The organism is Tateyamaria omphalii, assembly GCF_019802125.1.
In the GTDB taxonomy this organism is placed as follows: domain Bacteria; phylum Pseudomonadota; class Alphaproteobacteria; order Rhodobacterales; family Rhodobacteraceae; genus Tateyamaria; species Tateyamaria omphalii_B.
Window position 1 is genome coordinate 230,686 of sequence record NZ_JAHVHT010000005.1, and the last position, 57,671, is coordinate 288,356.

45 protein-coding genes and 1 riboswitch (2 of these 46 only partly in view) are annotated in these 57,671 nt (G+C 58.5%); of the genes, 36 read left to right on the plus strand and 9 right to left on the minus strand.

The window, feature by feature from the left end:
- Nucleotides 1-9,870 carry the 3' portion of a hypothetical protein gene (locus tag KUV51_RS18940; protein ID WP_222523008.1) on the plus strand. It extends 207 nt beyond the left edge of the window, so the window shows 9,870 of its 10,077 coding nt (coding positions 208-10,077); the start codon falls outside the window, past its left edge; its stop codon occupies nt 9,868-9,870.
- 295 nt (nt 9,871-10,165) lie between these two features.
- The gene (locus KUV51_RS18945; RefSeq protein WP_222523009.1) at nt 10,166-14,140 is read left to right on the plus strand and encodes an ExeM/NucH family extracellular endonuclease; all 3,975 of its coding nucleotides are present in this window, start codon (nt 10,166-10,168) and stop codon (nt 14,138-14,140) included.
- Between the two features lie 67 nt (nt 14,141-14,207).
- Here KUV51_RS18945 and KUV51_RS18950 read toward each other — a convergent pair whose 3' ends face one another.
- Together KUV51_RS18950 and KUV51_RS18955 are read right to left on the minus strand one after the other, a co-directional pair.
- The gene (locus KUV51_RS18950; protein WP_222523010.1) at nt 14,208-15,545 is read right to left on the minus strand and encodes an ATP-binding protein; all 1,338 of its coding nucleotides are present in this window, start codon (nt 15,543-15,545) and stop codon (nt 14,208-14,210) included.
- Entirely contained in the window at nt 15,542-16,255 is a 714-nt protein-coding gene (locus KUV51_RS18955) for a response regulator (protein WP_222523011.1), read from the minus strand. Before KUV51_RS18955 ends, KUV51_RS18950 begins: the two co-directional genes overlap by 4 nt.
- Nucleotides 16,256-16,477: 222 nt before the next feature.
- Between KUV51_RS18955 and KUV51_RS18960 the strand changes: the two genes are divergently transcribed.
- From KUV51_RS18960 to KUV51_RS19030, 15 genes are all read left to right on the plus strand, one after another.
- Nucleotides 16,478-17,011, plus strand: a complete 534-nt coding sequence (locus KUV51_RS18960) for an EF-hand domain-containing protein (RefSeq protein ID WP_222523012.1) — start codon at nt 16,478-16,480, stop codon at nt 17,009-17,011.
- A 98-nt stretch (nt 17,012-17,109) separates the two neighbouring features.
- Complete coding sequence (locus KUV51_RS18965; protein WP_222523013.1) at nt 17,110-18,108, plus strand: YHYH protein; 999 nt, start codon at nt 17,110-17,112, stop codon at nt 18,106-18,108.
- 8 nt (nt 18,109-18,116) lie between these two features.
- On the plus strand, nt 18,117-18,653 hold the full coding sequence (locus KUV51_RS18970; RefSeq protein ID WP_222523014.1) for a YbhB/YbcL family Raf kinase inhibitor-like protein: 537 nt from the start codon (nt 18,117-18,119) through the stop codon (nt 18,651-18,653).
- Nucleotides 18,654-18,675: 22 nt separating this feature from the next.
- Nucleotides 18,676-19,320 carry a PEBP family protein gene (locus KUV51_RS18975; RefSeq protein WP_222523015.1) on the plus strand — a complete coding sequence of 215 codons (645 nt, stop codon included), beginning with the start codon at nt 18,676-18,678 and terminating at the stop codon, nt 19,318-19,320.
- Nucleotides 19,321-19,715: 395 nt separating this feature from the next.
- Nucleotides 19,716-19,818, plus strand: a riboswitch (TPP riboswitch).
- A gap of 139 nt (nt 19,819-19,957) precedes the next feature.
- Nucleotides 19,958-20,938, plus strand: coding sequence for an FAD-dependent oxidoreductase (locus KUV51_RS18980; protein WP_222523016.1), 981 nt, complete (start codon nt 19,958-19,960; stop codon nt 20,936-20,938).
- Complete coding sequence (gene thiS, locus KUV51_RS18985; protein ID WP_222523017.1) at nt 20,916-21,113, plus strand: sulfur carrier protein ThiS; 198 nt, start codon at nt 20,916-20,918, stop codon at nt 21,111-21,113. Before KUV51_RS18980 ends, thiS begins: the two co-directional genes overlap by 23 nt.
- A gap of 1 nt (nt 21,114) precedes the next feature.
- On the plus strand, nt 21,115-21,885 hold the full coding sequence (locus KUV51_RS18990) for a thiazole synthase (RefSeq protein WP_222523018.1): 771 nt from the start codon (nt 21,115-21,117) through the stop codon (nt 21,883-21,885).
- Nucleotides 21,882-22,478, plus strand: a complete 597-nt coding sequence (locus tag KUV51_RS18995; protein WP_222523019.1) for a thiamine phosphate synthase — start codon at nt 21,882-21,884, stop codon at nt 22,476-22,478. Before KUV51_RS18990 ends, KUV51_RS18995 begins: the two co-directional genes overlap by 4 nt.
- A complete protein-coding gene (locus KUV51_RS19000; protein WP_222523020.1) occupies nt 22,475-23,431 on the plus strand; it encodes a HesA/MoeB/ThiF family protein in 957 nt (318 codons plus the stop codon). The genes KUV51_RS18995 and KUV51_RS19000 overlap by 4 nt, the downstream gene beginning before the upstream one ends.
- Nucleotides 23,432-23,441: 10 nt before the next feature.
- Entirely contained in the window at nt 23,442-24,380 is a 939-nt protein-coding gene (locus KUV51_RS19005; protein ID WP_222523021.1) for an ABC transporter substrate-binding protein, read from the plus strand.
- Complete coding sequence (tenA, locus tag KUV51_RS19010; RefSeq protein ID WP_222523022.1) at nt 24,377-25,045, plus strand: thiaminase II; 669 nt, start codon at nt 24,377-24,379, stop codon at nt 25,043-25,045. Before KUV51_RS19005 ends, tenA begins: the two co-directional genes overlap by 4 nt.
- The gene (locus KUV51_RS19015) at nt 25,042-25,743 is read left to right on the plus strand and encodes an ABC transporter ATP-binding protein (RefSeq protein WP_222523023.1); all 702 of its coding nucleotides are present in this window, start codon (nt 25,042-25,044) and stop codon (nt 25,741-25,743) included. Before tenA ends, KUV51_RS19015 begins: the two co-directional genes overlap by 4 nt.
- Nucleotides 25,740-26,393, plus strand: coding sequence for a TenA family protein (locus KUV51_RS19020; RefSeq protein WP_222523024.1), 654 nt, complete (start codon nt 25,740-25,742; stop codon nt 26,391-26,393). The genes KUV51_RS19015 and KUV51_RS19020 overlap by 4 nt, the downstream gene beginning before the upstream one ends.
- Nucleotides 26,390-27,133, plus strand: coding sequence for an ABC transporter permease (locus KUV51_RS19025; RefSeq protein ID WP_222523084.1), 744 nt, complete (start codon nt 26,390-26,392; stop codon nt 27,131-27,133). The genes KUV51_RS19020 and KUV51_RS19025 overlap by 4 nt, the downstream gene beginning before the upstream one ends.
- A gap of 173 nt (nt 27,134-27,306) precedes the next feature.
- The gene (locus KUV51_RS19030; protein ID WP_222523085.1) at nt 27,307-27,945 is read left to right on the plus strand and encodes a hypothetical protein; all 639 of its coding nucleotides are present in this window, start codon (nt 27,307-27,309) and stop codon (nt 27,943-27,945) included.
- A 75-nt stretch (nt 27,946-28,020) separates the two neighbouring features.
- Here the strand turns inward: KUV51_RS19030 and KUV51_RS19035 are convergent, their stop codons facing one another.
- Nucleotides 28,021-28,737: a response regulator transcription factor gene (locus KUV51_RS19035; RefSeq protein ID WP_222523025.1), complete on the minus strand. Its 717-nt coding sequence runs from the start codon at nt 28,735-28,737 to the stop codon at nt 28,021-28,023.
- Complete coding sequence (locus KUV51_RS19040; protein WP_222523026.1) at nt 28,734-30,422, minus strand: sensor histidine kinase; 1,689 nt, start codon at nt 30,420-30,422, stop codon at nt 28,734-28,736. The genes KUV51_RS19035 and KUV51_RS19040 overlap by 4 nt, the downstream gene beginning before the upstream one ends.
- A 216-nt stretch (nt 30,423-30,638) precedes the next feature.
- Between KUV51_RS19040 and KUV51_RS19045 the strand changes: the two genes are divergently transcribed.
- The 8 genes from KUV51_RS19045 to KUV51_RS19080 all read left to right on the plus strand — a co-directional run bounded on the left by KUV51_RS19045 (nt 30,639) and on the right by KUV51_RS19080 (nt 41,646).
- A complete protein-coding gene (locus KUV51_RS19045) occupies nt 30,639-31,895 on the plus strand; it encodes a glycosyltransferase family protein (protein ID WP_222523027.1) in 1,257 nt (418 codons plus the stop codon).
- A 30-nt stretch (nt 31,896-31,925) separates the two neighbouring features.
- Nucleotides 31,926-33,167, plus strand: a complete 1,242-nt coding sequence (locus tag KUV51_RS19050; protein ID WP_222523028.1) for a glycosyltransferase — start codon at nt 31,926-31,928, stop codon at nt 33,165-33,167.
- The gene (locus KUV51_RS19055) at nt 33,164-34,315 is read left to right on the plus strand and encodes a glycosyltransferase family 4 protein (protein ID WP_222523029.1); all 1,152 of its coding nucleotides are present in this window, start codon (nt 33,164-33,166) and stop codon (nt 34,313-34,315) included. The genes KUV51_RS19050 and KUV51_RS19055 overlap by 4 nt, the downstream gene beginning before the upstream one ends.
- A complete protein-coding gene (locus KUV51_RS19060; protein WP_222523030.1) occupies nt 34,312-36,102 on the plus strand; it encodes an ABC transporter ATP-binding protein in 1,791 nt (596 codons plus the stop codon). The genes KUV51_RS19055 and KUV51_RS19060 overlap by 4 nt, the downstream gene beginning before the upstream one ends.
- Nucleotides 36,103-36,118: 16 nt before the next feature.
- Nucleotides 36,119-38,227: a phosphotransferase gene (locus KUV51_RS19065; protein WP_222523031.1), complete on the plus strand. Its 2,109-nt coding sequence runs from the start codon at nt 36,119-36,121 to the stop codon at nt 38,225-38,227.
- Nucleotides 38,228-38,493: 266 nt separating this feature from the next.
- Nucleotides 38,494-39,396, plus strand: a complete 903-nt coding sequence (locus KUV51_RS19070) for a helix-turn-helix domain-containing protein (protein ID WP_410001085.1) — start codon at nt 38,494-38,496, stop codon at nt 39,394-39,396.
- A gap of 112 nt (nt 39,397-39,508) precedes the next feature.
- On the plus strand, nt 39,509-40,696 hold the full coding sequence (locus tag KUV51_RS19075; protein ID WP_222523032.1) for a serine hydrolase domain-containing protein: 1,188 nt from the start codon (nt 39,509-39,511) through the stop codon (nt 40,694-40,696).
- A gap of 65 nt (nt 40,697-40,761) precedes the next feature.
- Nucleotides 40,762-41,646, plus strand: coding sequence for an AraC family transcriptional regulator (locus KUV51_RS19080; RefSeq protein ID WP_222523033.1), 885 nt, complete (start codon nt 40,762-40,764; stop codon nt 41,644-41,646).
- Between the two features lie 16 nt (nt 41,647-41,662).
- Here the strand turns inward: KUV51_RS19080 and KUV51_RS19085 are convergent, their stop codons facing one another.
- The 4 genes from KUV51_RS19085 to KUV51_RS19100 form a co-directional block, all read right to left on the minus strand.
- Nucleotides 41,663-43,312: a flavin-containing monooxygenase gene (locus tag KUV51_RS19085; protein ID WP_261385933.1), complete on the minus strand. Its 1,650-nt coding sequence runs from the start codon at nt 43,310-43,312 to the stop codon at nt 41,663-41,665.
- Between the two features lie 178 nt (nt 43,313-43,490).
- Nucleotides 43,491-44,030: a glutathione S-transferase family protein gene (locus tag KUV51_RS19090; RefSeq protein ID WP_315898849.1), complete on the minus strand. Its 540-nt coding sequence runs from the start codon at nt 44,028-44,030 to the stop codon at nt 43,491-43,493.
- Nucleotide 44,031: 1 nt separating this feature from the next.
- Nucleotides 44,032-44,220 carry a hypothetical protein gene (locus KUV51_RS19095; protein ID WP_222523093.1) on the minus strand — a complete coding sequence of 63 codons (189 nt, stop codon included), beginning with the start codon at nt 44,218-44,220 and terminating at the stop codon, nt 44,032-44,034.
- A 35-nt stretch (nt 44,221-44,255) separates the two neighbouring features.
- On the minus strand, nt 44,256-46,187 hold the full coding sequence (locus KUV51_RS19100) for a sigma-54 interaction domain-containing protein (protein WP_261385934.1): 1,932 nt from the start codon (nt 46,185-46,187) through the stop codon (nt 44,256-44,258).
- A 102-nt stretch (nt 46,188-46,289) separates the two neighbouring features.
- On the opposite strand from KUV51_RS19100, the gene KUV51_RS19105 reads away from it, so the two are divergent.
- The 5 genes from KUV51_RS19105 to cynS are packed head-to-tail and all read left to right on the plus strand — an operon-like array spanning nt 46,290 to nt 50,382.
- Nucleotides 46,290-47,678, plus strand: a complete 1,389-nt coding sequence (locus KUV51_RS19105; protein ID WP_222523035.1) for a CmpA/NrtA family ABC transporter substrate-binding protein — start codon at nt 46,290-46,292, stop codon at nt 47,676-47,678.
- On the plus strand, nt 47,678-48,511 hold the full coding sequence (ntrB, locus tag KUV51_RS19110) for a nitrate ABC transporter permease (protein WP_222523036.1): 834 nt from the start codon (nt 47,678-47,680) through the stop codon (nt 48,509-48,511). Before KUV51_RS19105 ends, ntrB begins: the two co-directional genes overlap by 1 nt.
- Before the next feature lie 9 nt (nt 48,512-48,520).
- Nucleotides 48,521-49,429, plus strand: coding sequence for an ABC transporter ATP-binding protein (locus KUV51_RS19115; RefSeq protein ID WP_222523037.1), 909 nt, complete (start codon nt 48,521-48,523; stop codon nt 49,427-49,429).
- A gap of 4 nt (nt 49,430-49,433) precedes the next feature.
- Nucleotides 49,434-49,913, plus strand: a complete 480-nt coding sequence (locus tag KUV51_RS19120) for a DUF1348 family protein (protein WP_222523038.1) — start codon at nt 49,434-49,436, stop codon at nt 49,911-49,913.
- A gap of 1 nt (nt 49,914) precedes the next feature.
- The gene (gene cynS / locus KUV51_RS19125; protein WP_261385935.1) at nt 49,915-50,382 is read left to right on the plus strand and encodes a cyanase; all 468 of its coding nucleotides are present in this window, start codon (nt 49,915-49,917) and stop codon (nt 50,380-50,382) included.
- Between the two features lie 263 nt (nt 50,383-50,645).
- Here the strand turns inward: cynS and KUV51_RS19130 are convergent, their stop codons facing one another.
- Nucleotides 50,646-51,302: a GntR family transcriptional regulator gene (locus KUV51_RS19130; RefSeq protein WP_222523039.1), complete on the minus strand. Its 657-nt coding sequence runs from the start codon at nt 51,300-51,302 to the stop codon at nt 50,646-50,648.
- Nucleotides 51,303-51,437: 135 nt separating this feature from the next.
- On the opposite strand from KUV51_RS19130, the gene dctP reads away from it, so the two are divergent.
- The 6 genes from dctP to KUV51_RS19160 all read left to right on the plus strand — a co-directional run.
- Nucleotides 51,438-52,424 carry a TRAP transporter substrate-binding protein DctP gene (gene dctP / locus KUV51_RS19135; RefSeq protein ID WP_222523040.1) on the plus strand — a complete coding sequence of 329 codons (987 nt, stop codon included), beginning with the start codon at nt 51,438-51,440 and terminating at the stop codon, nt 52,422-52,424.
- 68 nt (nt 52,425-52,492) lie between these two features.
- Nucleotides 52,493-53,041: a TRAP transporter small permease gene (locus tag KUV51_RS19140; protein ID WP_222523041.1), complete on the plus strand. Its 549-nt coding sequence runs from the start codon at nt 52,493-52,495 to the stop codon at nt 53,039-53,041.
- Nucleotides 53,041-54,357 carry a TRAP transporter large permease gene (locus KUV51_RS19145; protein WP_222523042.1) on the plus strand — a complete coding sequence of 439 codons (1,317 nt, stop codon included), beginning with the start codon at nt 53,041-53,043 and terminating at the stop codon, nt 54,355-54,357. The genes KUV51_RS19140 and KUV51_RS19145 overlap by 1 nt, the downstream gene beginning before the upstream one ends.
- A complete protein-coding gene (locus tag KUV51_RS19150) occupies nt 54,354-55,616 on the plus strand; it encodes a malonyl-CoA decarboxylase (RefSeq protein ID WP_222523043.1) in 1,263 nt (420 codons plus the stop codon). The genes KUV51_RS19145 and KUV51_RS19150 overlap by 4 nt, the downstream gene beginning before the upstream one ends.
- A complete protein-coding gene (locus tag KUV51_RS19155) occupies nt 55,613-57,130 on the plus strand; it encodes a malonate--CoA ligase (RefSeq protein ID WP_222523044.1) in 1,518 nt (505 codons plus the stop codon). Before KUV51_RS19150 ends, KUV51_RS19155 begins: the two co-directional genes overlap by 4 nt.
- 188 nt (nt 57,131-57,318) lie before the next feature.
- Nucleotides 57,319-57,671, plus strand: the 5' portion of a protein-coding gene (locus KUV51_RS19160; protein ID WP_222523045.1) for a nuclear transport factor 2 family protein. It continues 58 nt past the right edge of the window; only the first 353 of its 411 coding nucleotides appear in the window; its start codon is at nt 57,319-57,321; the stop codon falls past the right edge of the window.

Below are 57,671 nucleotides of genomic sequence, written 5' to 3' on the forward strand. Positions count from 1 at the left end.
ATAACGTACATCATCGAAGTCGGTCCCGAGGTCAAAACCGTTCTCGATGTTCAGATCATCGTTTTTGACAACTGCCTTGAGCCGCGCAACACCGCATACACGGACGGTTTTACGATCTACCCCGAAATGGTCGAGGCGCTTGTGATCGAGGAAGACGTGGACGTCGCGTTGTTTACCTCACGGTCGGCGCCCCCAGTTGTCCCGCACGAAGGCGCAGAGGACATCAGCTTCACGCTGGCTACGACAGATGATACCGCAACATTGTATGTGGCCAGCAACAATGGGTCGGGTGGCGGAAACATTGCGCTGACCTACTACTACCTGTTTGAAGGTCATAGCGAGACCGAAATACTCACCCTGCCGCAGAGCTTTGACGCGCGTGGTGCCTATGTCTTTTCCGACGAGGACATGGATCCCGCTGCTCTGCTGATCGAGCTGAATGGCGTTCTGACCCAGGAACCCACCACTTTTTCCCGCGTTGCATGGCGTCACGATGCAGAAACCTATGATATCGTCGAGGCGTCAACTGCATTCGCGGTGTCCTCGAATGCGCAACTGCGGATCGGGACATGGCAACTGGATTTAAGGCGCAATACCCCGATGGCGCTCGACATGGCTGCGCCAGCCATCACTTTCGACAAGGCATCGGGCGAAGAAAGCATTCAGGTGCAGATTGTCGAAAACGATCTGCCGCAGCCGGTCGGCACGCGTCCCACGCGCGTGGTTTTGCCCTTGTCCGGCAACCACCGTGGTACACTGACGTTTGCTTGGGATTGGAGCCACTATGAGCTGAGCCAGCAATATGCGGGATTGCAGCGTGTTTTCTACGGACCGGATGCGGCAGGCGCGAGCGCGGCGCAATATCCGCTGTTCACACCCGCATCTGATCCCGGGCCCATCAGGGTCAAAGACCTGTTTTTCAACGTCTACCTGCAACCGCTGGCGCCACTGAATGATCTGCGGACACGCATGGCGCTTGATCTGTCGGCACCCAATGCGCTGACCTCCCAGTATCTGTCCAGCACGACAAATGCGCCTGTTTCGATCAAGCCTGCAGCCCCGAAGACGCAGGAACTTACCGGTGGCTTTGGCTTTGCCAAGAACACAGGGACAGAAGAAAGCGACCGGTATCTATGCCCAGTGGGCGAGTTCGAGGTCGGGTCCGGTGATGGTCTGGCGGCGGAAGAACGCGTGCAAATCCGCAGCGGCTTGGCAGGGACCGAATACGTTCTCGTCGAACCCGGTGACCGGCTTTTGCTGGAAGCGGGCAAACCCGCATTTGCCAAATCCTATGATCCACAGGATGGCACGCCGACGACGCTGGACGATGCGTTGACTACAAGTTGGATCCGTGTGCTCAAGAAATCCGCGGTCGAAGCTCCCGACGAAGTCGAAGTGGTCAATACCAGCTACTGTGCGCAGGCGTCGTCCTCGACCTATTTCGGGCGCGAACTGGACTTAACACGGGCGCGATATGAGTTCCCGATTGCGGTAGGGGCAAGCCTTCTGCAGTTTCACGAGGCGAACCAGGACGTAGCCTTTCCCATGCTACCGTATGGAGGGGTGTTTTACTCGGACGAAGACGAGGGGATCGCGAACCCGAACGCCAACCTGTCTGCAGAGGAGCTGTCCGCGATTGAACGGCAAGTGGTATCGCCCGATCGGCGAGACACGTTGCAGCCCTATTTCAGTGTCGACTACGGTCCGATCTTTTTTGATACATCCACCAACCTGGCCTTTGATGGTGGCTTTGCGCGGACACCTTTGGGCCTTTTGGTCGAGCTGAACCCTGTCAACGGAGGCACGCCACCCGCAGGGACAATCAAGAACCTGATCCTTGCCCGCAGCCCTCAGAACCCCGAGCAGTTTTTGCAATTGACCTCGAACGAGGGCAGCAACGGCGTGGTCAATCCGACGTTTTCGAACACGGTGCTGAACGACAGCCTTTTTCTGGTGGCAACGGATCAGGCCGCATTCGAGCCTTTTCCGGACAAGGACATCAAGCTGGGGGATTTCACCTTTGATGTCCAAATGGGCAATGCCGACAATCAGGCGGTGACGATCTTCAAATTCGTGCCCGGAGTCACTGCACGTGCCTTGATCGAGGACGACAACGCCTGGACCACACTGATCGAAGACGGGGCCACGAAATCGGATGTCCAAGCCCGGCTTCGGGCTTACGTGAAAGCCGCTGATGAAGGAGGGGATCTGTTCGAGGCTTTCCGCCAGACAATTGATGATCCCAATTGGAACGGCATACTGGTTTTCAACTGCCCGCTCAAATACGACGAGTTGCCCCTGGATATTCAGATTCTGTTGGGGGGGATCAAGGGACAGCTCCTCGCGCATCACTTCGGCATCACGATCAACCGGGTCGAAGACACGGAAAGTGCCACATCGGTCCAACACAGTTCGCTGTTTTCGGTCATCAACTATGACGCCGCGAAGCTGGACCCGCCCTACACCATTCCGGCATCACCGCCGACCGAGTTTCCTGACTTTCGGGTGTTGTTGCTGAACGTGCAATACGCCAACAGCAAGCTGGCAGTGTTCGACTCCCAAATTGCATTCAGCATCAAGGAGTTGTTTGGCAGTGCCGTCACCCTGCAACCGGGTCCGTCGTTGGACTACCCGGAGTACGGCACCATTGTCATCGACGGCGTCTATACCCTGTTCGAGGATGGAACCGGATCACTCTTGTTCTCGACCAAGGATGAGCGCAGTTTCCTTTATGACGATACGGGTGACAGGTTCACTGCCCTTGTTGCCCAATCAATCACCGAAGCGACATTGGTTCCCATCACGCGGCGTGACGGTACCGGTGATTGCAAGGTGATCGCCGCCTCGGCGTTTCGCATCAGTGGTCTGCTGGCATTCAAAGATGGGATCGCAGGCGATCTGTTTTCCTACGGAGAGGTTGCCAACAACGTTCCGACCAAGGGGTTGGCGATCACCGATTACAGCTTTGACATGACGACCTGTATCAAGGCCGACAATACCGCTGATCTGATCGATGGCATCCCGACCGACCTGACTGGTGTCAAGGTTGACCAGATGCTGAGCGAGGCGCGCGACTACAGCTTTGAACGCACGTTTCCGGGTACAATTGAAGCAGTTCTGCCATCCCCGGATGGATTGACTCCATCGGAGATTGGCGAATGGCAGGTCAAGACGGGCAGTGGCAACAATAGCGGTGCCCCTCGCTACAGTCTCCAATTCGAAGTGCCCCTGGGCACTTTCGGCTTGCTTGCTTCGTTCAAGACGGATCTGACCGCGACGTTGTTGATCGGCTGGGATCCCGACGCAACGGACCCGGACAAGCAGGTCGGCGTTATCCTGCGCCTGCCGCCGGAGATCTCGGGACCCAAGGGCTTTATGTTTGAAGGCGTCATTGCGTCGGACTTTGAATACGTGCAGCTCGACCGCTTCGAGTTTGGCGAGACCACCTACGTCTCGATGTTGCGGTTCATGCACTTCCAGTCGATGTTGCTGAACTTCTTCCTCAGCTACGGCGTCGGACCCAAGGACCTGGGCATATTCGGTGCGCCTGGTGATCCGGGCGGTCGCAACTCGTTGTTCTGGATTGGTAAATCCACGGATACAGACTGGGATGGGCCAACGATCAGCGTGACGCTGGTGGATGTGCCGCAAGGCTATCTGGGCCGGTCATTCGAGATCAAGACTGACCCGACCAATCCCAATGTCATCACCGAAGTGTTCGATCAGTTGAACCTGATGACCGACAAGACGGTCGAACAGGTGGCGCGGCTGATCTTTGCCAACCTCGATCTTTACAACTCGGACGCCGGCATCGCCTTTGCGCTGCAGTTCAAGTACCAAAGCCTCAAACTGACGACCGTTCTGATCGATTCCAGTTTCTATGGATTGCAGATCAACATAACGCCCCAAAAGAAGAAAGATCCGGACGATGGCGGCGGCGGCCAAGGTGGTGGTGGCAAAGAACTGGTAGCAAACAACGGAGACGTCCTTGTCGCTGATGATGACAAGGAAGAGGATGAAGGTGGCTTCCTCGGCAAAATCAAGGGTTTCACCTTTACCATCATCTACCGCAAAGTCAGCGATGAGGTCGGTGTTTACTCAGCTGATATCTATCTGGACTTGGGCACCATCCCACTGGGTCCGGTGATGCTGTCGCTGCCCAATTTCAGCATCTCGATCTGGACCAATGGTGATTGGCGATTTGCGGTCGGATGGCCGTTTACAGGAACAACAGCCCATCCGATCACGGCGCAGTTTCAAGCCGGACCCTTGCCGTTGATCGTCAAGGCGGGCTTCTATCTGGGCAAACTCAGCAGCGCTGCCGCGCCCGACCAATTCGGCACAGAATTCAACCTGATCTGGACCTTCGGTTTGGGAATTGCAGGGGGTGTCGGAAAGGAATTCGAGCAAGGCCCTCTGAAGGCCGGTGCCAGCCTGATGCTCGGCTGCACGATCGAAGGGTTCCTCGCCTCGTTTGATGGCAAGATGACCCAGACGGGTGTCGACTATTGGTGGTGGGGCGTCAGCCTGTCGTTGACCGGCAACGTGTTCGGCAAGGTCGATTTTGAAATCATTTCCGTCGACGTGTCCCTGACCATTTCGTTGACAGTGGCGTTCGCCATAGAGACCGCGCATTCGTCCCCTTTGAAACTGACCGCTGAGGTCGTTGCGAAAGCGTCGATCAAGATCGTGTTTGTGAAGATCTCTTTCTCCTTTAAGGCGAAGCTGGACCTGATTGACACCGTGATCGGAAGCGGCTCGGCGGTTGCCAAACTCAGTGGCCCAACTCCGACGGCGGTCAATTCCGGCCGACCGCTCGATGCGCAAGAGTTGTTGGAAGCGATGACCATCCCGGCACGTGTGCCTGGGGCGCGGTTGTCCGGGGCCTTGCACACGCGCAGTGCGGAAGAAAAGACGCAGATCAGTGTTGGATTTGTTCTGCAACCGACGGCCATTGCCACAGGTGACTCGACTGAAAACTGGGCTCCGCAAGGTGTCGCCACACTGGTGCTGGAATCCGGTGGTCTGAGCAGTCCGTTTGGCGTTCTGGCGTCGGAATTGTCGAGTTGGCTCATACACACCTACGGCGGTGCATCGACCACGTTCCATGAGCAGTTGGTCGCAACCCAAGCGGCTTTGCAAAGTGGAGAATTCGACCGGGCAGCTATTCTGGGGGCTTTGTCCGAGACATTCGTATTCAACGTCGGCAAGACCGCATTCGCAGCCGATACGGCTGTTGTGTCGATGGCCATGCCCGACAGTCTGGGTCTGGAATACAATGGCGGCAAGGTGATGAACGCATCACTGCGTGGCACAATCAACAGTTTCGGTCATCTGCGCTTGCCGTCGAACTACTCTGACATCGTGGCAGCGTATTTTGGTGGCGGAGACATCCAGCAAGCGTCGGAGAGGGGGGACGAGTCGACCGCTGCGCTGGTATTTGATGAGTATTTCAACCTGTTGGGCCAGCAGGCCATTCAGTTGCTGATCGAAACTGGAGCTCCCGATTTCGCCACTGCAGTGACCGAAATCGGCATTGATGACCTGGGCGGTTTCGTCTCGCGCTTTCTGATGGGCGGCGTACGCTTGCCTGATCCCAATGACACCAGCAAGCTGGAAGCCCTCTATGTCCTCACCGGTCAGCAGTTCCCGCTTGTCAAAAAGGATGATGCATGGGTGTTGGACGCGCGGCTGACAACCACGCACGCCACGCCCGAGTGGCTGAAGGTTGCGGATGATGCAACATCCAGCCTTGAGCCGTCCATGGTACATACCGTTGGCCCAGCTACGCCACCTTGGACCGTGGGTCCGCTGCGTGCGCTGGTGGAAAAACCGCTGATCTTTCCGATGAACAACATCAACAGCTGGGTTGATGGACAGGATGAGTACATCATTAACGTCTTCTCCGAAGATGTGGTTCAATCCGTTCGTGACTGGCGCAGTGAGACGGATGCGACGACTGGGCCATGGTTGGTTAACCAACTGTTCGGCGGTGAGTCAGATGCTGACCAACAGACCGATTTGTCCTCCGGTGGTACCCCGTGGGAGGCTGACAGCGCTCTTGTCCTGCCGATCCGCTTGGCTTCGATCCCTGACCCCGATGCGGTGGAGCCCGGTGCCATCCTGCCCGATACGTTTTCGCTGCTCGGCACGGATGAAGCCAACCGTGCCATGTTGCAGGCCCTGCTGGACGAGATTGACGCAGGCAACGAGACGGTAAACTCCATCGACCTTCTGGTCAGCGAAAGCCGCGGCAACTGGGTGTCTTCCAAAACGCCGCGTGTGTTGGTGCGCACGGATTTGTCAACCGTCAGTACACCTGCGGGTGTTGCGGCTGCCCAGGCAGTGGCGGAGGCAAATGCCGGTGTCGATGCAGACCCAGCCCCAAGCCTGAACTGGGCAAAACCGGGCGAAGGAGGTGTGCAATTCGCCCGTTTCCTGCGGCTGACCTGGGAAGTGTCCGTCGTGCATTCGTCGGGCTTCTATCTGCAAGTCGAAGGCCTTGATCTGAACATGTTCCAGAACGGTCCGGCTGATTTGGCACTGGTTGTCCAGTTCGGCACCAAAGGATCGATCACACGTGCAGCGCCTTACCAGAACGCCTTGATCGGATCGGTGCCTGATAGCGGCAAGGCGATATTCAGTACATTGGCCGAAAACTCGGAAGGGATGCCTGTCCAAGGGTACACTGCTGCCTATGCCGGCGGTTCGGTCGGCTGGTCGATCACGTGGGACGATGCGCCGGACGAGGCTGACGCTGCAAGCGGAGACTTCCTGCAGGGCCTCTACCAGATGGTCAGTTACCGCATCGAAAAGATCAACGGAACGGCTCAGACCGATGCGAAGTGGAGCCGTCCGATCAATGCCAACGACAATAGCCGCACCGGGGCCGACACGGTCACCTGGATCTATTCCAAGGCTTTCGAAACAGCACCACTGGTGGGCAGCAACAACCGCTACGGTGCGATCGATGATGTGTTTACTGTGCGCATCTCGATCGAGGATGTGTTCGGCAATTCCGTCCCGGCCTCGCTGATGGATACAACGGACCTGAAGGTTCTCTACAACGATGATCTGATGGGTCTCGCCGACTGGTCTGGCACGCAAGTCTACTATGCGGTCGAAGAGAAGGATGGCGTGCAGCTGGATCTGCACATGTCCTTTGATCCATCGACGATCCAGGATGCCGAAGGCCGGGTGAATCCCGACCAATTGCAGGTCACAACCGAAGCATATGCCAAGATTTATGAGCAGCTGACGGATCAACCGAACACAAGTGCGGCCATGGATACCGGTGGCACGCTGGCCGCGGCGCCTTTGGGTGCGCTGACATCGGGGGCAAGTTTGATTTCGGGCCTTGTCGACTATGTGAGGCCACTGTTGGAATGGTTGCGTGCGGGCGGCAGCGGCGATGCCCCAGCCGCCGTTACTCTGGCCATGCCGCTTGACAAATCCCAGCCCGCGAACTGGGAAGGTGACTTGCAGGAGCTGGTGGTTACGCTCGTGCTGCAACGGGCAAATGTTCCTGATGACATTGCTGAGAAAGCACCTGAAGTCCGCACCGTAACGTCCCCGATACAGCCGGTTGAAGACACGGGCGAAAAGGCGGATCCGTCCGGTCTGACGACCTTCGCCGACAAGTTCGAGACGGCGTATTACCCATTTGATGACAAGGTCGGCGTGGTCAAGGTTGCAACGGGCCAGAACAGTGACATCACCAGTCAGCGTTTTGGCCGCCGCAGCATCTGGTTGCAGCGCTGGGGCAAGGGTGTGGGCACCGAAGTCGAAATCGTCAAAGGTGACGACGGCAAACCTGAACCGATCTTCTTTGCGCCGCCTCCTCTGAGCCGTCAGTTGATCACGCGGGATGTTCCGGATCTGAAGGACTACAGCAATCCCAGCGGATCGGAGAAGGGATACGATCTCGTAAATCGTATTTTCAACAGCACTGACATGGATCAGTGGGGCGCGCTTTTCCTGACCACGGTCGAGACCATATTCAGCCCGATCATGGCGCCAGCAGTCGCCGATCATTCAACGAATGAGGACGAGCTCTATGATCCGTTCGTCGAGAACAAGGAAGCTCTGGCTGGATCGATTTCGGACAAGATCACGTATGTTTACGACGAACCGGACGGTACGGGTGATCCCAGATCCGCGAGAGAGACATGGCGGCAGGCGTTGCTGCGTACTCTGGCCAACGACTACGGGTTCTCCACGCTGACGCAACTGGAAGCCATTGTGAACCTCAACGGTTCGATTGAGCCAAATGGGGATCCGTCGCTGCCGCCGCAATTGTACGGTGCGGTGCAGGTTCCCGGACAGGGTGATCCCGGCAAGCTGCCTTACGCGCTGACCCCTTCGACCCTTCCTTTGGTGCAAACGACCGATGATCAGAAGAACTGGCTGAACTTCCTGGTTTCGGCCAATGATCCCGAAGCACAACGCGCCTTCAACCTTGATCTGAATTATGAGGTCAACCAGTTGGAGCATCTGCGGGATGGTCAGGCATCAGACCGAGGCTATGTTCCGTCCAGCTGGCTCACATTCGTTCTGCAGCAAAACCCCGGCGATCTGCCGAAGGGGCAGGACAATACGTTGACACAGCCGATCGGTGAAACACGGATCCCGATCCCGCTGCGCAGCTATCCGCCGCTGCCGAAGCTGCTGTCGACCAGGGCAGAAGCCAAGTCCACCATCAGCACAATAGAGGATGCACTGGTTTGGAACTATGAGGTGCAGGTCGAACGTTCTGCCGCTGATCAGGATACCCTGAACCTGTCACTGACATTCAATCAGCAGCAACCCGACAAGGATATCGGTTCGATCCCGAAATCCGCACTGCTGGCGGGCGATGACGGGCGCGAACCACCGAAGGATTTGTTCGACGCTTTGGCGCGATTTGTTTTCGAGTATCCGCAACTCCGACCCAAGATTGAGCAATTGCCTGCTGATGGTGGGGCCGACGCGGTCAACGCGCTCAAGGACTTCAGTGCAATCATCGCGGGCGTTGCAGCAACTTGGAGTACCTGGCAACCGCCTGAGCCCCAACGTGGAGGTCTTGATGCCGTTGAGCCCGATGCCGACAAGGAGGTTTGGCATTACGAGATCCAAAACGTCGAAAACAGCATGGATTTGCAGGTAAAAGGTACCTGGTCGCGCGCCAGCGACATGCCGCCTTGGCCGACAATCACAGGCTATACATTCAAATCTGCCAGCGGTGACGTAGCGGTCTACTCACCCGACAACGGACAGTCGGAGCGCAATTTGACGCTGCGGTGGAACGATTTGTATGTGCTGGATTACCAGAACGTGCTTCCAAGCGGGTTCACGGAGCGGAACAGGAACCTTGCAGTTCCGCCGCAGCAGACCAATCCGGACTTTGTCTACCGCACCGAAACGGTTGCGTGGCCCACGCCGATTGTTCCGCTGATTGGCGCGCCTGACCAGATCGAGCTCGCTCCGACATCGAAGCTCGCTGATGCCATCGAGGCTTTGTTCGTCAGTCTGACCACACCACCAAAGGAGTCCGTGCAAAACGGCACGAACCCGCCGTTGGAAACCGAAAGTTCGATTGCGTATCGGTATGAGGTCATGGCGAACAAGGGCAACAGCGCTCATAGCATTCTGCCTGTCTTCCTTGTCGCAGGCAAAATTGATCCCGGTGATGAAAAGACCCTGGCGGCTCAGATCGCTTCGAACTTGTCCAATTGGCAATCGACGACGGGTGCACAGTCTCCGGACAGCAGTTTAAAATTCCTGCTGACAGTGTTTGCAACGACGATCGTAAAGGACAACGACAGATTGCCGTTGGTGCAGTTTCAGGAGTTGGTCATTCCAGTGCCGAAGGACAGCTCGGGGTGGTGGTGACACCGTCACCCTGAACTGCGTTCGCAAGCAGGTTGGGCAAACGAGCTGGTCCACGCGTCGATTGGCAGGCGCTGTGTGTTCAAAGCTGTTCAAATGGATCGCTGTCCGCGCACAAATCGGGCAACGAACCGACCTCCATGCCAGAACGTATGCCAAATATCGCCGACCATACGCCCCCAAGGATGCAACCTATTGGCGAGGCTCTCGGTCGCGCGTATCGTGGTTCATCTGTTTAAAAACCTTCACATTTTCATGTGACCACAGGACAGCAGCGTCCACTTAAAAGGGAATCGATATGAGCCGTCAGTATCGCAATTTTGAATTCGGGTCCTCGCAAGATGATACATTGTCGGGCACCGACGGGCGCGACTACATCTTCGCGTTCGGCGGAAATGATCACATTGCTTCGGGGCGCGGGAACGATTGGATCTTTGCCGGTTTCGGTGATGACGTCATCGACGGAGGCGCCGGGAACGATCGCATTTTCGGGGGCCTTGGTTTTGATACGGCGCAGTATGCAGGATCGATCGACGACTACTCCATCGATGTGTCTCAAGGTTGGAAGCCTACTATTGTTACTTCGATCAACCCGGACGTTGACGATGTAGGTCGTGATGCACTCTACAGCGTTGAAGCCCTCTATTTCGCGGTTGATGACTACACGCTGTTCCTGAACGGGCAAAACAACGCCGTATTGGCCGGTAATGACGATGTTTCGACGTCTGAAAATGCGACGCTTGTAATCACCACAAACGCGCTTCTCGCGAATGACCGCGACTTTGACGGAGACATTATCGAGATCACGTCCGTTGCGGAGGTCAGTGCAGCTGGCGCGACCGTGAGCCTTGTAGGTGGCGAGGTCGTGTATGATCCTGGTTCCGTTTTTGACAGCTTGGCTGCCGGTGACACGTTGACTGACACGTTTACATATGCCGTCACCGACAACAACGGCAGCACCGTAACGGCCACCGTGACTGTAACCATCACGGGTGAAAATGACGCGCCAAGTATGTTGGTCGTGGATCAGATCTGTTTGATCGAAGGCAACAGCACTTTTCAGCCTGTCATCGGCGCAGATGATCCGGATGGCGATACGCTCAGCTATTCCCTCGCAGGGGATGATGCCGCACTGTTCACCGTTGATGCAGAAACGGGTGCCATCAGTTTTGTCGCACCGCCAGAGGCCGCGAACCCACTCGATGACGGTGCGGACGGTATCTACGAACTTGAATTGACTGTTTCCGACGGGACCGAAAGCACCACGCGCAACGTCGCGGTACAGGTTGTTTCTGCGCCTCCAACAGGTGGTTCAAGTACAATAGCGTTTGATATGGTCGGAAGCGCGTCGCTTGGTTTGTTGAATTTTGTTAACTCCGCGCCTGTGTTTTCCAGTGCTGGCGATGGCTTCGGCTTTTTCCAGGCAGGGGAAGGCTCTGTCCCGTTCAGCCTTGTTGACGATAGCGCCGGTACTTTCCCGGGTGACAGCCTTGGGATCATCGATAGCAGCAGCAACACTGATGTGTTCTTTGGTGCAACCGATACTCAGAACAGCGACAATGACGGTGACGTTGCGGCCACTTGGTCCTTTGATATTGCAGGCGCAAGTGATCTGAGCCTGAGTGTGGACGCCGGTGCGATGGGGGACTTTGAAAACTCAGACCGGTTTGTCATCAGCTACAACATCGATGGTGGCGAAGAGGCTATTCTGTTTGAGTTCGCCCCAGATGAAGATGCTGAGCAAGATTACACTCTGGCGGACGGCAACGTCGAAACGCTGGCTGATCCGCTTACAGTTGTCGGCACGGGCGAGGTTTTGTCCAACGTGCTGCAAACCCTGACTGGATCGATTGAGGGAACAGGTTCAACCCTGAACCTGACCTTCACCGCCAACACGGATGGCGGATTGGAGGCGTTCGCGTTTCAAAACCTGATCATCGAAGGCAGTGGCGGAACAGGAGAGCCAGAGGCGCCGACCTATTCTGTTTCCGCGCTCAGCGGTGATGTTTTTGAAGGTGATGAGGGTGTGACGGAAGTCAGTTTCGAGATCACCCGCGATGGTGACGTGTCAGAAGCGGGCAGCGTTGCGTTCACGATTGGTGGGGATGTCGATGCGGACGACTTTGTCGGCGCCCTTCCAACTGGAACGGTTGAATTTGCCGTTGGTCAGACCTGCGCCACGGTGACGTTCGAAGTGGCTGGCGACACGCTGGTTGAAGACGACGAAAGTTTTACCGTGACCCTCAGCAACCCGGTCGGTGGAGATATTGTGACGCCAACCGCGTCGGTTCAGGTGTTGGACGATGACGACCTGTTGTTGATTTCCGATATCCAGGGCGACGGGGCCGAAAGTGAATTGGTGGACCAGGTCGTCACGGTCGAGGCGATTGTCACCTATGTGACCGAGAACGGGTACTTCCTGCAGGAAGAAGACGCGGACGCTGACGACGATGCCCAAACTTCGGAAGGGATATTCGTGTTCACCGGCGGCGAAAATCAACCCGCCGTCGGTGATCTGGTGGTTACACGAGGCGTGGTTGGCGAATTCTTTGGCCAGACACAGCTTTCCCAAGATCAGATGCAGGTCGTATCGTCGGGTAACCCGTTGCCGATGGTGGCCACTGTCCTGCTGAGTGGCGCCGCTCAGAACTTCGAGGCGATCGAAGGTATGCGTTTTGAGCTCGACAGTGGTATCGACGGCGAAAACATCACTGTCATCGAGAACTTCAACCTTGACCGCTTCGGCGAGATCACTGTTTCGGCCGGTATCCAAACCCAACCGACACAACTGTTCGATGCTCAAAGCGAGGCTGCGGACGTGGCGGCATTGGCCGAGGAAAACGCGAACAACCGATTGATCATCGATGACGGCGTTTCCGAGCAGAATCCGGACGAGTTCCAGTACATCGCCAATACGAGAGCTGGTGACAATGGCAACGGTATCCTTGATGCTGGTGACACGTTTACTGAGGACGGGCCGACATTGCGGCTTGGTGCCGAAATTGACGGGCCGACAACGGGGGTCATGTCCTTTGGCTTCGGTGAGTATCGAATGCTGGTAGACGGCACGCTGAATATTGATGAGACGACCAATTCTGGCGCGCGCGAAGAAACGGCGCCAGATGTCGGCGGTGATGTACAGGTCGCGTCGATCAATGTGCTGAACTACTTTTCCACTTTGCAGGGAGAAGGTGGATCTGGGCCGAACAATCTGGACCCAAGGGGGGCTGCGTCCGAGGCAGATCTGGAACGGCAGACCGAGAAGTTGGTGGACGCGATCACCGGCACGGGGGCCGAAGTCTTCGCGCTGCAAGAGATCGAAAATGGCGGTTTCGGTGCCGACTCGGCCATTGCGACATTGGTTGATGCGTTGAATGTGGAGGCCGCAGAAACGGGATCAGGCGCGAATTATGCCTTCGTCGACCCCACTGCTGATGCGGGCTTTATCGGGACGGACGCGATCACAACGGGCCTCGTTTATGATGCCAATGCAGTTTCGGTTGTGCATTCCGAGTTCCTCGTTTTCGAAGAAAGCTCAGCAGCGACAACATTCGCCTTGGCAGAGGTTTTGAACGCGGTCGTGCCGTCCGAGCTGCAAGTTGGCGATTTCCAACGAAACCGTCCGGCCGTCGCTGCAACGTTCGAAGACAATGAGACGGGCGAGATGTTCACCATCGTATCCAACCACTTCAAATCCAAAGGGCCCAGTGGATTGGATGAACTGGTCGAAGCGGCGCAGGAGTATCTGGATGGCGGCGGCACGGACATAACGCAGGCGGATATCGACGCGCTGATCAACGATCCGAACTACGACCAGGGCGACGGGCAAGCCTTCTGGAATCAGGTGCGCGCAGATGCGTCCGCCGAAGTGCAGAACTGGATCGAAAATGAATACATGGGCGATGGTGTTTCGAATTTCATCATAATGGGCGATCTCAACGCTTACGCACAGGAAGATCCGGTTCAATCGCTGACTCAGGATGCGGACCTAGTTGACCTCATTGATCAGTTCATCGGCCAAGACGAAGCCTATAGTTTTGTCTTCGACGGGCAGCGTGGCGCTCTCGATCATGCGATTGCTTCCGGTGATATGGCGGACTTCATCACCGGTGCCGCCGAATGGCATATCAATGCTGATGAACCCGACTTGTTGAACTACAATTCTGCTTTCAATGACGCCGGCTTCTTCGAGGACAGCTTGTTCGCCTCATCTGACCATGATCCGCTGATCATTGGCATCGACACTGATCCGGATGATATTCTGGCCGTCTGACCTGTTGTCGTGACGCGCGCGCCGAGCCGTTTTTGGGGCTGGGCGCGCGGGCAGGAACGGTTTCTCGTCAGCGCCTGATTGGAAGCCTGACCGTCGCGCGCAGCCCTGCCTCTGGCAAGTTGTCGAGCGTTACCGATCCGCCGTGAGCGGCTATGACGTCACGAACAATCGCGAGCCCGAGGCCAGCGCCGCCCGTGTCAGGGTTGCGACTTTGGTCTCCGCGCACAAATGGGTTGAAGACTTCGGCGCGCTTTTCCCGGCTGATACCCGGGCCGTCGTCGTCAATTTCGACAACGGCTGCATCTGCATCTAGGGTCATCATTACACGCGCGGTGTTTCCATACTTCAGTGCATTGTCGAGCAGGTTGCCAAATGCACGTCCAAGTGCCACCGGACGGCCTCGCACCGTGGCGGGATCACCACATTTGAATGGTACACCCCGCTCCGCGCAGGCACGTTCAACGACCTCATGGATGTCCACGTCGCGCAACGCTTCACTCTCACCGGTTCCGCGGGCATATGCCACAAGTTCGTCCGCCATCACCGTCATTTCCTCAAGTGTGCTGATCATCGGCTCGCCTTCGTCCGGTTCCAGCATCTCGGCTCGGATCCGCAAGCTCGTGATCGGTGTGCGCAGATCATGCCCGACGGCGGCAAGCATACGCATGCGTTCAGCATCGAAGCGCGCAATGCGCGCTTGCATGTCGTTAAAGGCCGTTGCCGCATCCTGTATCTCGCGCGGCCCTTCTGTCTGAACAAGAACCGTCCTATCCCCGCGGCCCGCAGCGCGGGCAGCCTTTGCCAGTTCGGTCAACGGATCGGTCAGCCGCCGCACAAAGATAAGCCCAACCGCCAGTATCGCGGCCAATGACAATCCAAGGATCAGTAGGAACGCACCTTCTTCGATCCACGGAGGCGATGGCCGCCTCCCACGGGATCGAATGTTCAACCACTGCGTTGTCTCTCCCTCGGTGACGACCAAATGCACGGATGCGGCAACGGCCATCCTTTTGCCACCCTTTGCGTCATCTCGCTGAACGCGGACTGCAGTCCTGACGTCTCGTCCGCCAAGCGCTTCGGTCAGCGCGTCGGCCAAGTCGAGCGCCTGGCGTGTATCGCCTTGCCTTTTCACCAGCGGTGTCGGACCGACTGTCACTTCGGACGACCGTGTAGAAGCAGAGTTGGCGAGGCTTGGACGGACCTGTGGGAAAGCCGCTTCGAGGGCTGGTATCAACGAGACAATGCGTTCCTGTTCGCGCGCGATCAAGGCGGCACGATCCAGGCGCAATCGTTCATATGACAGGACCGCAAGCGCAAGAAGGTTTGCACTCACAAGCGAAATGGTCAGCAGGAGCGCGAAACGCCCAGCGATACGCTCGGGCAAAAGTCTTTTCCAGGTGATCAAGCTGGTTCCACATCTGCAGCGAGCCGGTAGCCCCCGCCCCATTCCGTAACGAGCAGGCGTGGCAAAGACGGATCGACCTCAATCTTCCGGCGCAGTCGGCTCACGCTGTTGTCGATTGCCCGATCATAGGCTTTTGCATCGCGCCCGAGCGTCAGATCCAGCAAGGTGCTGCGGGACATCACTGTTTGCGGGTGATCAAGAAGGACGCCCAGCAACCTGCTTTCCCCCGATGTCAGGGTAACGGCGCGGCCGTCCGCATGCCGTACTTCTTGCGTATCGGGATCGTGCGTCCAGGGGCCGAACCTTCTCTGACCCTTGGCAACTTGCGGGGCCGTCGGCGGTTTGCGCCGCAACACGGCACGGATACGGGCCACAAGTTCCCGGGGATTGAACGGTTTGACCACGTAGTCGTCGGCGCCGAGCTCCAAACCGACGATGCGATCCGTTTCATCGGCCATGGCCGTCAGCAGGATCACGGGTGGTCCGCCCCGCGCCACCAACCACCGGCACAAGCTCAGTCCATCCTCGCCGGGCATCATCACGTCCAGCACGATCAGCGCAGGATCACTTTCCTCCAACAAGGCGCGCGCTTCCATCGCATTGGCGGCCATCTGGGTGCGCAGTCCTTGCTCGCGCAGGTACTTGTCCAGCGGCTCACGGATGTCACGTGCATCGTCCACGATCATTATCTGAGGGGCGATTTGCTCCATTTCATCTCCTGTACTGGACCGCTTTGTGTTTGTTTAGCGATATGCGGCCCATGCTCCGAGTCTCGATGCCGCTTCATTTGTCGCAATTTGTCTCAGCGCCTGCCATTGCGACAGATCGCGACAAACAAGATCCCCGCCCGACACACCTTTCTGGCATGACCTGTCCATATGGCAGTCAGACGCGGCAAAACCGCGGCTCGATTTCAACGGAAAGGACAACCCATGAACCGAACGAAAATACTGGCTGTTACCGCACTCGCCCTGAGTGTGTCTGGTGTCGGCGCAGTCATCGCCAATGCGCAGGACAATGCAGAGCCAAGCCCACCGCCGGCGGCCGAAGGTCAAGTCACCAAGGTTGACATGCGCGACGACCATGACGGAAAGCGCAAGCGCGGCCATGGCAGGAATATGCGCGGGGGCGAGATGCTTCGCGATGTCTTTGAGGCGGCCGATGCAGACAGCGATGGCGCTGTCACTGCAGAAGAGGTCGAAGCGTATCGTAACGCCCTCGTGGCGGAGGTGGATGCCTCCGGCGACGGTGCCTTGTCCATTGAGGAGTTCGATACGCTGTATCGCAGCTTCACCCGCTCGCGCATGGTGGACGCGTTTCAAAGACTTGATGCGGATGGCGACGGTCAAATCGCACCGGAAGAGATGGAGCGCCGCGTTGCACGCTTCGTTGAGCGGTTGGACCGCGATGGGGATGGAACGCTGACGCTGCAGCGGCGTGGTGGCCGCGCGGCTCCGCAGGAGTGATCGTTCCGGGGCGGCCCGTTCCGCCCCGGCCTGAATTCAAAGGTGTCGCCGCACTCTCGGTGGCCGGGCGACACCGCTTCGAACAAGGAGGAAATCAAATGCAATCAGACTCCTCACTCACTTCGAAACTTCTTACATTCACCGTTCTCTCGACATCTGTTGGCTTCATCTCCGCCGGTGCAGCGCTTGCCCACGATCCGGAGGAGCACTGTACCGCAATCATCGCCTCGGTCGAAGAGGCCGGGTTTGCGGACAAGGTGGCTGTCACCTGCGAGAACGGCGCAGCCGTAATTTCGTCAAACACGTATCCCGACCACGAGTTGATGACGGGCATCGTCGGGACCAATGAACAGGTGCCGGTGCCTGCTCCGGGTTATGACGCTCCAATCCCGCTCGCTCCGGTTCTGGGCAACACGCCGCACACGCGGGACTCCGCACTCGGTGTGGCGGTGAACGGTGTGCCGATCTTCGACTACACCGGCGGCGGCGAAATGACGGAGGAGGACCTTTACCACTACCAGACTCAGCACGATACGCTGCAAACCCAGCAACTCGATGTGTGCGGCGGACATGCCGGACGCGGAGACGATTATCACTACCATGTCAAACCTGTTTGCATGATTGCCCAGATGGAGAATGCCGGGAACAACGCGATCATCGGCTGGGCGTTCGACGGCTTTCCGATCTACGGCGACAACAACCCGGATGGTACTGCCATCCCTGATGGGGTTCTGGACGTCTGCAACGGTCAGCCGGACGAAGCATTCGGCTACCGATACCATACGTCGGAGGGCGCGCCCTACATTGTGCAGTGTCTCATGGGGGAGGTTGCCGATATTCGCGAGTTGCCCCGTGTCTCGCCGCTGGTCGATGCAAAAACGGGTCATGGCACGGACCCGGGTCGCCCGCCGCGTGGTGGTGTTGAAAACCTGATCTTCACTGAAGGTACGGATGGCACCCGCAGCATGGATTACAGCTATGAGGGTGAGGACTACTACATCCGCTATGCCCCATCCGGCACGCCCGACTGCTATTTGTTCGAGACCCGGACTGTGACCAATGGCGGCGAGGTTGTCAGCGGCGAGTACTGCCGATGAGGAGCTTGATGTCATTGTTCGCGGTGGTTTGCTTGGCTGTCGCGGGATCCGCGCAGGCAGAGGATGCGTTTTCCCTCACAAGCTCGGCACTGACAGATGGTGGCATGCTACCGGCGGACCTGAAATGCGCGCGAGATGGTGGCAGCGGCGCTTCACCGCCACTTGAATGGCATGACGTGCCTGTTGGAACCGAGAGTTTTGCGCTCATCATGCACCACTATCCGCGGGGCACGACCGCTGGTTTTGATACTCCAAGTCACTATTGGCTGCTTTGGAACGTACCTGCCGATTTTACCAAGATCGGTCGTGGTAACCCAGCGTCGATTGGTGACGAGGGTGCTGACAAGGATCGAATGCGCACCGGCTACACCTCGCCATGTTCTCCCGGTGGCCAGCAGCACGAATACACCATCACGGTCTATGCGCTCAATGGGCCCATGGACGATCTGCCTGGCTACGACGACCGTCAGGTTGACTGGCAAATGATGACCAATGCGCTGGAGGGCAAGGTCATCTCATCTGCACAGCTTTCGTTTCTGAACTGACCCAAAAAAGGAGAAGATTACGATGCGTACCATCATTGCAGCACCGCTTATCCTGACCGTAGCGCCCGTCTTTGCTGAACCCCTCACGATCACTGCTGACATCTGGGCAGACAATTGGTTCGAGATGTCGGTGAACGGCACCAAGGTGCTTGAGGACAGCGTTCCAATCACGACCGAGAGATCCTTCAATGCGGAAACCGTGACATTCACAGTTGAGCCGCCGATGACCATCGCCATCAAGGCAATGGATTTCAAAGAGAATGACAGTGGTCTGGAATACATCGGGACCGGTCGCCAGCAGATGGGAGACGGGGGTCTGATTGCCCAATTCATGGATGCAGTGACCGGCGAAACCATTGCTGTAACGGATGATACGATGCGCTGTCTTGTTGTGCACCATGCTCCGATTGATCGCGCGTGTGAGAGGTCCGGCAATCCGGTTGCAGGCCAAGGCGCCTGCGGGTTCGAGATGACCGCAGAGCCCGAAGATTGGACTTTGCCCGCATTTGACCCGTCGGACTGGCCACAAGCGACACTTCATTCTGCCCGCGCCGTCGATCCGAAGGATGGTTACGACACTATAAGCTGGTCACCGCAGGCTCAGTTCATCTGGGGTCCCGACCTTGAACGGGACAATACAATCCTTTGCCGCGTCACCATAGAATAGCTGTTCACCCTAGGCGCACCTGGCGACAGAGGCTGACGGGAGCGAAGAACAAACGCGATGCAGGATCAGAGTTCATTTTCGTCCGTCGCATGTTTCAATGACGACAACAGCGAAAGAGTCCGGAGGTCGGACCAAGTGGTTGAAGCTGTTCCGCTCGTCAGAGCCAAGCACCTTTGGTGCTGGGTGGGAATATCAGGATCATCAATAGCCTGCTGGATGATACCACAGCAACATCACAATGATCGCGAATGCAGATTGGGGCTCAGACCCGATCATCACGCTGCTGTTAGTGACTGACCTGCTGCCCTGAGAACCCAAGGGCGCGGGCCGCTCGATCTGGGAATGACGTTCGCACATCTGTTTGACGAACCCATACGAAGATCGTATTCATCAACTCACACCTGTTGGGGTGCCCCGTTGGGGCTGAGATGCGCTGCGCGTGAACCCATTGAACCTGAACCGGTTAGGACCGGCGGAGGAAACAGTTCATGAAGACGCACGCCGTCTCTGATTGCCCCCCGTTTGCTTTCTTGATCCTCTTTGAAAGGGGCATCGATATGCTGAGCGGAACAGCTTTGGCGACCGATGGTCTCGGCACTGTTCGTGCGTCCACGAGACTGCGCTGTGGATCGCCGAGATGAGCAGGTTTTTTTCAATAATTGGTGGTGGCGTCTGCGGTCTTGCGATGGCGGCGGAGCTTTCAGCCCGCGGAGCGCAGGTCGAGGTGATCGAGCGCAACGGTGCACCCGGTGAACATGCGTGCTCCTGGTGGGCAGGTGGCATGTTGGCACCGGAATGCGAAGGCGTGAGTGCCGAGCCCGGAATTGTCATGGAGGGTCGCAAGGCCGCTGCATGGTGGGAAAATCATGGTGCAGCAGTGATCCAACGCGGCACGCTGGTTGTGGCCCTTGGTCGTGATCAGAGCGAGTTAAAGACCTTTGCCCGACGTGCGCCGACGGCTGCAATGCTGGATCGGCCGGCTTTGGAAAGCCTTGAGCCGCATTTGGCGGAGCAGTTCTCAAAGGCCCTGTATCTCGCTGAAGAAGCACATCTTGATCCGCGTGCCACGCTGACGGAACTGCATCGGCGCCTTGCACGAACCGGTGTGGTCTTTGGGGATGATCCAAAGGGACAGATCATTGATTGCCGTGGTCTTGCGGCGCGCGATACGCTTTCCGATCTGCGCGGGGTCAAAGGTGAAATGCTGGTGGTGCGTTGCCCTGACGTGGCTTTGTCGCGGCCGGTTCGCCTGCTGCACCCGCGGTTTCCCCTTTACATCGTCCCGCGCGGCGACGGTGTCTTCATGCTGGGCGCCACCCAGATCGAAAGTGGTGAGCGCGGTCGTGCCACTCTGCGTTCCGTCATGGAACTGATGAACGCGGCCTACGCGCTGCATCCCGCTTTTGGCGAAGCCGAGCTGTTGGAAATCGGCGTCGACGCGCGGCCCGCGTTTCCCGACAACCAGCCGCGCATCCGCCAGATCGGCGAACGGATCTATGCAAACGGTCTCTTTCGGCACGGATTTCTGCTGGCGCCCGCCTTGGCGCGAATGACGGCGGATCTGGTGCTGGAGTGCAAAACACCGGAGATTTGGTATGAAGATCATCGTGAACGGTGAGACACTGGTCAGTGACGCGCCCGATCTGGGGGCATTGCTGGTCGAGCTTGGCAAGGGCGATGCCAAGGTCGCCACCTCGGTGAACGAGGCGTTCGTGCCCAAGACCATGCGCAGCGCGCAGGCGCTGAGTGACGGAGACCGGGTCGAAATCGTCGCCCCCCGGCAGGGAGGGTGAGATGCCTGAGTTCTATGGCAAAGAGATCGCATCGCGGCTGATGCTGGGCACCGCACAATACCCGTCCCCTGCTATCCTGGCCGATGCCTTTCGGCAGTCGGCAGCTGGTATCGCAACGGTGTCCGTGCGGCGTGAAGCGGGCGGCGATCAGGCAGGGCAAGATTTCTGGGCGTTGATTCAAGACTTGGGCGTGGCTGTTCTGCCCAACACCGCGGGCTGCCATTCGGTGCGTGAGGCGGTGACAACGGCCCAGATGGCACGCGAGCTTTTCGACACCAACTGGATCAAGCTGGAAGTCATCGGCCACGCCGACACCTTGCAACCCGACCCTTTCGGTTTGATCGACGCCGCCGCGCAACTGACAGAAGACGGGTTCGAGGTCTTCCCCTATTGCACCGAGGATCTGGTGCTGTGCGAACGGCTGGTTGAGGTCGGCTGCAAGGTTCTGATGCCGTGGGGCGCACCCATCGGCACGGGGCTGGGGCTCAACAACATATACGGGCTGCGCAGTCTGCGCGCGCACTTCCCGGACATTCCGCTGGTGGTCGATGCGGGGCTAGGCCTGCCGTCGCAGGCGGCTCATGCGATTGAGCTCGGGTATGACGCGGTGCTGTTGAACACCGCCGTGGCCAAGGCTGGCGATCCGGTTGCAATGGCCAAAGGGTTTGCCCGTGCGGTTGAAGCGGGCGCCCTTGCACACCAGGCTGACGCGATGGAACCACGCGATATGGCGGCCCCGTCCACGCCCGTGTTCGGAAAGGCAATCCTGTGACATTGCACCCGTTCTACCCGATCTTCGATGATGTGGTTTGGCTGCGGCGGATGCTCCCTTTGGGCGTCAAGCTCGTGCAACTCCGGATCAAGGATCAGCCCGAGGACATTCTGCAGACGCAACTCAGCGAAGCGCGCGACCTGTGTCGCGCGCATAACGCGGTGCTGGTGGTCAATGATCACTGGCAACTGGCGATCGAGTTGGGGTGTGACTGGCTCCATCTGGGGCAGGAAGATCTGGATGACGCCGATGTGGATACGATCCGTTCAGCGGGCCTCAAACTGGGGATTTCTACCCATGACGATGCCGAGCTGGCACGCGCGCTGGCGCTGGCGCCGGACTACGTCGCGCTTGGCCCAATCTATCCGACGATCCTGAAAAAGATGAAGTGGCATCAGCAGGGCGTCGATAAGCTGACGCTCTGGAAAAAGCGCATCGGCGACATTCCACTGGTCGCCATCGGCGGCATGAGTGTCGCGCGGGCCGAAGGGGCGTTTGCCGCGGGCGCCGACATAGTCTCAGCGGTCACGGACATCACACTGCACGACGACCCCGAAGGCCGCGTGCGTCAGTGGTTGGAGGCCTGCGCATGAGCAGATACGCCCGCCAGACTGCCGTACTGGGCGACGCAGCGCAGGCGCAACTTGGCGAGGCATCGGTTCTTGTCATTGGGGCGGGCGGGCTAGCGGTACCCGTACTGCAATACTTGGTGGGCGCTGGCATGGGTCGTATCCGACTGGTGGATGCCGATTTGGTCAGCCTGTCCAACCTGCACCGCCAGACGCTTTTTCGCACGGCGGATATCGGTCAACCCAAAGTCGATGTAGCCGCACGCACCATGTCGGCGCTCAATCCTGAAACGACCTTGGAGCCCATACGGCAGCGGCTTGATCCCGCCAACCTCGGTACGCTCTGTGACGGAATAGACTTGATCCTCGATTGCGCCGACAGCTTTGCGGCCAGCTACATGGCGTCGGATCACTGTCTTCAAACGGGCCAGCCGCTTGTGAGTGCCAGTGTCGTGGGCACTGCGGGATATGCAGGCGGGTTCTGTGGCGGCAAACCGGGGCTGCGGGCGGTCTTTCCCGACCTGCCGGATCGGCTTGGCTCATGCGACGCAGATGGTGTTCTGGGCCCGAGCGTCGGAGTGATCGGCAGCCTTCAGGCGCAGATGGCGATTGCGATCCTGACCGGGTATGAAACGCCGCTTGGTCAGCTTGTGACATATGATGCAGAGGCACTGCGGTTTGGCGGGTTCCGCTTCGACACGGCGTCAGACCCCACGCCCAACCCAGGTTTCATCGCACCCGCGGACATTCACGCAAACGACTTTCTGGTCGATCTGCGGGCCAAAGGCGAACCGGGCCCCGACTTGCCTCATGCCATACGCCATGCCGTCACCGACTTTGGTCCGCACGGCCCCCAACCCAAACAAGATCAACGCGCCGTTCTGGCCTGCCGGTCGGGCCTGCGCGCCTGGCAAGCGGCGGAGCGGCTTTCACAACATTGGGCGGGCGAGATCAAACTGCTCGCCCTCGGAGACTAAGGAGACCCCGATGAGATTTCTGCTTACAACCACCGCTGCCTTGTTGATCGGCACCCAGGCCATGGCGCAAGACAAGATGACCCTGCTTCTCGATTGGTTCATCAACCCCGATCATGGGCCAATCATCGTCGCCGAAGAGCTTGGTTACTTCGCCGACCAGGGGCTCGAGATCGAGATCATTCCGCCCGCCGATCCCTCCGCGCCGCCCAAGCTCGTCGCAGCGGGGCAAGGTGACATCGCAGTCAGCTACCAGCCCAGCCAGCACCTGCAAGTGGCCGAAGGCCTGCCATTGATCCGCGTCGGCACCTTGGTTGCTACGCCGCTGAACTGCCTGCTGGTGCTCAAGGACGGCCCCATTCAAGAGATCAGCCAGCTCAAGGGCGCCAAGATCGGCTTTTCCGTTGCGGGCGTGGAAGAGGCGGTTCTGACCGCGATGCTGGGCAAGCATGGTGTCAGCCTCGACGATGTCGAGATGGTCAACGTGAACTTCTCGCTCAGCCCATCGTTGATGTCCGGTCAGGTGGATGCGGTCATCGGCGCCTACCGCAATTTCGAACTGAACCAGATGGAGATCGAAGGCGTCGAAGGCCGCTGTTTCTACGTCGAGGAAGAGGGTGTGCCGACCTATGACGAATTGATCTATGTGGCCAACCCCGAGCGCATGGATAAGGATCAGGTCCGCCGCTTCCTGCGCGCGACGGAACTGGCAACCCAATACATCGTCAACAACCCGGAAGCCTCTTGGGAGCTGTTCAAGGGGTATTCGCCCGAACTGAACGATGCTCTGAACGCCAAGGCGTGGATCGATACGTTGCCACGCTTTGCATTGCGCCCCGAAGCGCTGGACGAGGGTCGTTACACCCGGTTCGAGCAATTCCTGGCCGACAGTGGTCTGATCGAGGGTACACGACCCGTGTCGGCGCTGGCCTTGGATCTAGGGGCGGAATGAGCTACGGAAGCACATTCACGGCTTGGCGGGATGCGACACCCGCCTGGCCAGCCTACACGCGCCACGCCTTTGTCAAAGGTCTCGGGGACGGAAGCCTGCCGCGCGAAGCGTTCCTGCATTACCTCAAACAGGACTATGTCTTTCTGATCCACTTCTCCCGCGCGTGGGCGCTGGCAGTGACCAAGGCGGACACGGTCGATGAAATGCGGCTGGCCGCAGGCACGGTTAACGGTCTGATCAACGAAGAGATCGCGCTTCATATCAAGACCTGTGCCGAAGCTGGAATTGATGAAACGACGCTTTTCGCCACGGAGGAACTGCAAGCGAACCTTGCCTACACGCGCTATGTGCTGGATGCCGGGCATTCGGGTGATCTGCTGGATCTGCTGGCCGCATTGGCACCCTGCGTGCTGGGCTATGGTGAGATCGGAACGCATCTGGCATCTAAGCAAACCTCGGACACCTACGCCGATTGGATCGGTACCTATGCCGGGCCTGACTATCAGAAAGTGTGCCACGATGTCGGCGCACTGATCGACGGGGCCATCGCGCGACGTCTTGGAGATGATCCGATGTCCAGCCCGCGTTGGGCCACTCTTCAGGCCCGCTTTGCCACGGCCACGCGATTGGAGGTCGGGTTCTGGGATATGGGGCTTGATCCGTGACCCAAGCCCTGCGCCTTACCGGGTCGGCAGCGATCCACGGCACGCCGGTCTTCTCTCAGGTTGACCTGACGCTGGAGCCTGGCACCTGGACCTGCCTGCTTGGGGCGAGTGGCGTGGGGAAATCCACGGTCTTGCGTCTCTTTGCCGGGTTGGCGGAAGAGGTCAGCTTCGACGGCCAAATGACCGATCCGGGCCGAGTGGCCCTGATGGCGCAACAGGACCTTCTGCTGCCGTGGCTCAGCGTGATTGACAACGTATTGGTCGGCGCGCGGTTGCGCGGGGACCGCCCGGACAAGGCGCGCGCGCAAGAGATACTCGCGCAGGTGGGGCTGGCCGATCACGCGGGCAAACGGCCGTCCGCCCTTTCCGGTGGGCAGCGGCAGCGGGTCGCCTTGGCCCGCACGTTGATGGAGGATCGCCCCGTCATCCTGCTGGACGAACCTTTCTCAGCCCTCGACGCACTGACTCGCGCGCAGATGCAGGATTTGACAGCAGAACTGCTCACGGACCGCACGGTGCTTCTGGTGACACATGATCCGGCGGAAGCGGCCCGATTGGGGCAGTCGATCTTCATTGTGACTGCGTCAGGGCTGATCGAGGTCGCTGCACCTGACGGTCAGATCCCTCGCCCGGTGGACGCGCCGGACGTCCTGCACGCCCAAGCCAACCTTCTGAACAAATTGCGGAGACCGAGATGAGCGCGACTGAACACCTTAAATCAACTGTTGCTGACGACTGGCACGCCGCAACGACACATGCCTTCACGGACGCCTTGGCAGACGGCACACTCAGCAACGACAAGATGGCGGGGTATCTGCAGCAAGACTACCTGTTCGTCGAAAGCTTTGTCCGCCTTCTGGCATCTGCAGTGGCACATGCACCAACACTGGCCGACGCGGTGCCCGGCGCGCAATTTCTGGGACTGATTTGTGGGACCGAGAACACCTATTTCTTGCGTGCGCTCGAAGCGCTTGAAGTGCCTCAGGCGGGTGAAGCAGCACCGGAAACCAAAGCATTCCAAACCCTCATGGACGAGGCGCGCCAGTCAGGTCGATACGAGATCATGCTGTCCGTGCTGGTGGTCGCAGAATGGATCTACCTCGACTGGGCCACGCCCGTTGAGGATCGCGCCGATGATCTGCCCTTTTGGCTGGGCGAATGGATCACACTCCATTCCGGTGCAGATTTTGCTGGTGTTGTTGCCTACTTGCGCGGACAACTCGACGCCACGTGGGAAACACTCGATGAAAACGCCCGGACTGACGTGACCAAGACCTTCACGGCTGCCGTTGCCCTCGAACGCGCCTTTTTCGATGCGGCATGGTCCGGCTTTCCAGTCGCCAGATGACGGGATGGCGGGCAGGGATCGCGGCCGCGCTTCTGGCGGTGACGCTGTGGCAGATGGTGATCTGGACCACCGGCGTGGCGCGCTTCATTCTGCCATCCCCTGCCCTGGTCGCACAGACCATCTGGGACAGCCGTGCGCTTTTGGCCGAACATGCGGCGATCACCATGACCGAAGTGCTGATCGGCCTGGTCCTCGGCGCAGCCCTCGGCTTCGTTTCTGCCATTGCACTCGTCGCCTCGCCCACGGCGCGAGCGCTGGTGCGGCCGATGCTCGTGTTCAGTCAGGCGATACCTGTCTTTGCCCTGGCGCCGATCCTGACGCTTTGGCTGGGCTTCGGTATGTGGTCCAAAATCGCCATGGCACTCATCATTATATACTTTCCAGTCACATCTTCGTTCTTCGATGCACTGATGCGGACAAATCGCGATTGGTTGGGGATGGCCCGTGTCATGGGGGCAAGCTCCGCGCGCATCATGTGGCATATCCGCGTGCCTGCTGCACTACCCGGCTTTGCGTCTGGGCTGCGTCTGGCAGCGGTCTATGCGCCCATCGGGGCCATCATCGGGGAATGGGTCGGCGCGTCAAAAGGGCTCGGCTACCTGATGCTGCTTGCCAACGGTCGGGCCAAGACCGACCTCATGTTCGCCGCGCTCATCGTGCTTGCCGTGCTGACGGTGCTTTTGCACGCTGGTGTAAACAAGGTTTGTGAAAAGACCCTGGATCGTTCCGAGGCCATTTGATCCCGTGTGGTTCCCGGCATCGAATGCCTGCGACGCCAACGATTGCTGGAACAAACGACTTCAAGCTTTCGGGCCTGCATGCGCGCCGTCCGCAATTCCGTATGCCGATGGTTGGCCCACGCCTGCTGAAATGTCGGAAGCGGACATTTTACGTGTGATCAAAGCTTTGGCGCATCCGCTCGACGTGCTGCCCAAGCGGGGTTCAAGATCATAGGGTCTATGCAGCGCACGGATTCCTTGCGCGTCAATTCCTATCACCGTTGTCGAACACCCGCACCGATAGCTGGGGTGGTTCGTTTGAAAACCGTACACGGTTTGCGGTCGAGGTCGCGAAATCCATTCGCGCAAATTGGCCCAAGGCCTACCCGCTGGCCTTCCGGCTGTCTGCTACCGACTGGGTAGAGGGCGGACTGGAGGTCGAAGATACGGTTGAGATTGCCCGGCGTCTCAAGGCTGAGGGCGTGGATATGATTGACTGCTCGTCTGGCGGGATCGGGGGGAAGGAACGGCCGAAGCGCATGACAATCGCCGAAGGTTTCCAGGCACCATTTGCTGCTGAGGTTCGAAAGAAAGCCGAGATCGCGACGATGGCCGTCGGTTTCCTTTGGGATGCCAAGCTTTGCGAAGACCTGCTTGGGTCGCAACAGGCGGACATGATCGCCCTAGCACGAGAGTTGCTGGATGACCCGAACTGGCCGCTACATGCAACAGCGCAATTGGATGCAACGGACGGCCACAGCCCTTGGCCAATCGAAGCTGGCTGGTGGTTGATGAAGCGGGATCGGCTGCTTGCCAAGCTCGGCTTGCGGTGAAGTTTGAACAGTCGCTTGGTTCGTGCCGCTCTTCGCCGTCTGCTTTCATCAAGCAACCGGAAACAGTTGTGTCAACTAAGTCGACTGCTCCTCCAGTACACTGTCCGTTGTTTCCAAAACGTAGCCGAAGCCCCGAACATTCCTCAACGCGACATCTGTTGTCGCTTGGGACAGCTTACGTCGCAGATATAGGATGTAGACCTCTACCACGTTGGTTTCGGGATCGAAGTCGTACCCCCACACGGCATTGAGAAGTTCCATCCGGTCGACAGGGCGATCCGTGTGCTGCATGAGATGCGCAAGCAACGAAAACTCTGTTGCAGTAAGCGCAATCGGGGTCCCATCAACGGTGACTTTCTTCCGCCCACGATCAAGACGTAGCGGCCCGATGCAAAGTTCTTCTTCTTGTGTTCCTGTGGTGCGGTCCGCACGCCGCAACAATGTCTCGACCCGCATGGCCATTTCCGCAAACGCAAAGGGTTTGGTCAGATAGTCGTCGGCTCCCGCCTCAAGACCTTCGAGCTTATCCTCCAACGCATCTTGCGCCGTGATCATGAACACGAGGATGTCGTCGCCTGCCTGACGCAACGATCTGCACAACTCCGCACCTTCGGCATCTGGCAGAAGCCGGTCAAGTATGACCAATGCATAGTCTCCGCCGTTGAGCTGCTGCGCAAATTCCGCACCCGAGTGCGTCACATCAATTATGTGACCGCGCCGCCGTAACGTATCGGCAATCATTTCGCTGATCTCTGGATCATCCTCGACAATCAGAATGCGCGCGGGGCTCACGGCGTTGCCTCTGTATCGTTCATACCTTCCGCATCGAATGGCATGTCCAATCGTACTGTGGCGCCACCTTCGCTATGGTTTTCGATTGTGATGGTGCCGTCATGCTGCTCCATGATCCAACGTGCAATCGCTAGGCCCAGGCCACTGCCGCGCGCCGATTTTCCGCCGCGTGCGGGCCCACGCCAGAACCGGCTGAATGCGCGCTCGGTTTCCTCTGCCGCAAATCCTGGCCCGTGATCGGAAACCTTGACCACTGCACGATCCTGTTCGCAGGTCAGGTCCACATGCACCACACTCCCGGCAGGCGCGATACGAACTGCGTTGTCGAGCGGGATCAGGATGGCTTGCCGCAGCCTTTCCGCATCACCCCGCACGACAACAGGCTCGGTTGGTTGGTGTGGGCGTATTGCAATGTCCTTGCGGCGGGAAAGCTCCTCGCTGTCCAGCAGGGTATCGGCCAAAACATCCTGCATGTTGATGCGTTGCCTCTCTATGGGAATGGCGCCCGCCTCGCTTCGGGCCACGAACAACATGTCATCCACCAACCGGCTCATCTGCTCCGCCTTGACCCGGACGCGTTCCAAAGCTGTGCGCATGTATGCTGCTGTTGCATCCGGGTCGCTCAGTGCAATTTCCGCCTTTCCGCGTATCACGGTCAAAGGTGTACGCAGTTCGTGGCTCAGGTCGGCAAGGACTCGCGCGCGGCCTTCGGCCAGTTCTTTGTGGCGCGTTGCGGCTTCCTCAAGTTCGACGGTGCGGGCTGCTACCTCGGCCTCCAAACCAGATTTTGCGGTTAGTAGTGCGTCCCGTTGCTGCGCGATCTTGTCAGTCATGGCGTTGAACTGATCAGCCAATCGGCCGAGTTCGTCTCGCTGCCGGATTTGCACGCGATACCCAAGATCTCCGTTCGCCACGGCATCAGTGCCTTTGGACAGGGCTTCGACCGGACGCAGAACGCTGCGGAAGAAAAAGACCCCAAGCAACACGACGAGCAAAGCCATCACCGCAACCAGGCCGTAGGCAGAGGCGCGCATCCGTTCGATCAGTACATCCATGGATGCAATTGCGCCGCCGACCTCTTGGATCTCTCGCGTGACGCTGGCTGCCAACAAGTGATCCAGCGCGTCGTCCAAACGATGCTCGACATCGTCACGATAGATCCGTCGCGCCTTTTCCTGATCCTGGTTAGTCAAGGCCGAGCCAATCTCTGTGCGCATCGCCTCGATCTTCTGGATGATGCCACGCAGTTCAGCCATGACCATCAGCTCGGCCTCTTCTTCGCGCACTTCGTCAAAGTCATCGACTTGCAAAAGCGCTTCAATCTCGGCGTGAACGGACGCTTCCATCGTTCCGATTGCACCAAGCAGGACGTCGCGTGCGGTTTCAACTTGTGACGGTTCCGGGCCAAGGATCAACAATTCGGCAATCTGCTCCGAATAGTCATTTGCCGCGCTTTCAATTGTTTTGATGGCCAGCGTCTGATCATAGGACGCGCGCATTTCTGCCAAGGCCGCATCATTGATGCGTAGGAAAGCGAGTAGACTCAGCGCAACGATTCCCGCCAACAGGACCACAAGGGCGAGGCTAAGCACGAGTTTCGTGCCGAACCTCATGTTCAGTTGGCGTTCGCAGTCGGCTAAAATGTCACCGGATGTCACGTCGGTTGGGCTGGTTTTGGTTAACATACCATCCAATTTACGGCCAAAAACTGCCAAAACCACCGCCTTCCGCACTCTCTTAGTGAATTCTAATTTTACGGAACGGGGGCGCGGACATAGCTATTTTCATGAAGGTTTTGTGACAGGAACGCAGCAAAAATCGCGCTTCGAAAGATATACGCGCGAGCTCTGTTTTCGCTGCAAGCGGGGCGTATCCCCACCGTTCATTGGAAGGATTTGAGCATGTCGCGATCAATCAAGTCTCTGGCTAAGCGTGCGCCGCGTATCATGCTGTACTCGCACGATACGCTGGGCTACGGACATCTCCGCCGCAACTTGTTGATTGCCAAAGCCCTATCCGAGCTTGATCAGAAACCCGAGATTCTGTTGATCGGTGGTATGCGCGAAGCGGGGGCCTTTGTCCTCCCTCCACGCACCGATTGCGTAACCCTGCCAGCCTACGCCAAACAAAGCGATGGCAGCTACAGGCCCCGAGAGTTGGGGGACGATATTGCCCGGCTTGCCCGTATGCGCAGCCGCATCATCAAGAGTGTAGCCGCCGGTTTTGACCCCGATCTGCTGATTGTCGACAATGTACCGCGCGGTGCACAGTTCGAACTGGATAACACGCTGGCAGCCTTGTCTCGTCGGGGTCACTGCCGCATAGTATTGGGCCTGCGCGACGTAATTGACGACAGCCAGGTCGTGCGCCGTCAGTGGCTGCGTCAGCGCAACTTCGAAACTGTGCGCCGGTATTATGATCAGGTTTGGATCTACGGCGATCCGAAACTCTACGATATTCTGAGTGATTGCGGCATGGACGAGCGGTTCGGATCCCGCGCGCACTACCTCGGCCTGCTCGATCCAACAGGACGTGGTGAGACAAAGCAAGCCGCGATAGATCTAGAAGCGATCGTCGGCAACGACCGGCGCCCCTACGTGTTCTGTGCGGTAGGTGGCGGACGCGACGGTGCCGATCTGTGCGAGGCGTTCGCCCGCGCACCCATGCCTGCCGGTCACCGCGGTGTACTGGTGACCGGGACACAAATGCCGGAAACGCTGCGCGATGGTGTTTTGAAACATGCTGAGGCGCGGGAAGATATGGTTGTGCTGCCGTTTGTGCACGAGCCGTTCGGCGTCATGGCTGGGGCTGCGCGCCTTGTCGGGATGGGTGGCTACAATACCACCATGGAATTTCTGGCAATAGATGCGCCGGCCCTGATTGTCCCGCGTTGCGAGCCCCGTCGGGAACAGGTGATGCGCACCACGCGCCTTGCAGCACGCGGACTGGTTTCGATGTTGCTGCCAGAGGATTTGTCACCGGCATCCATTGGTGACTGGCTCGCCAACCCGGTTTCACACAGTGGAACCGTGCCGGACATGGCGGGGCTCGCCCGGGTTCAGGACATGGCGCGCGCAGCGCTTGCCGATGTGCCAACCGCCGCTGCCATCCAGCGCAACCACAAGCCCAAGTCCGAGCGGTTTATTTCTGCCGCCTGACATTACAACCTCGGAGAAAGGATCAATGCAATGTCCCTGACATCGAACTATCCGCCCACATCGCGTGTTGGATACGTGCTGAAACGCTATCCGCGGTACTCTGAAACGTTCATCGTTAACGAAATCCTCGCGCATGAAGCAGTGGGGCAAGAGATTGAAATCTTTGCGTTGCGCCCCGTTGAGGAAACGCATTTTCAGGATCAATTAGGACAAGTACGTTCCCCCGTTACGCGTTTGCGCGACAAGTTTTCCGGGCCGGAACCATTCTGGCAGCGTTTGTCTGCTGCCTGCGAAGAGCGACCTGCTGCGTTGAATGTTCTTTCCACGCTTGATGGTATCGTTTCAGGCCAGGACGTCGCGCAAGCATTGGACTTGGCCGTCGAGGTTCGGCAACGCGGTGTGACGCACCTGCATGCACATTTTGGAACGGTCGCAACGTCGGTTGCCAGACTGGCTGCCGCAATGGCCGGAATAGGGTATTCCTTCACGGCGCATGCAAAGGACATCTACCACGAGTACAGCGCACCGCAGCACCTCGACCTGAAGTTCAGGGATGCGGATATGGCCGTTACCGTGTCGGACTACAACCTGAGCTACTTGCGCGATACCTTTGCTGCGCCCCGCGCCGTCAGAGTTTATAATGGGTTGGATCTTGATCGGTTTTCCTGGACCCCTCCAAAACCGCATGCGCCAGAAATCCTCGCCGTCGGCAGATTGGTTGAAAAAAAGGGCTTCCATTTCCTGATCGAAGCACTGCGTCTGATGCGCAGTGCCGGGCGGGATGTGACCTGCCGCATCGTGGGAGCCGGTGATGAAGAAGAGCATCTGCGCGCCCAGATCGCAGAATCCGACTTAGCCGACTGCGTCCAGCTGGAAGGTCCGCGCCCGCAGGCTGAAGTGATCGAACTGATGCGCAACGCGGCCGTTCTTGCATGTCCATGTGTGGTCGGCTCCGATGGCAATCGTGATGGATTGCCAACAGTATTGCTTGAGGCGATGGCGATCGGTCTGCCGGTTATCTCGACCAATGTCGTTGGCATTCCCGAACTGGTCCGAGATCGGGATACCGGCCTTCTGGTTGCCGAAGGTGACGCAGAAGCGCTGGCAGCAGCCTTGGTGGAGGTTATCGATGATACAGGCTTGCGGCAGAACCTGTCGCAGCGAGCGCGTGCACTGATCGAACGCGACTTCGACATCACTAAGAGTGCGGGCGCCTTGCGCGCCATCTTTGCCAAATCGATCGAACGGCGGAACCGCAAGCAGGTGGCATGATGCACATTGCCTATATCTGTACTGATCCAGGCATTCCCGTCTGGGGCGCCAAGGGCGCGTCGATCCACGTTCAGGAAATCCTGCGCGCTTTTGTAAAACGCGGCGCACAGGTCACGCTGCTGACACCGCGCGCTGAAGGGGAGCGCCCCTCCGATCTGGCGCAGGTTGAGGTTCATCCGTTGCCCCCCGCCCCCAAAGGCGAACCAACGCACCGGGCGCGGGCGCTTTTGGCCGCGAATGATGCGTTGACGGCGGCTCTGGATGACCTGCAACCGGATCTTGTCTACGAACGTCATGCGCTGATGTCCTACGCCGCCATGGAATGGGCCGCACAGGCGGGCCGACCGGGCGTGCTGGAAATCAACGCGCCACTCATCGCCGAACAGGCGGCGCATCGGCAGCTCGAACTCCCGCACGAGGCAGACGCCGCCGCCCGGCGGTCCATGCGGGCAGCACGGCTTGTCTGCGCAGTCACCGAACCGGTTGCGCAATACGCGCGGGCCATCGGGGGCAAGGACGTGATCGTTGTGCCAAATGCCGTGAACCCGGCCCGCTTTCCCGCGCCCCCACCGCGCCCAGATCGCCCCTTTACGGTGGGTTTCCTCGGCTCGATGAAACCCTGGCACGGATTGCCGACACTGGTTCAGGCCTTCTTCCAGCTCAAGCAGGCGGTGCCCGATGCCAGGCTCCTGATCGTTGGGGACGGCCCGGAACGCGCACGGATCGAAGACGAGTTCGCAAAGAGCGGCCTGTCAGGCGCGATCGAGATAACCGGGCTCTTGCCCGCCACCGCCGTGCCCGCCGCCCTCGCAAGGATGGATGTGGGAACAGCCCCCTATCACGCCATGGCTGACTTCTACTTCTCGCCGCTCAAGATCTACGAATACATGGCTGCGGCGCTTCCGGTCGTCACCACGCGCACCGGCAATCTCGACCAGCTTGTGCATGATGGCAAAACAGGTCTCGTCACACCGCCCGGCGATGCCGATGCCCTGACCCGAGCTCTTGCCCAATTATCTACGGATCTGCCATGGGCGCAGGCGATGGGGACCGCTGGGCGCAGCCATGTTTTGGCGCACCACACTTGGGATGCGACGGTGGAGCATGTCCTGACACGTGCCCTTGGCCGCAACGTGCGTGCCGCATGAGCACCCCGGCAGAGCCCGCACAGACGGGGCCTGGCCTTTTCGCGGTCTTGCGGCGGTTTCGGCCCTATATGCGAGGGCACGTCCTAGCGCTTTGTGGCGCGGTGTGCGCCCTGATCCTGTCGACGTTCATGCGTCTGGCCGAACCCTGGCCGCTGAAATTCGTCATCGATGCCGTCGTGCCCGTGCCGGACGCGCAGGCAACGGCTGCCACACGGATCGACCCGATGCTACTGCTTGCGCTCTGCGCCGGGGGGCTCCTGCTCGCCGTCCTGCTGCGGGCGGCTTTCCACTACATTGCAACGGTTGTCTTTGCAGGGGTCGGCAACCGGATGCTGGCGCGGGTGCGGGCCGACCTGTTCCGGCACCTGCAATCGCTGTCCATCGGGTTTCACGCCAAGTCGCGGACAGGCGATCTGACCATCAGGCTGGTCAGCGACGTGGGCATGTTGAAGGACGCACTGGTCACCGCCGCCATGCCGCTTCTGGCCAATGTGCTGATATTCGGCGGTATGATCGGCGTCATGCTCTGGCTCGACTGGCGGTTGGCGCTGGTGGCGCTGGCGCCGCTGCCGGTGCTCTGGGTCCTGTCGCACCTGCTGACGGTGCGCATCCGCAAGGTCAGCCGCACGCAGCGCAAACGGCAGGGCGCGCTTGCCGCCACCTCGTCCGAGGTGCTGGCCGGGATCGCATCAGTGCAGACACTCGGACTTGAGGAACACACGAACAAAGCCTTTTCCGGTGCCAACGAAAAGGAGATGCGCGAGGGCGTCAAGGGCGCCCGGCTCACTGCGGGGCTGGAGCGCTCCGTCGACGTGCTGGCCGGTCTCGGTCTCGTCGGAGTGCTTTTCTATGGCACGCTGCAAGTGCTCGACGCGCGGATCACGCCGGGGGATCTGCTGATCTTTGTCAGCTACCTCAAACATACCTATCGGCCTGTCCGCGGCTATGCCAAATACGCCGCGCGCCTGGCCAAGGCGCTGGCCGCGGCCGAGCGGGTCGTTGACCTGCTCGACCAGGACGACGCCGTGCGCGACCGGCCCGGCGCACGCCCTGCTCCGGCCGATCTGCACGGCAGTCTGACATTCGAAAACGTCCACTTCGCACATCAGGACGGAGCCCGGGTGTTCGATGGGCTCGATCTGACAGTTTCTGAAGGGGAGCGCGTCGCGGTGATCGGACCCTCCGGTGCGGGCAAATCCACGCTCGCTGCGCTCGCCTTGCGTCTTCACGACGTCGAGGAGGGTCGGATTACGCTGGGCGGCACGGACATACGCGATCTCACGCTTCAGTCCCTGCGGGCCACGGTTGCATTCGTGCCGCAAGAGCCTTTGATCATGTCGCGCACGATCCGCGACAACCTCACCCTCGGTCTCGATCGCGATCCGAGTGAAGACGAACTGGAGGACGCGGCACGCCGGGCGGTGTTACACGACTTCATCGCGTCCCTGCCGGACGGCTATGACACGCATCTCGCCGAGCGCGGCGCTACACTTTCGGGCGGTCAGCGCCAACGTCTGTCACTCGCGCGGGCCTTTCTGCGGCGCACCCCGGTGCTGATCCTCGACGAACCCACCACTGGGCTGGACCGTGAAAGCGCTGCATCGGTGATTGCAGCCATCGACTCCGTGTCCGAGGGTCGTACGACGCTGTTGATCACTCACGATCTTTCACTTGCTGCGCGATGCGATCGTGTCGCCACAATTTCGGGAGGGTCCGTGGCCGAAACTGGAAACGCATCATCTCTGCGCGCGGCGGGCGGATGGCTCGCAGCGGCCGAAGCGTGCTAATCAGGAGCAGTCGGGTATGCCATGGACAGTTGATCTGTTGCCAGCTGATGCCGCCTTGTGTGCACGGGATGCCGATCTGCCCGGTCTCGGCGCGGTTTTGAATGCGTCACCGCTCGCCCGAACAATCGGCTTGGGTGAGTTGCGTCACAGTTACCTGAACTACAAGCCCGGGACGAATTGTGTGGCCGGACTTGTCCCTGTCGATGGCAGCCTTGACGCTTGGGTGGCGATGACCTACCCGCAAGCGCGCTGGCCCGAAATCCGGAAGCGGCCGAAATGGAACGAGGGTCCACGGACAGCTGTCTATTTCGACGATGCTTTTACCGTTTTTGTTCCGCTGGCCTTGGAACGGCGTTTGCCAAAGGCGCGCCAATTGTCTGACGACGCGTCGCGTGCCGCATTGCTGAGCCGTCTTGGACTGTCCAACCACCGCCTCAGGATCCTCAGGTACAAACCGGGGCGCAGGATTGTACTGTGCGCCGATGGGCCGCATGGGCCTGTCGCCGTGATAAAGATGCATGCCGATCAGGCCGCCTACGACCGCGCTGTCGCAGGGGCTGTGTACGCGCGTTCAATGGGCGGACCCGAAGTTATCGGAACCGCGCAGGATGATTTCGCGATTGCAACTGCATGGACTCGGGGCCATGCATTGTCGCCGCAGTCCGCGCCGCGCGACTTCAACTTGGCGGGAGCAATGCTTGCGCATCATCATGTGGCGGGTAACCCGAAGAAGTTACCCGATTGGAAGCCTCCTGCTCTTCTGCGGACCGTGGAGGCGATTTCCGCCCTCTCGCCAGCTCTCGAAGTGCAGGCGCAGCGCTTGGCCCAACGGTTGCCTGAGCTGACGGCGTCCGAGATGGTGGCGCTGCACGGTGATTTTTCGGCCGACCAAGTGATACGGGACGGGCAGGGTACAGTGATCCTCGATTGGGACCGCGCGGCAACAGGTCCTGCCGCGCGCGATCTTGGCAGCGCGCTGGCCAGGCTCGACCTGGATGAGATTGAAGGTGTCGACACGAACGAGGCACGCACAGCGCTCTTGGAGGGATACGGTGCCGTAAGAGAGCTTCCGTCTGGCAGGACCATCGCTGCGCATCGTGCACAGGCGCTTTTTGCTCTGGCCGCTGAAGCTTTCCGCGCGCGCCGTGCCGATTGGGATGATCAACTGCGCGCCGTTCTCAGGCGGGTTGAGGAACTCTGTCAAAACCCACCAATGCCGACAACGAAGGGCACTATACCCGGTTTGGCCAAGGCGTTGAAGCCAGAGCATATGCGTGCCGGTTTTGGGGAAAAGCCGAAAGCTATCACGCTGACAAGGCTGAAGCCCGGGCGTCGTGCCATGTTGGAATATGTCCTTCCGGACGGCCAGGTCTTGCTGGGCAAGCTGCGGGCGAAAGGCGCTGATCGAAACGCGCCGCATCTGCAGTCAAAATTGCGGTCCGCCGGGCTCAATGGGCGTGACGGTGTGGGTGTGGCGCCAGTGGCGGGCACGATGGACGACCCGGCAATCTGGCTGCAGGAGCAGGTTCCGGGTGATGCGCTTGGCGATATGCAAGATGGCTCTGCGCTTGCTCACCTGGACGCCATGCGGCGCACGGGGCGTGCACTGGCGAAGCTCCATAGCACACCGGCTCAAACGACAAGGCAATGGACCCACGCCGATGAGTGGGATGTCTTGGAAAAGGCACTCTCCAACGGGCCGCATGATGATCTATTGTCACTTGCAAGGGCGCGCTTAGACGGGCTTCCAAGCGCGCCGCGTGTAGGGCTGCACCGCGATTTCTACTTTGACCAGGTCCTGGTAACGCCGGATACAATTTGGCTTGTCGATCTGGATCTGTATGCACTGGGCGATGCTGCGATTGACCTTGGGAACTTTCTGGCTCACTTGGATGAACTTGCATTAAGGCGCGGCAGGGAGCCGGGTTATTTCGCTGCTCAGCAGGACGCCTTTCTCGAGGGATACGCCAACCTTGCACCGCTTCCCGATATGCATCGTGTGAATTCGTTTCGCTGGATATCTCTGGCGCGTCACATTGCGATCGCCGCGCGATTTCCGGACCGTCGGCATGCCATCCCGGCCCTCGAAGCCCTGTGTCGCAAGGAGCTTTCAAAAGGGCAGTGAGATTTAGACCCATGCGCGGCCTGACCTGTGCATCTTGCTCGTCCCCTTTGTCCAAACCAAGGCCGGATGCCACACTCGCATTGCAAAGGTCATTCGCAATTGAAAGCATGATCTGCTATGCTACCTACGGTTGGGCATGGGTCGGAGGGATGCTGTTGCTTGAAGATGCGCTAATCTTAGACGCGTCAGGCAAACCTGTCCGATACAAGGGCCGTACATACTCATCCGATTGGGATGAGGTTCAGGAGTTCTGTCGAACTGTCTACATGCCCTATCGCGTTCGTCCGCTTGAAAAGTATGCAACGCCGGACGCCACCATGCTGTCGCGCAAAGCGGGTCGGGTGACCATGACGCGGTTTTCCTATGGGACAGGCATCTACCTGGATCGTTTTGATCCGACGGCCGGCAATATTATCGTACTGAACACCCTTGCCGGAGCTTTGAATCACGGTACAGCAGATGGCTCTGTTTCTACCGCTGCAGGAGAGAGCTTTGTGGTGGATTGTTCCCGCACCGAGTATTGGTTGGAGGGTGATCCCAATCATATGCAGTTCAACCTGACCATACCCCATGATGTGATGGCGGAGACTGCGCAGCGATGGTTTGGCTTTGTTCCTGACGACAGCCTCTGGACCAGTCGGGTCAAGTTTGGTGGGGTCAATTCTCCTTGGTTAAAGCTGCTCGATTATGCAGCCACTGCCATCAACAATCGTGGAGATCGATCCGCAGCGAAAGTGATTGGTCGGCACATCGAAGAGATCATTTGCCTGGAATTGCTGCGTGCTTGGGCCGCGGCGGCCGGTGTAACATTGACTGATGGTCATCGTTCGGCGGCGCCGGGTTATGTGCGGCAGGCAGAGGAAATCTTTGAAAGTGAAGCCCGTAGTGCCCCAACGGTCGGAGATGTTGCGGAGCGTGTCGGCGTGTCTGCGCGTACACTTTCGGGCGGTTTCCGTCGATTTCGCGGGATTTCGCCGCGGGAATTTCTGGCCGCTCGACGTATGGACGGGTTTCGCCGGGATCTCGAGCTCGAGCAGGCACACTTGAGTATCGCGCAGATCGCCGCCGGATGGGGATTTGTAAGTCTAGGGTCGCTTGCTGCGAAGTACCGCCAAAGGTTTGGAGAACTGCCGTCGCACACGCGCTTGCGTGCAATGTCCAAGTGGTGACACGCAGCTCCTGATCATTTCTTCCGAAACGGGACATGCCATTCCGGTTTCGAACAGGCCGGAAGTGCTCAGCGCGTTACCCTGAAGTACATTTCATCAAGAGGAGTTGTCCATGAGCCTGAAAACAGAATGCAATTCCGTACTGTCTCGTGTGGTGAAGGGATCCGAGCGTGTACCAGGCGTTGTTGCAATGGTGACAGACCGAAACGAGAATATTTTCTCGGGTGCGATGGGCGACCGCAGTGTCGGTGGTGATCCGATAACGGAAGATACCATTTTCGCGATCTTTTCGACAACGAAGGCCGTCGCCGGGACTGCGGCACTTCAATGCGTGGAGGAGGGCCTTTTGGACCTGGATGCTCCCGCAAAGACCTACGCCCCGGCCATCGGTGAGTTGCAGGTTCTCGAAGGTTTTGGTGCGGATGGGCAGCCAAAACTGCGTCCCCCTAAAACTGATGTGACGACTCGGCAGTTGTTGCTCCATACGGCAGGGCTTGCGTACGAATTCTTTAACGAACGATACAAGAAGCTTTCCGATGATCACGGTCAGGTGCCTGTCACAACATGCACGATGGATGCAATCAAGACGCCGCTGCTTTTTGATCCTGGGGAGCGCTGGGAGTACGGCACGAACATCGATTGGGTCGGCCAGGTCGTCGAAGGGATACGCGGCAAACGCCTCGGCCAGGTGATGCGCGAGAGGATTTTCGATCCGCTCGAGATGAATGAGATTGCATTTACGAGAACAGATGCAATGAAGGCCAAAACCGCCAGCATTCATGCCCGCGGCGAGGATGGATTCCTGACGCCGACCGACCTTGCGCTGCCGGACAATCCGGAAGTCGATATGGGCGGGCACGGGCTGTACGGCACGGTGCCCGAATACATGAAGTTCATTCGCATGTGGCTCAATGATGGAGAGGGACCGAAGGGCAGGGTGCTGCGATCCGAAACGGTGGAATGGGCCGTCAAGGGTGCGCTGGTGCCGCCACAGAAGGTGACGATGATGCCAGGTGTTATTCCTGAATTGACGCATGATGCCGAATTCTTCCCGGGGCTGGCAAAAGATTGGTCGTATTCGTTCATGGTCAACTCCGAAGCGGCACCAACGGGGCGTCCTGCTGGCACGATCGGCTGGGCCGGGTTGGCAAATTGTTTCTACTGGATTGATCGCCAGAATGGTCTTGGTGGGTTTTGGGCCACGCAAGTCCTGCCCTTCGTAGATCCGGTGTCGTTCAACGGCTACATGGATTTCGAGACAGCAGTCTATTCCGAAATGATGGCTGCCAAGGCGGCCTGAGCGCAGTCAACACGTTGCTGACCGCAGGTCCCTGCTGCGGTCAGCATAAATTGGATGAGTAGGATATGTCTCATTTGATCCCCTACGAAGAGCTTCCGACGTGGGTTCCGGGTAAAACGTTGCTGTCCAGCGATGGAATGGGCTGGAAACAGGTCGGCCTGCGATCTTACCGATACGATGGTCAGGATGTCGTTGTTCCCGCCATGCGGGATTTCATGCTCGTCAGCTACCGACACGGTACGACGCCGATGCAGCGCCGTTTTGACGGACAATGGACCCGCGAAACACTTGGACCCGGGGAAGCCTCACTGCTGACGCGTTCGCAAAGAGCCCATTGGACTTGGGACGAACAGATCGATGTCGTGCATCTGTATTTGTCATCGACCCTGGTGACCGAAGTCGCGAGTGAGGTCATGGACTGCGCCGTTAGCGAGGTCACTCTGAATGACGTTCTGCGAACCGATGATACGACGATGGCTCAGGCGGTCCGGAGTATAACGCAGGAGGTGGAGACCGGTGGCTTGGGTGGGGCACTGTTTGTTGAAAGCATGTCGCGTGCCCTGATCATTCACCTGTTGCGCCGATATGCTTCCATCAAACTTCCCGCCGCCAAGCCCGGTGGTGCCTTGTCTCCGCGACAGGTGACCCGGATCAAAGCGTTCGTACATGCGATGCTGTCCGAGCGTATTGATCTGAAAACCATGGCCGCAGCTGTGGGCCTGCCTCCTTGTGTCTTTGCCAGATACTTCCGCAAAAGCTTTGGTCGGCCGCCCTATGCCTACGTGATGGACCGGCGGCTAGAGATGGCACGGCGGCTTCTGGCGCGATCCGCCATGCCAATCAAGGCGGTAGCTGCCGATTGCGGCTTTTCCGATCAGTCGCATCTGACGCGGGTGTTCTCAGCGCGCTACGGCGAGACGCCCGCCGTGTTCAGACGCCGGGCGCATTGAGTGGGGTTTGCGGTTTCTACTGTGCTGCGACTCTTTGCGATCCGCCGCTGATCTTGAAACCGGGATACCCTTGCTCGGCGATGTCCTTGCAGGTCTGACGGTAGGCGCCGACACCGCCGAAATAGGACAGCACCCGCCGCGGTTTTCCCGGGACATTCGAGCCGGTGTACCAAGACGATGTCTTTGCGACGAGCGAGGCATTTGCGATTTCGTCGTGATGCGCAACCCAGTCGTCTTCACCCTTGACCGTCGGCTCAATGACGCTGGCGCCGGTGTTACGCAGGTGGGCAATACAATTGGTGATCCATTCGGTTTGCTGTTGCAGGCACGTAGTCATGTTGCAGAAAGCCGCGGACGGGGCGAGGGGTGCGCCTGTCATGAAGAGGTTCGGGAACCCGTGTTTTTGCATGCCCAGCGTTGTGCGGATGTCCTTGCCCCACTCATCGCGCAAGCTAAGGCCATCACGTCCGGTAATGTCAATCCGCGTCAAGGCACCGGTGCCTGCGTCAAAGCCTACCGCCATGATGATCACATCAAGATCATACACGGTTCCGTCTTCCAGCTTCACACCCTGTGCTATGATTTCGGCGATGGGATTCTGCCTGACGTTGACGGCATGGACGTTCGGTTGATGGTAGACTTCGAGGTAGTTCGTTTCTAGCGGGACGCGGTGGGTGCCGAAGCCGTAGCTGCCGGCTGCTGGCACCAGCGTGTCGATGAGCTTCGGATCCTTGAGACGCGCAATCATCTTGTCTCGGACGAATTTGGAGACTTCGGCGCTGACCTCTTCCTTGAAGAACATGTCTGCGAAGGAGGCAAGCCACAGCTTCAATGACCCATCCGCATGGATATCCTCAAGCACGTCGAGGCGCTCCTGAGGCGTCAGGTCCGCCCAATCATGTTCGAAGTCATACTCGAAGCCGGTGAATGTAACAGGCAGGTTTTTCTTGAGCTCAGCGAAGCGAGACTTGTACCACTCCGCTTCGGATGGGCCATATTTCGGGTTTTTCATGGGCAGCACGTATTGTGGGGTGCGCGCGAACACCGTCATTTCCTCTACAACCGGTGCGATGGTCTGAATGACCTGAATCCCCGTGGCACCAATGCCGATCACACCGACTCGTTTGCCCTCAAGGTCGATACCATCCTTGGGGTAGCGCGCCGTGTGCACGATCGTGCCTTGAAATGTGTCCTGGCCTGGGAACTGGTCGGTGAGGGGTGCGGACAGCATCCCCGTGCAGCCAATCAGATACTGCGTATCATAACGATCACCGTTTTCCAGTTGGACGCGCCAGCGGCCGGTGTCTTCGTCGAAGTCCGCGCTGGTCACCTTGCTGTCAAAGCTGAAGTCCTTTCGCAGATCCAGCGTGTCGGTGATGTAATGTAGCCATCGTTCAATTTCCGGCTGGCTTGGGAAACGCTCGCTCCAGGTCCAGCCTTTGTACATCTCTTCGCTGAACAGGTATTGGTAGATATAGCTTTCGGAGTCGAACTTGGCGCCCGGGTAACGGTTCCAGTACCACGTTCCGCCAACATCTGTACCCGCTTCAACTCCGTGTACTGAGAACCCTTGTTCACGAAGCTGGTAGAGTTGATAGAGGCCGGCAACCCCGGCTCCGATGACCAATGCGTCAAGTTTTTTTGCCATGTTTTCCTCCAAACTCAAAAGTGGACGTCAGTATGGAGGCGTGTGTCGGGGTGTATTGAACGTTTCGGCGAAACCTTTGAATGATTGAACTGTCTGTGAGCCATCCCGCTTCGACTTGGCCAACTGCCAAAGAAGATTTAAGCGCTTTGCCGCGTTTCCATGTCTTTGGCTGCGGACAGCCGATCAAACAATTTGGTCAGATCTGTGCGCGTTCCCGACTCCTGATGGCCTTCAACTTGGGCCGATCAATGCACCGTTGCAGCCAGGCCTGAACTGCCGGATGTTTCGATGCCGTATCGGGGAGCCATTCGAACGGGCTTGATAAGAGAAGATCGACTGCGGAGTAGCTGTCGCCCAGTAAGTAGGGTTGCCCGTCCAACGCGTCGGATATGTGGTTCAGCATGGTGTCCAGATCTCGAAACGTTGTTTGCACGATGGGATGGTCGATCTGCGCCCAGTCCAGAACCAGCACGGGTTCTACGACGCCTTGATAGTAAAAGAGCCAGCTCAGGAAGGCACCGCGTTGAGGGTGCCCGACAGGACGACCAAGCCCTGCCTCGGGGAACATGTCGGTTAGAAAGGCGACAATTGCCCCGCGCTCGCGCACATGGTCATTGCCGTGCACCAAGTAGGGGACTTTCTTCTCCGGATGGGGGTTGCGTGGGTCCGGGCCTCCGCCGCCAGCTTGCCGAGGAATATCCACCTCGAAGACTTTGATGCGGTCGGCGATACCCATTTCATCTATCAAGGCTGGGATGGATGTCGAGCGTGAGTTTGGAGCGTGATAGAGGGTTAGCATTGGCATGTCCTGAGATTGCGCTTTTGACCTGCAATACCGAGACTTGCTGACTTCCGCTGGCAGCAACGGCAATGGCGACCAAAGGACTTTTTTGCTGGTGCGCTTCACGTACCAACAGCACATTCAAGTAGGGCGCTGTTGGCGACAGTTTGAAAGCGCCTTTTACTTGAAATGCTTCGGGTCAATGCCGAGTGATTTGATCTTTGAGTATGCTGTGGTCGGTGCGACCCCAAGCATGGCAGCAGCGCCTTTCTGGCCGGACACTTTGCCCTTGGTGCGGCGCAGCGCATTTTTTATGTTTTCCCGCTCGAGACTGCGAAGTTCATCATGCGTCAGCACCACATCTGACGAACGTCCCAGCCCATTCTCCTTACGCTGAAAGTCGAACTTCAACCGTCCGCCCTGTGCCAGAATGGCCGCACGTTCAATGACGTTTTCAAGCTCGCGTACGTTTCCGGGCCACTCATACTGTTTGAGTGCCTCGATATTCGACTTGGACAAGCGTGTAGCTGGCAGGCGTAGGCGGCGCGTGGTGCGATCAAGGAAATGCTTGGCGAGATAGGGTATGTCTTCGGGCCTATCGTGCAATGGTTCGCACGTGATCGAAAAAACATTGAGCGCAAAGTAAAGGTCCTGACGAAAACGCCCGGCACGCAACTCCGTCATCAGGTCGCGGGAGGTGGTCGCAACTACGGTAAGCGATACAGGCGTCTGCGTGCTGTCACCCAGCCGTTGGAAGTGTCCGCGCTGCAGCACGTCGTGCAGCTTCGCCTGCACGACTTTTGGCAGTTCTGCGACCTCGTCCAGGTGCAGGGTGCCATTGTGCGCCATGATCAGCTTGCCGGTGTTGTCGCGTGTTGCTCCGGAAAAGGCGCCGCGACGGTAGCCGAACAGTTCCGCCTCAAGTTCAGGTGCCGACATATGATCGCAACTGATACGCACAAGGGGGCGGCGATGGCGATCACTGGCTTCGTGAATGGCCGAGACTGTCAGGCTTTTCCCTGATCCTGGAGGGCCGGTGACCAACACATTCGCCTTGTTGCGCGCTGCCAAATCAATACGCGCATTCAGGGACTTGATGGCCGGCGATACGCCAACAACTCCAGTATGAGATCGCGCTGAACGGATTTCAGTGAGCAGGTAGTCGTTTTCCTGCTCCAACTTGACCTTCAGTTCTTCGACCTGCGCCAGTGCATCGCGTAGCTTGCGTTCATTTTCCTTGCGGTCGGTCACATCGCGGAAAATCACCACCGCTCCGGCAAGCACGCCGTGATCGTAGATGGGCGTCGAGACGTACTCGACCAATATCGGTTTCCCATCCTTGCGCCAGAACACATCATCGTCCACGCGCATCGTTTCTTCGCGTCGGAAGGAGGCGTAGATCGGGCATTCATGCGCGGGAAAGTGTTCCCCATTCAGATGTTTGTGGTGAATGGTCGCGTGAAGATCGCGCCCGATCAGATCGTCCGAAGACCAACCCAGCATTTCCTGTGCCGCGCGGTTCACAAAGGTTGCCTGGCCCATGGCGTTGATGCCGTAAATTCCCTCGCCTGCAGCTTCAAGAATGAGGTGATTTTGTGCCTCGACCTCGCGGAAAAAGCCGTAGATGTTTTGCCATTGCGACAGGCCAGCCCTTTGGTGTGCATCCTGCTCGGCCAGGTGGTTGCGGCGGTCATGCTCATCAAGGTTCAGAAAGCTGATTAGGACAAGTTCATGCCGATATTGAACTCCATGGCTCTGCAAACGCAATGTGGCGCCTTCGCTGTCAGACATTGAAAGGGTGCGGCTGACATACGTTCCGAAATGGGCCACTGCATCGAAGAATACAGCCGCTGTCGGAACATCGCATTTCAACAGCTCTGAGAACGCGCCGCCTTGTAACATCGGGCCAAAGAGTTGGTGTGCAAGCACGTTCGCCGACAACACCCTGTCATTGCGCGTATCAACGAGCAAGGTAGGCAGCGGGTTATGGCGTACCAGCCGGTCAGAATCGGACTGATCAAGCATTCCAGACAGTCTTGCAGTCTTGTGCCTGCCGGGTTTCACGAAAATTCGTAATTTACGAAAAATCGTCAGAAATGCCTGTAATTTCATCAATAAATTCAGCGCTCTGACTATTTCTAGGCAGGTTTCAGACCGCGTTTCGCGCCAGTTCGCTCCATGGGAAGATTTGGAAAACGCTGACAGGAGATGGACATGACGATCAAAAGCCTAGGCAATCCGTTTTCGGAGAAGACCGATCTGCGGCATGGTGCAGATTGCGGTTGCGAGGGTTGTCTGGCGGGCCACGGGCACGATCAGGACCACGTCGAACCGCACCAGATGTCCTCGGAACAGATAATGGAACGTGCGGTTGAAAGTGCGATCGTACGCTCGGTTTTTGGTCAGAGCGACATCGGTCGTCGTTCTTTCATGGGGATGATTGGCGGAACGACAGCAGCCGCTGCGCTTGCGTCGGTCTTCCCGTTGGAACAGGCAAAAGCGGCCATCCTCGACGATTTGGGTCCCCCGGAGAAGACCGATCTGAACATCGGTTTCGTGCCGATCACCTGCGCGACGCCCATCATCATGGCGCAGCCCCTCGGCTTCTACGAACGCTATGGCCTCAATGCGGAAGTGATTAAGACAGCCGGCTGGGCCGTGGCGCGCGACAAGTCCCTGTCGGGAGAGTATGACGCCAGCCACATGCTGACGCCCATGCCACTGGCGATGACCCTTGGCGCAGGTTCGGTTGCAACTCCATACATCATGCCGGCCGTTGAGAACATAAACGGACAGGCGATTGTGTTGTCCAATGAGCACCTCGACAAGCGCGACCCGCAGCAATGGAAGGGCTTCACCTTTGGCGTGCCGTTCGAATACTCGATGCACAACTTCCTGCTGCGTTACTACGTGGCCGAGTTCGGTCTCGATCCCGACAAGGACATCCAGATCCGCGTTGTGCCGCCGCCCGAGATGGTCGCGAACCTGCGCGCGGGAAATCTGGATGGCTATCTTTCGCCTGACCCGTTCAACCAACGCGCTGTCTATGAGGGCATCGGCTTCATCCACATCCTGACCAAGGAGATCTGGGAAGGGCACCCGTGCTGCGCATTTGCGGCACCTTTGAGTTTTGCGACAGAGTTGCCCAACACCTATGGCGCGCTCTTGAAGTCGATTATTGACGCCACGCAGTATGCCTCGAACCCCGACAATCGTGTCGAGATCGCCGAGGCGATTTCGCCCACCAACTATCTCAATCAGCCGGTCACGGTTGTACAACAGGTGCTAACCGGCACCTATGCTGATGGATTGGGTGAGGTGCAGCGCGTCCCCGACCGAATAGATTTCGATCCATTCCCCTGGCATTCCATGGGCGTTTGGATCCTCACGCAGATGAAACGTTGGGGCTATATCGACGGCGACATCGACTACAAGGCGGTGGCGGAGCAGGTCTACCTTGCGTCGGACGCCAAGAAGGTGATGACCGATCTGGGCTATGACGCGCCTGATATCACCTACAAGTCGCATACTATCATGGGCAAGACCTTCGACCCGGCGGAACCGGAAGCCTACATCGACAGCTTTGCGATCAAGGCGGGCTGATGAAGACCTTGTCCGAAAATCGCAAGGCTGCCCTGCTCTCGATCCTGATCCTGATCGTGGGTTGCCTGATCTGGGAGGCGTCTATCCCCGCACAAAAGGCGGTGGGTGAGCTGACAGAATACGAGTTGCTCACCGGCGGCGGCCAGCCCAAGGCCGGTGTGCCGCCGCCCAGCCAGGTGTTCGCCAAGGCGTGGGAGCAGCTGTCGAACCCATTCTATGACGCAGGCCCCAATGACAAGGGCATCGGCATTCAGATCGGTTATTCGATCTACCGTGTGTTGACGGGCTACGCCCTCGCTGCGGCCATCGCGATCCCACTGGGGTTCCTGATCGGCATGTCCTCTGTCGCTTACAAGGCGCTGAACCCTTTCATTCAGGTTCTGCGGCCCATCTCGCCGCTCGCTTGGATGCCGCTTGCCCTATTTGTGATCCAAGACAGCGAGATGAGTGCGATCTTCGTTATCTTCATCTGCTCGATCTGGCCCATGCTGATCAACACCGCCTTTGGCGTTGCCGGAGTGCGAGAGGATTGGGTGAATGTAGCCCGCACCCATGAGCTGAGCGCACTAAAGACAGCCTTCACCGTGATCCTGCCTGCCGCCGCGCCGACCATCGTGACGGGCATGCGCATCTCCATCGGCATCGCCTGGCTGGTGATTGTCGCGGCTGAGATGCTCGTGGGGGGCACCGGCATCGGCTATTACGTCTGGAACGAGTGGAACAACCTCGATCTGACTTCCGTCATCTTTTCCATCCTCATGATCGGCGTCGTGGGCATGCTGCTGGACTCCATGTTTGGCCTGCTGCAGCGCACCGTCGCCTACACGGAATAGGAGCTTTTCGTGGCAAAACCGTTTCTGAGCATCGAGCAACTCACGCAACGCTATCCCGATGGCCAGGGTGGGGAGTTCACCGTCTTTGAAGACGCCAGTTTTGGCATTGAGAAGGGCGAATTTGTCTGCATCTTGGGCCATTCGGGCTGTGGCAAATCGACGATCATGAACATCCTCGCCGGGCTGGCCGAGCCCACAAGCGGCGTGGTCAAGATGGACGGGCGGCATGTCTCCGGCCCCAGCCTCGACCGAGGCGTGGTGTTCCAAAACTACTCGCTGTTGCCCTGGCTCACGGCGCTCAAGAACGTGACCTTTGGCGTCTCAGCCCGCTTTCCAAGTTGGAGCAAGGAGAAGGTGATCGAGCATTCGACGGCGTTTCTCGCCAAGGTGGGCCTGACCGGCGACACCATCCACCGCAAGCCCAGCCAGCTCTCGGGCGGCATGCGCCAGCGGGTCTCGATCACGCGGGCGTTCGCCAACGAGCCCAAGCTCTTGCTGCTCGATGAACCCTTTGGCGCGCTTGATGCGCTGACCCGGGGCACCATTCAAGACGAGCTGATCAAGGTCTGGAGCGACACGGACCAGACCGTCTTCATGATCACCCATGACATCGACGAGGCGATCCTGCTGGCCGACCGTATCTTGCTGATGACCAACGGGCCGATGGCGCAGGTGGCCGAGAGTGTCGAGATCACCATCCCGCGTCCGCGCGTGCGCAATGATATTGTCGAGCATCCCAACTACTACGCCATCCGCAATCATCTGGTGCACTTCCTTGCGCAGCGGTCGGCAGAGCTGGCAGGCCAGCCCGGCGATGGGGCTAACCAGCCCGAGACCATCCGTATTGATCTGACCGACGCGCAGGAGAGCGAAGAGCCTGAGCCTGCCAAACCAGTCCTGCGCGCGGTGGAAGGGTGATGCCATGAGCGACACGCTTCCCCGCCCGCCACTGCCGCCATTTTCCTATGAAGAAGCGGTCGCCAAGGTGCGCATGGCCGAGAATGCCTGGAACACGCGGGACCCGGAAAAGGTGGCGCAGGCCTATACGCCGGACACCCGCTGGCGCAACCGCTCCGAGTTTCCGCGCGGGCGCGCCGAGGTGAAGGCGTTTCTCACCCGCAAATGGGCCAAGGAAACCGGCTATCGCCTGATCAAGGAGATCTGGGCGCATGCGGGGCACCGGATCGCCGTGCGCTTTTGCTACGAATGGCACGATGAGGCGGGCCAGTGGTACCGCGCCCATGGCAACGAGAACTGGGAGTTTGATGATCTGGGCTACATGGCCGTGCGCCACGCCTCGATCAACGATGTGCCCATCGCGGAAAACGACCGCCTGTTTCACTGGCCGGAGGGGACGCCCCGGCCCGACGACCACCCCGGACTGACAGAGTTAGGACTATAAAATGAAGGATACGATCCCAATGACCGAGATGACCAAAGAGGACGTCACCGCGATGATCCTGTCGGCCAAGAAACAGGCCGGGCTGACATGGGAAGAGATTGCCGAGAAGATCGACATGTCTCCCATCTGGACCCACTCCGCCGCCATGGGGATGAACGCCTTCCCAGCTGACAAAGCCGAGCTGATGGTCACCACCATGGGGCTGCCGCAGGAGGCCGCCTCGGTTCTGGCCGAAAGCCCCACCAAGATCTGGGAACAGGCGGTTCCGACCGATCCGTGCATTTATCGTTTCTACGAAATCGTCGGTGTGTACGGCCCGACACTCAAGGCAATCATCCAGGAAAAATTCGGCGATGGCATCATGTCGGCCATCGACTTCGACATGTCGGTGACCCGCGTTGAGCACCCGAAGGGAGACCGCGTAAAGGTCGAAATGTCGGGGAAATTCCTTGGCTACAACAGCTGGTAGTTCCGCGTGTGGTACTAAAGCATTGCAGATTGGACATGACAGAAGCTTCGACCTGCATGTGTTTCACTTCCAATGGTCATCTGCGCGCAATGCGCAGATGCAACGACAATCGGATCAGTCATTTGGTGCACGCATGCGGCACGTTGTGTGTAAATCTATGGCCGATCTGATCGCTCTCGAGAAGTTCTGGCTATACCGGGAGTTACAAGCGGCCATGAGTTGTATTGCTCGCATTCCGTGCGGCTCGAGGGCTGTGCCCATCGCTATTCGGCGGCCGTTTTCAGTCGTGCCATGAGGTGATGGAATTTTTCGCCTTGAACGGCCACGTGGTCGCGGATCGCGTCCGCAGCGGCTTGGCTGTCGCCGTCTTCCAACGCCGCCACGATTTCCTCGTGTTCGTGCATTGACTGCTTGAGACGTCCGCGCAGGCGCAACTGCGTGCGTCGAAACGGTTGTAGCCTGCGTTGGAGGCGCAAGCATTCCTGTTCCAGAAAGCTGTTGCCAGATTCTTTGTACAAGATGGCGTGGAACCGTTCGTTTTCGAGATAGTATCTGTCGGCATCTTTCGCTTCCACGGCTGCATTGCACCGTTTGTTGGTGTCGTTCAGCTCTTGGATCGCCGCGTCCGAAATGCGTGCGGCAGCGAAGCGGGCGCATGTTGCCTCAAGCTCCGCCATGACCTCGAACATCTCAAGCAGTTCGATCGGGCCGGGCTGCCGCACAAAGACGCCGCGCCGTGGGAAATGTTCGACGAGACCGGATTGCGCAAGCCGAAGCAGTGCTTCCCGGATCGGTGTTCTTGAGACTGCAAATCGTTCCGACAACTGCACTTCGTCCAGTCGCTCGCCGTCGCTGAACGTGCCGTCGAAGATCAACTCCTCGATCTGGTTGGCAATGATATCGGATCGTTTCTGTTCCATAGCGCTGCAATAGCATCCGTCAATCTGGCACGCAAGAATATCTATCTTGTATACAAAAATATTGACTTGGAACGCAAAGCTTGCATTCTGGCACGATACCCGAGGCTGACTCGGGACTTTCTGGGAGGAAAACCAATGAAGCTGAAATTCACTGCCGCCGTCGCGTCAGCCGCATTGCTTGCGGGCTCTATAGCGGCGGGTGCCGCCGAACTTCGCCTGTCGCACCAATGGTCCACTGCAGATGTCCGTCACCAGGTGGCGCAGATCGTGGCCGATGAGGTCGCTGCTGCCGGTGTCGATCTGGAGATCAAGATTTTCCCGTCGAAGTCGCTGTTCAAACCGCGTGAGCAGTACAAGCCGCTAAGTCGTGGACAGTTGGACATGACCGTCTTTCCGCTGAGCTATGCGGGCGGTCAACAGCCCGCCTATAACCTGACGCTGATGCCGGGCCTCGTGAAGAACCACGACCATGCCGCGCGCCTGAACGAAAGCGAATTCATGGGCAAGATCGAAGAGATCATGGCCGGTGACGACGTCATGGTGCTGGTCCACGGCTATCTTGCGGGCGGTTTTGTGGGCAAAGACAAGTGCATTACATCTCCCGAGGATGTGCAGGGCCAGCAGACGCGCGCTGCGGGCAAGGCGTTTGAGCAGATGTTGGCAGGGGCAGGGGCGTCCATCGCATCAATGGCGTCTTCAGAGATTTACAACGCGATGCAAACTGGCGTTCTGACGGCCGCCAATACGTCGTCGTCGTCCTTTGTCAGCTACCGCATCTACGAGCAGGTGTCTTGCTACACCCCGGCGAGCGATTTTGCACTGTGGTTCATGTATCAGCCACTGATGATGAACAAGTCCACCTTCGATGGGCTGAACGCAGACCAGCAGAATGCGCTGATGGAGGCCGCGGCCAAGGCCGAGGCGTTCTATCTGGAAGAGGCCAAGAAGCAGGATGCTGCCTCGGCCAAGGTCTTTGCAGACAATGGGGTCGAAATTGCCGAGATGAGCCAGGAGGAATTCGATGCCTGGCGCGCATTGGCACAGGAGACATCTTACAAGGCGTTCATCGAGGAGACACCCGGCGGGCAAGATTTGTTGGATCTCGCCTTGTCTGTCGAGTGATCGACGTCTGATCGGGGCGGCTGCGTCGAGCCGCCCCAAACGCATAGAACGTGAATGAGGAGGCCGCCATGGCAGGCCAGAGCAATGCTGCTGTTGCCCACGTTGGCGACAACCCTTTTCTGCGCCTTGTGGCTGGGATCTCGACCCTGGCGGGATGGTGTTCGGCTGCGATGATCGTCGCGGCTGTCGCCATCACCTGTCAGATGATCTTCATCCGCTTTGTGTTGAACGGCTCGACCGTGTGGCAGACCGAAGCGGTGATCTATCTGGTCGTTGCGGCGACGCTGATTGGTTTGCCCTATGTGCAGCGGTTGCGCGGCCATGTGAACGTCGACTTGGTGCCGTTGGCCCTGCCGCCGCGCGGGCGGATGGTCCTGGCATTCGTGACGTTATCCGTCTCCATCCTGATCGTCGCTGTCATGCTGTTTTATGGTTACGAATATTGGCACTTTGCCTGGGAGCGGGGATGGCGATCCGACACGGTATGGGGTGTTCGATTGTGGATTCCGTATCTGGCGATCCCGGTGGGGTTTGGCCTGCTTCTATTGCAACTGATTGCTGACTTTGTTGCCGTGCTGATCGGTGTCGATAAGCCCTTTGGCCTGGAGGACGGCTGATGGATCCGCTTCTGTTGGGCGCGATCGTGGCTGTTGCCACAATCTTTGTCCTCTTTTCCGGCGTGTCGGTGGCGCTGGGTCTGCTGATCGTGTCGGCCGGTTTCCTTATCGTTTTTGACGGTGTGCGGTCGCTGGAGCTGATGCCTGAAATTCTTTTCGGCAAGCTCGACAACTTTGCCCTTTTGTCGATCCCGATGTTCATCATCATGGGTGCGTCGATTGCATCGACGCGGGCGGGGGCCGATCTGTACGAAGCGCTGGAGCGGTGGCTGACCCGTGTGCCCGGTGGGCTGGTCATTTCGAACCTGGGCGCCTGTGCCCTGTTTTCGGCGATGTCGGGGTCGTCGCCTGCCACCTGTGCGGCGATTGGCAAGATGGGCATCCCGGAGATGCGCAAGCGGGGCTATCCGGACGCCATCGCCTCGGGCTCCATTGCGGCAGGGGGGACGCTTGGCATCCTGATCCCGCCATCGGTGACCATGATCGTCTACGGGATTGCGACCGAGACCTCGATCGGGCGGCTGTTTCTGGCGGGTGTCTTTCCCGGCCTGTTGCTCGTAGCGCTGTTCATGGCGTGGTCGCTTTATGCGACGTGGCGGTCGGGGGATTCCGCCGTTCTGAGCGCCACCACGTACACATGGCGCGAAAAGGTTGCGATCCTGCCGCGGGTCCTGCCATTTATCGCGATCATCCTTGGCGTGCTCTATGCGATGTATGGCGGTATCGCGACCCCGTCAGAGACGGCGGCTGTCGGGGCGCTTCTGTGTCTTTTGATTGCCATGGTGATCTACAAGCTGTGGAACCCCGGCGACCTGTGGGTCGTCCTGCGCGACAGCACCAAGGAAAGCGTGATGATCCTGTTCATCATCGCCGCTGCCGGTGTGTTCAGCTACATGCTGTCTTCGCTGTTCATCACGCAGGCCATTGCGGAGTGGATTGGCACACTGGACGTGAACCGCTGGGTTCTGATGGGTGCGGTCAATGTCTTTCTGTTGATCGCGGGGTTCTTTCTGCCGCCGGTTGCGGTGATCCTGATGGCGGCGCCCATCCTGTTGCCGATTATCACGACGGCAGGCTTCGATCCGATCTGGTTTGCTGTGGTTCTGACCATCAATATGGAGATCGGCCTGATCTCTCCTCCCGTTGGCCTGAACCTCTATGTGATCAATGGGATTGCGCCAGATATTTCGTTGAAGACGATCCTGCGCGGGTCATTGCCCTTTGTGGCCTGCATGATCATCGCCATTGTCCTCCTGTGCATCTTTCCGGGTATCGCAACGTGGTTGCCCGATGCGGTGATGGGGGCGTCACGATGACGATGCTGGCCGATCTTTTATCGACCGTGTTCGAACGTCCGATACGGATCCCGGGGCGTGCCACGGCCGATGCCCGATCCACGCCTGATCTGGTTGAGGCGCTGGCCGGGACAGATGGAGAGAGGTCCGGGCAGATCCTGGGGCGCCTTATCCTCGATCGGTTCGAACATATGGACGACGATGCGCGTCTGGAGTTCTTTACCTACCTGGCGACCGAGATGGACTTTGATCCGGGTGCCGTGCGCGCCGCACTGGATGCTTACGAACAGGATCCGGGGCGGATAACATACCAGCGCTTTGCAGAAGCGGCAGAGCCACGGCGGCAGGAGTTCGTCAGGCGTCTCAACCGGGTGCCCCAAGCCACCGGCGAGCTGGTCGCAATGCGGGCGCATCTGCTGAAGCACACCCGGTCAAACGGCGCCCTTGCCGCCTTGGACCTGGATTTTCAGCACCTGTTCAGTTCGTGGTTCAACCGGGGTTTTCTGGTACTGCGCCCGATCAATTGGGAAAGCCCCGCCCATATTCTGGACAAGATCATCGCCTACGAGGCCGTCCATGCCATCGACAGTTGGGATGATTTGAGGCGCAGGCTGGCACCGGAGGATCGGCGCTGCTTTGCGTTCTTTCACCCGGCCATGGCGGACGAGCCGTTGATTTTTGTCGAAGTAGCGCTGACCAAGGGCATTCCTGACAGTGTGCAGGGTCTGTTGTCCGAAGATCGGCAGGGCATCTTTGCCGAGGATGCCGATACGGCTGTGTTCTACTCGATCTCGAACTGTCAGGCGGGGCTTGCCAACATCTCGTTTGGCAATTCGCTGATCAAGCAGGTGGCCGTCGATATTTCATTGCAGCTACCCGGGTTGAAGACCTTTGTCACGTTGTCGCCCATTCCGGGGCTGAACACTTGGCTTGCTGAGTGTGGGATCGATGCCGACCCAAGCGACACGGATCGCATTCGCAATCTGGCGGCGCATTACCTGTTGGAGTCCAAGCGCGCCGATGGTGCCCCGCGTGATCCGGTTGCCCGGTTTCATCTGGGCAACGGGGCACAGGTGCACAAGGTTCATGCAGATGCGGATGTGTCCGACAATGGTTTGGCGCAGTCTTCGGGCGTGATGGTCAATTATCTTTACGATCTGAAGAAAGTGTCCCAAAACCACGAGCGCTTCGCCACCGAAGGCAAGATCGCTGCATCTTCGGAGATGCGGTCTATGAGTTCGGGCGGGAAGAAGCTGCTTGTTGAGGAGAAGGGCCAATGACGAACCCGCTCTATGATGCATTGTTTGGGCGGTATGCGGACCGATCGACCCCGTTCCTGTATATGCCTGATGGGACTGTGTTGTCCCATGCGGATTTCCTCGCTACGGCTGCTCGGTTTGCGCATGTGTTGACGGATGCGGGACTTGCGCCGGGCGACCGTTTGGCTGCGCAGGTGGACAAGTCGCCCGAGGCGCTGGCGCTCTATGCGGCTTGTGTACAGGCGGGCGTGGTCTTTTTGCCCTTGAACACGGCCTACACAACGGATGAGCTGTCTTACTTCATCGAAGACAGCGGTGCGAAGCTGATGGTGTGCGATGGCGCCGATGCGGCGGCTTTGAAGCGGATCACGGATCCGCTGGGTGCATTGCTAATGTCGCTGAACGGGGACGGGACGGGGACGTTGGCCGACGCGGCGGCGTCGAAACCTGCGACTTACTCAACGGTCCAGCGGTCTGAGGATGATCTTGCAGCATTTCTTTACACCTCGGGGACGACGGGCCGTTCAAAGGGCGCGATGCTGTCGCAGGGGAATTTGCTATCCAATGCAAAGACGCTGGTGACGTGCTGGAAATTCGATGCAAGCGATGTGCTGCTGCATGCCTTGCCGATCTTTCACACCCATGGTCTTTTCGTGGCGACGAATGTCACGCTTGCCGCGGGCGGTTCGATGATTTTTCTGCCCAAGTTCGACCCGGACCAAGTCATGGCGCAGTTGCCAAAAGCCACTGCGATGATGGGGGTGCCTACATTCTACACGCGTCTTTTGGCAGACCCGCGCCTGACTAGGGATTTGGTAGAACATATGCGGTTGTTCGTGTCTGGCAGTGCGCCCTTGTTGGCAGACACTCATATCGAGTTCGAGGCGCGCACAGGTCACCGCATCCTTGAACGGTACGGTATGACGGAAACCAATATGAACACATCGAACCCGTACGACGGTGAACGTCGTGCCGGGACCGTGGGTTTGCCGCTTCCTGGGGTTGAATTGCGAATAACGAGCCGCGCCACGGGAGAACCCGTAGCGCCAGGCGATGTCGGACAAATCGAGGTTCGCGGGCCAAACGTTTTTAAAGGGTATTGGAAGATGCCGGAGAAAACCGCGGCGGAACTGCGCGACACTGGTTTTTTCATAACTGGCGATTTGGGTAAGGTCGACGATGATGGTTACTTGCACATTGTCGGTCGGGACAAAGACCTGATCATCTCGGGCGGTTACAACATCTACCCCAAGGAAATCGAGTTGGTTCTGGACGCGCAGCCTGGGGTATTGGAAAGCGCTGTGATCGGTGTCCCCCATGACGATTTCGGGGAGACCGTCGTTGGTCTGATCGTTCCTTTGGCTGGCGAAACGCCCGATATCGAAGACATCAAATCGGCAACTTCTGCGTCACTTGCAAAATTCAAGCACCCCCGTGCGCTCATTGTCGTGGACGAGCTTCCGCGCAACACAATGGGGAAGGTCCAAAAGGCTGTCTTGCGGGCGGCTCACAAGGATCTGTTCGTACCCACGTAGCCTTTAGCTCTTTCCGAGCGTTTCTGCTTGGTGTGCGACGCCTGTCTTGCAACAGTCGTCTGCAGCAACCTCGCGTGCGCTTTGGAAAAGGCAGTGGTTTGATGCAGATCATCTCAGCAGTCCATGGAGGCGGCATAGAATGATCCGGTCCAGCCACTTTTGTTACCCACATGATGGAATGAACGCCCATGCAGACTGAGCATGCCAACATAGACCTGATTGCCAAGATCGACATCACCGACATACCCGCGCAGGCTGATTTGTTTCAACGCGACGTAGTTTGGCATTTCTTCAACCCAATGGCGCCAAACCTGGCAGGGTCCTATCGCGGAGTTGATGGCATTGCCGAGTTTTTCGACAAGGTACGCGGGCACGGTCATGGCAGTTTCGCGGTCCAGCCCAAGCTGGCATGGGCCGTAGGAGACGAGTTGGTCGTTGTTCAAAGCCGCAACCGGCTAGGGCAGGGTATTGAAGCGATCAATTTCGATGTCGTGGTCGTCTGGCGGATCATCGACGGCAAGATCGCCGAGGTCTGGGACAT

What these genes read in the sequence shown, in the direction of transcription:
- KUV51_RS19145 (WP_222523042.1), top strand. Translation starts at nt 53,041, where the DNA reads ATGGATCCGCTTCTGTTGGGCGCGATCGTGGCTGTTGCCACAATCTTT.
- KUV51_RS18975 (WP_222523015.1), top strand. Translation starts at nt 18,676, where the DNA reads ATGCGTACCATCATTGCAGCACCGCTTATCCTGACCGTAGCGCCCGTC.
- KUV51_RS18965 (WP_222523013.1), top strand. Translation starts at nt 17,110, where the DNA reads ATGCAATCAGACTCCTCACTCACTTCGAAACTTCTTACATTCACCGTT.
- KUV51_RS19075 (WP_222523032.1), top strand. Translation starts at nt 39,509, where the DNA reads ATGAGCCTGAAAACAGAATGCAATTCCGTACTGTCTCGTGTGGTGAAG.
- KUV51_RS19060 (WP_222523030.1), top strand. Translation starts at nt 34,312, where the DNA reads ATGAGCACCCCGGCAGAGCCCGCACAGACGGGGCCTGGCCTTTTCGCG.
- thiS (WP_222523017.1), top strand. Translation starts at nt 20,916, where the DNA reads ATGAAGATCATCGTGAACGGTGAGACACTGGTCAGTGACGCGCCCGAT.
- KUV51_RS19025 (WP_222523084.1), top strand. Translation starts at nt 26,390, where the DNA reads ATGACGGGATGGCGGGCAGGGATCGCGGCCGCGCTTCTGGCGGTGACG.
- KUV51_RS19105 (WP_222523035.1), top strand. Translation starts at nt 46,290, where the DNA reads ATGACGATCAAAAGCCTAGGCAATCCGTTTTCGGAGAAGACCGATCTG.
- KUV51_RS18945 (WP_222523009.1), top strand. Translation starts at nt 10,166, where the DNA reads ATGAGCCGTCAGTATCGCAATTTTGAATTCGGGTCCTCGCAAGATGAT.
- KUV51_RS18960 (WP_222523012.1), top strand. Translation starts at nt 16,478, where the DNA reads ATGAACCGAACGAAAATACTGGCTGTTACCGCACTCGCCCTGAGTGTG.
- KUV51_RS18955 (WP_222523011.1), bottom strand. Translation starts at nt 16,255, where the DNA reads ATGGAGCAAATCGCCCCTCAGATAATGATCGTGGACGATGCACGTGAC.
- KUV51_RS19070 (WP_410001085.1), top strand. Translation starts at nt 38,494, where the DNA reads ATGCCCTATCGCGTTCGTCCGCTTGAAAAGTATGCAACGCCGGACGCC.
- tenA (WP_222523022.1), top strand. Translation starts at nt 24,377, where the DNA reads ATGAGCTACGGAAGCACATTCACGGCTTGGCGGGATGCGACACCCGCC.
- KUV51_RS19050 (WP_222523028.1), top strand. Translation starts at nt 31,926, where the DNA reads ATGTCCCTGACATCGAACTATCCGCCCACATCGCGTGTTGGATACGTG.
- cynS (WP_261385935.1), top strand. Translation starts at nt 49,915, where the DNA reads ATGAAGGATACGATCCCAATGACCGAGATGACCAAAGAGGACGTCACC.
- KUV51_RS19140 (WP_222523041.1), top strand. Translation starts at nt 52,493, where the DNA reads ATGGCAGGCCAGAGCAATGCTGCTGTTGCCCACGTTGGCGACAACCCT.
- KUV51_RS19130 (WP_222523039.1), bottom strand. Translation starts at nt 51,302, where the DNA reads ATGGAACAGAAACGATCCGATATCATTGCCAACCAGATCGAGGAGTTG.
- ntrB (WP_222523036.1), top strand. Translation starts at nt 47,678, where the DNA reads ATGAAGACCTTGTCCGAAAATCGCAAGGCTGCCCTGCTCTCGATCCTG.
- KUV51_RS19080 (WP_222523033.1), top strand. Translation starts at nt 40,762, where the DNA reads ATGTCTCATTTGATCCCCTACGAAGAGCTTCCGACGTGGGTTCCGGGT.
- KUV51_RS18970 (WP_222523014.1), top strand. Translation starts at nt 18,117, where the DNA reads ATGTCATTGTTCGCGGTGGTTTGCTTGGCTGTCGCGGGATCCGCGCAG.
- KUV51_RS18990 (WP_222523018.1), top strand. Translation starts at nt 21,115, where the DNA reads ATGCCTGAGTTCTATGGCAAAGAGATCGCATCGCGGCTGATGCTGGGC.
- KUV51_RS19150 (WP_222523043.1), top strand. Translation starts at nt 54,354, where the DNA reads ATGACGATGCTGGCCGATCTTTTATCGACCGTGTTCGAACGTCCGATA.
- KUV51_RS19000 (WP_222523020.1), top strand. Translation starts at nt 22,475, where the DNA reads ATGAGCAGATACGCCCGCCAGACTGCCGTACTGGGCGACGCAGCGCAG.
- KUV51_RS19005 (WP_222523021.1), top strand. Translation starts at nt 23,442, where the DNA reads ATGAGATTTCTGCTTACAACCACCGCTGCCTTGTTGATCGGCACCCAG.
- KUV51_RS19020 (WP_222523024.1), top strand. Translation starts at nt 25,740, where the DNA reads ATGAGCGCGACTGAACACCTTAAATCAACTGTTGCTGACGACTGGCAC.
- KUV51_RS19055 (WP_222523029.1), top strand. Translation starts at nt 33,164, where the DNA reads ATGATGCACATTGCCTATATCTGTACTGATCCAGGCATTCCCGTCTGG.
- KUV51_RS19090 (WP_315898849.1), bottom strand. Translation starts at nt 44,030, where the DNA reads ATGGGTATCGCCGACCGCATCAAAGTCTTCGAGGTGGATATTCCTCGG.
- KUV51_RS18980 (WP_222523016.1), top strand. Translation starts at nt 19,958, where the DNA reads ATGAGCAGGTTTTTTTCAATAATTGGTGGTGGCGTCTGCGGTCTTGCG.
- KUV51_RS19045 (WP_222523027.1), top strand. Translation starts at nt 30,639, where the DNA reads ATGTCGCGATCAATCAAGTCTCTGGCTAAGCGTGCGCCGCGTATCATG.
- KUV51_RS19040 (WP_222523026.1), bottom strand. Translation starts at nt 30,422, where the DNA reads ATGTTAACCAAAACCAGCCCAACCGACGTGACATCCGGTGACATTTTA.
- KUV51_RS19065 (WP_222523031.1), top strand. Translation starts at nt 36,119, where the DNA reads ATGCCATGGACAGTTGATCTGTTGCCAGCTGATGCCGCCTTGTGTGCA.
- KUV51_RS19155 (WP_222523044.1), top strand. Translation starts at nt 55,613, where the DNA reads ATGACGAACCCGCTCTATGATGCATTGTTTGGGCGGTATGCGGACCGA.
- dctP (WP_222523040.1), top strand. Translation starts at nt 51,438, where the DNA reads ATGAAGCTGAAATTCACTGCCGCCGTCGCGTCAGCCGCATTGCTTGCG.
- KUV51_RS19100 (WP_261385934.1), bottom strand. Translation starts at nt 46,187, where the DNA reads ATGAAATTACAGGCATTTCTGACGATTTTTCGTAAATTACGAATTTTC.
- KUV51_RS19120 (WP_222523038.1), top strand. Translation starts at nt 49,434, where the DNA reads ATGAGCGACACGCTTCCCCGCCCGCCACTGCCGCCATTTTCCTATGAA.